Origin of the sequence: Solwaraspora sp. WMMB335 (genome assembly GCF_049179075.1) — a bacterium.
Lineage (GTDB): Bacteria > Actinomycetota > Actinomycetes > Mycobacteriales > Micromonosporaceae > Micromonospora_E.
Map to the genome: position 1 here is coordinate 228,464 of NZ_JBMHMF010000001.1, position 55,815 is coordinate 284,278.

General features: G+C 72.5%; 55 protein-coding genes, 1 pseudogene and 1 riboswitch (2 of these 57 only partly in view). Of the genes and pseudogenes, 27 read left to right on the forward strand and 29 right to left on the reverse strand.

All coding sequences use genetic code 11. The annotated features are described in order from the left end of the window. A protein-coding gene (locus ACN27F_RS00945; protein ID WP_421430643.1) for an S-(hydroxymethyl)mycothiol dehydrogenase crosses the window boundary here: on the reverse strand, positions 1 to 341 show its start. Its footprint begins 745 nt before the window's first position; the window shows 341 of its 1,086 coding nt (coding positions 1–341); it begins with the start codon at positions 339 to 341; its stop codon lies off the left edge, out of view. A 140-nt stretch (positions 342 to 481) separates the two neighbouring features. Between ACN27F_RS00945 and ACN27F_RS00950 the strand changes: the two genes are divergently transcribed. Further along, on the forward strand, positions 482 to 1,240 hold the full coding sequence (locus ACN27F_RS00950; protein ID WP_421430644.1) for an enoyl-CoA hydratase: 759 nt from the start codon (positions 482 to 484) through the stop codon (positions 1,238 to 1,240). 25 nt (positions 1,241 to 1,265) lie between these two features. On the opposite strand, the gene ACN27F_RS00955 is transcribed toward ACN27F_RS00950, so the two are convergent. From ACN27F_RS00955 to ACN27F_RS00965, 3 genes are read right to left on the reverse strand one after another with little or no spacing between them, the layout of a single operon-like run. Then, on the reverse strand, positions 1,266 to 2,456 hold the full coding sequence (locus ACN27F_RS00955; protein WP_421430645.1) for an osmoprotectant NAGGN system M42 family peptidase: 1,191 nt from the start codon (positions 2,454 to 2,456) through the stop codon (positions 1,266 to 1,268). Between the two features lie 22 nt (positions 2,457 to 2,478). Continuing rightward, complete coding sequence (gene ngg / locus ACN27F_RS00960) at positions 2,479 to 4,311, reverse strand: N-acetylglutaminylglutamine synthetase (RefSeq protein WP_421430646.1); 1,833 nt, start codon at positions 4,309 to 4,311, stop codon at positions 2,479 to 2,481. Next, positions 4,304 to 6,088, reverse strand: a complete 1,785-nt coding sequence (locus ACN27F_RS00965) for an N-acetylglutaminylglutamine amidotransferase (protein WP_421430647.1) — start codon at positions 6,086 to 6,088, stop codon at positions 4,304 to 4,306. The genes ngg and ACN27F_RS00965 overlap by 8 nt, the downstream gene beginning before the upstream one ends. A 276-nt stretch (positions 6,089 to 6,364) precedes the next feature. Between ACN27F_RS00965 and ACN27F_RS00970 the strand changes: the two genes are divergently transcribed. Next, a complete protein-coding gene (locus ACN27F_RS00970) occupies positions 6,365 to 6,961 on the forward strand; it encodes a hypothetical protein (RefSeq protein ID WP_421430648.1) in 597 nt (198 codons plus the stop codon). A gap of 81 nt (positions 6,962 to 7,042) precedes the next feature. Here ACN27F_RS00970 and ACN27F_RS00975 read toward each other — a convergent pair whose 3' ends face one another. From ACN27F_RS00975 to ACN27F_RS00985, 3 genes are all read right to left on the reverse strand, one after another. Continuing rightward, positions 7,043 to 7,390, reverse strand: a complete 348-nt coding sequence (locus ACN27F_RS00975; protein ID WP_421430649.1) for an STAS domain-containing protein — start codon at positions 7,388 to 7,390, stop codon at positions 7,043 to 7,045. Positions 7,391 to 7,593: 203 nt separating this feature from the next. Further along, on the reverse strand, positions 7,594 to 7,776 hold the full coding sequence (locus ACN27F_RS00980) for a hypothetical protein (protein WP_421430650.1): 183 nt from the start codon (positions 7,774 to 7,776) through the stop codon (positions 7,594 to 7,596). A gap of 146 nt (positions 7,777 to 7,922) precedes the next feature. Then, positions 7,923 to 8,531: a DUF4142 domain-containing protein gene (locus ACN27F_RS00985; RefSeq protein WP_421430651.1), complete on the reverse strand. Its 609-nt coding sequence runs from the start codon at positions 8,529 to 8,531 to the stop codon at positions 7,923 to 7,925. 293 nt (positions 8,532 to 8,824) lie between these two features. Here ACN27F_RS00985 and ACN27F_RS00990 point away from each other — a divergent pair, with 293 nt between their 5' ends. Continuing rightward, positions 8,825 to 9,307 (forward strand): MSMEG_6728 family protein, encoded by a 483-nt coding sequence (locus ACN27F_RS00990; RefSeq protein ID WP_421430652.1) that lies wholly within the window; start codon positions 8,825 to 8,827, stop codon positions 9,305 to 9,307. A 115-nt stretch (positions 9,308 to 9,422) separates the two neighbouring features. Next, positions 9,423 to 10,274, forward strand: a complete 852-nt coding sequence (locus ACN27F_RS00995; protein WP_421430653.1) for a DUF1775 domain-containing protein — start codon at positions 9,423 to 9,425, stop codon at positions 10,272 to 10,274. Positions 10,275 to 10,278: 4 nt separating this feature from the next. Here the strand turns inward: ACN27F_RS00995 and ACN27F_RS01000 are convergent, their stop codons facing one another. From ACN27F_RS01000 to ACN27F_RS01015, 4 genes are all read right to left on the reverse strand, one after another. Then, complete coding sequence (locus tag ACN27F_RS01000) at positions 10,279 to 11,916, reverse strand: copper resistance CopC/CopD family protein (RefSeq protein ID WP_421439881.1); 1,638 nt, start codon at positions 11,914 to 11,916, stop codon at positions 10,279 to 10,281. A 239-nt stretch (positions 11,917 to 12,155) separates the two neighbouring features. After that, complete coding sequence (locus ACN27F_RS01005; RefSeq protein ID WP_421430654.1) at positions 12,156 to 12,392, reverse strand: ferredoxin; 237 nt, start codon at positions 12,390 to 12,392, stop codon at positions 12,156 to 12,158. Next, positions 12,389 to 13,597 (reverse strand): cytochrome P450, encoded by a 1,209-nt coding sequence (locus tag ACN27F_RS01010; RefSeq protein WP_421430655.1) that lies wholly within the window; start codon positions 13,595 to 13,597, stop codon positions 12,389 to 12,391. Before ACN27F_RS01010 ends, ACN27F_RS01005 begins: the two co-directional genes overlap by 4 nt. 211 nt (positions 13,598 to 13,808) lie before the next feature. Continuing rightward, positions 13,809 to 14,378, reverse strand: a complete 570-nt coding sequence (locus ACN27F_RS01015; RefSeq protein ID WP_421430656.1) for a hypothetical protein — start codon at positions 14,376 to 14,378, stop codon at positions 13,809 to 13,811. 108 nt (positions 14,379 to 14,486) lie between these two features. On the opposite strand from ACN27F_RS01015, the gene ACN27F_RS01020 reads away from it, so the two are divergent. From ACN27F_RS01020 to ACN27F_RS01065, 10 genes are all read left to right on the forward strand, one after another. Next, entirely contained in the window at positions 14,487 to 14,882 is a 396-nt protein-coding gene (locus ACN27F_RS01020; protein WP_421430657.1) for a hypothetical protein, read from the forward strand. 122 nt (positions 14,883 to 15,004) lie between these two features. Beyond that, positions 15,005 to 15,631 carry a CDP-alcohol phosphatidyltransferase family protein gene (locus ACN27F_RS01025; RefSeq protein ID WP_421430658.1) on the forward strand — a complete coding sequence of 209 codons (627 nt, stop codon included), beginning with the start codon at positions 15,005 to 15,007 and terminating at the stop codon, positions 15,629 to 15,631. Then, positions 15,628 to 16,533, forward strand: coding sequence for a DUF881 domain-containing protein (locus tag ACN27F_RS01030; protein ID WP_421430659.1), 906 nt, complete (start codon positions 15,628 to 15,630; stop codon positions 16,531 to 16,533). The genes ACN27F_RS01025 and ACN27F_RS01030 overlap by 4 nt, the downstream gene beginning before the upstream one ends. Further along, positions 16,530 to 16,862 carry a small basic family protein gene (locus ACN27F_RS01035; protein ID WP_421430660.1) on the forward strand — a complete coding sequence of 111 codons (333 nt, stop codon included), beginning with the start codon at positions 16,530 to 16,532 and terminating at the stop codon, positions 16,860 to 16,862. Before ACN27F_RS01030 ends, ACN27F_RS01035 begins: the two co-directional genes overlap by 4 nt. Before the next feature lie 11 nt (positions 16,863 to 16,873). Beyond that, positions 16,874 to 17,728 carry a DUF881 domain-containing protein gene (locus ACN27F_RS01040; RefSeq protein ID WP_421430661.1) on the forward strand — a complete coding sequence of 285 codons (855 nt, stop codon included), beginning with the start codon at positions 16,874 to 16,876 and terminating at the stop codon, positions 17,726 to 17,728. An 80-nt stretch (positions 17,729 to 17,808) separates the two neighbouring features. After that, positions 17,809 to 18,192 (forward strand): glycine cleavage system protein GcvH, encoded by a 384-nt coding sequence (gene gcvH / locus ACN27F_RS01045; RefSeq protein ID WP_421430662.1) that lies wholly within the window; start codon positions 17,809 to 17,811, stop codon positions 18,190 to 18,192. Positions 18,193 to 18,409: 217 nt separating this feature from the next. Beyond that, the gene (gene odhI / locus ACN27F_RS01050; RefSeq protein WP_123601610.1) at positions 18,410 to 18,862 is read left to right on the forward strand and encodes an oxoglutarate dehydrogenase inhibitor Odhl; all 453 of its coding nucleotides are present in this window, start codon (positions 18,410 to 18,412) and stop codon (positions 18,860 to 18,862) included. Positions 18,863 to 18,987: 125 nt separating this feature from the next. After that, entirely contained in the window at positions 18,988 to 19,683 is a 696-nt protein-coding gene (locus tag ACN27F_RS01055; RefSeq protein ID WP_421439882.1) for a MerR family transcriptional regulator, read from the forward strand. Positions 19,684 to 19,773: 90 nt separating this feature from the next. Next, positions 19,774 to 20,238: a bifunctional nuclease family protein gene (locus tag ACN27F_RS01060; RefSeq protein WP_278120177.1), complete on the forward strand. Its 465-nt coding sequence runs from the start codon at positions 19,774 to 19,776 to the stop codon at positions 20,236 to 20,238. A 172-nt stretch (positions 20,239 to 20,410) separates the two neighbouring features. Next, a complete protein-coding gene (locus ACN27F_RS01065) occupies positions 20,411 to 20,992 on the forward strand; it encodes a MerR family transcriptional regulator (protein WP_421430663.1) in 582 nt (193 codons plus the stop codon). Between the two features lie 42 nt (positions 20,993 to 21,034). Here the strand turns inward: ACN27F_RS01065 and ACN27F_RS01070 are convergent, their stop codons facing one another. Beyond that, on the reverse strand, positions 21,035 to 21,589 hold the full coding sequence (locus ACN27F_RS01070; RefSeq protein ID WP_421430664.1) for a GAF domain-containing protein: 555 nt from the start codon (positions 21,587 to 21,589) through the stop codon (positions 21,035 to 21,037). Between the two features lie 112 nt (positions 21,590 to 21,701). Further along, a riboswitch (glycine riboswitch) is annotated at positions 21,702 to 21,801 on the forward strand. Positions 21,802 to 21,869: 68 nt separating this feature from the next. Between ACN27F_RS01070 and gcvP the strand changes: the two genes are divergently transcribed. After that, positions 21,870 to 24,689 carry an aminomethyl-transferring glycine dehydrogenase gene (gene gcvP / locus ACN27F_RS01075; protein WP_421430665.1) on the forward strand — a complete coding sequence of 940 codons (2,820 nt, stop codon included), beginning with the start codon at positions 21,870 to 21,872 and terminating at the stop codon, positions 24,687 to 24,689. A 103-nt stretch (positions 24,690 to 24,792) separates the two neighbouring features. Here gcvP and ACN27F_RS01080 read toward each other — a convergent pair whose 3' ends face one another. Next, complete coding sequence (locus ACN27F_RS01080) at positions 24,793 to 24,993, reverse strand: DUF5999 family protein (protein WP_421439884.1); 201 nt, start codon at positions 24,991 to 24,993, stop codon at positions 24,793 to 24,795. Positions 24,994 to 25,245: 252 nt separating this feature from the next. Here ACN27F_RS01080 and ACN27F_RS01085 point away from each other — a divergent pair, with 252 nt between their 5' ends. After that, entirely contained in the window at positions 25,246 to 25,746 is a 501-nt protein-coding gene (locus tag ACN27F_RS01085) for a peptide deformylase (RefSeq protein ID WP_421439886.1), read from the forward strand. Between the two features lie 19 nt (positions 25,747 to 25,765). On the opposite strand, the gene ACN27F_RS01090 is transcribed toward ACN27F_RS01085, so the two are convergent. The 4 genes from ACN27F_RS01090 to ACN27F_RS01105 form a co-directional block, all read right to left on the reverse strand. Next, the gene (locus tag ACN27F_RS01090; protein ID WP_421430666.1) at positions 25,766 to 26,971 is read right to left on the reverse strand and encodes an alanine racemase; all 1,206 of its coding nucleotides are present in this window, start codon (positions 26,969 to 26,971) and stop codon (positions 25,766 to 25,768) included. After that, positions 26,965 to 28,638 (reverse strand): IucA/IucC family protein, encoded by a 1,674-nt coding sequence (locus tag ACN27F_RS01095; RefSeq protein WP_421430667.1) that lies wholly within the window; start codon positions 28,636 to 28,638, stop codon positions 26,965 to 26,967. The genes ACN27F_RS01090 and ACN27F_RS01095 overlap by 7 nt, the downstream gene beginning before the upstream one ends. 62 nt (positions 28,639 to 28,700) lie before the next feature. Beyond that, positions 28,701 to 30,341, reverse strand: a complete 1,641-nt coding sequence (locus ACN27F_RS01100; RefSeq protein WP_421430668.1) for an IucA/IucC family protein — start codon at positions 30,339 to 30,341, stop codon at positions 28,701 to 28,703. Continuing rightward, complete coding sequence (locus ACN27F_RS01105; protein WP_421430669.1) at positions 30,338 to 30,469, reverse strand: hypothetical protein; 132 nt, start codon at positions 30,467 to 30,469, stop codon at positions 30,338 to 30,340. The genes ACN27F_RS01100 and ACN27F_RS01105 overlap by 4 nt, the downstream gene beginning before the upstream one ends. On the opposite strand from ACN27F_RS01105, the gene ACN27F_RS01110 reads away from it, so the two are divergent. Beyond that, complete coding sequence (locus ACN27F_RS01110; RefSeq protein WP_421430670.1) at positions 30,470 to 31,270, forward strand: endonuclease/exonuclease/phosphatase family protein; 801 nt, start codon at positions 30,470 to 30,472, stop codon at positions 31,268 to 31,270. Between the two features lie 18 nt (positions 31,271 to 31,288). On the opposite strand, the gene ACN27F_RS01115 is transcribed toward ACN27F_RS01110, so the two are convergent. Together ACN27F_RS01115 and ACN27F_RS01120 are read right to left on the reverse strand one after the other, a co-directional pair. Further along, positions 31,289 to 32,278, reverse strand: a complete 990-nt coding sequence (locus tag ACN27F_RS01115; RefSeq protein WP_421430671.1) for a tyrosine-type recombinase/integrase — start codon at positions 32,276 to 32,278, stop codon at positions 31,289 to 31,291. A gap of 292 nt (positions 32,279 to 32,570) precedes the next feature. Then, positions 32,571 to 33,299 carry an SDR family NAD(P)-dependent oxidoreductase gene (locus ACN27F_RS01120; protein WP_421430672.1) on the reverse strand — a complete coding sequence of 243 codons (729 nt, stop codon included), beginning with the start codon at positions 33,297 to 33,299 and terminating at the stop codon, positions 32,571 to 32,573. A gap of 155 nt (positions 33,300 to 33,454) precedes the next feature. On the opposite strand from ACN27F_RS01120, the gene ACN27F_RS01125 reads away from it, so the two are divergent. Beyond that, entirely contained in the window at positions 33,455 to 34,156 is a 702-nt protein-coding gene (locus tag ACN27F_RS01125; protein WP_421430673.1) for a hypothetical protein, read from the forward strand. Positions 34,157 to 34,193: 37 nt separating this feature from the next. On the opposite strand, the gene ACN27F_RS01130 is transcribed toward ACN27F_RS01125, so the two are convergent. From ACN27F_RS01130 to ACN27F_RS01140, 3 genes are all read right to left on the reverse strand, one after another. Beyond that, positions 34,194 to 34,787: a LysE/ArgO family amino acid transporter gene (locus ACN27F_RS01130; RefSeq protein WP_421430674.1), complete on the reverse strand. Its 594-nt coding sequence runs from the start codon at positions 34,785 to 34,787 to the stop codon at positions 34,194 to 34,196. A 64-nt stretch (positions 34,788 to 34,851) separates the two neighbouring features. Further along, positions 34,852 to 35,850, reverse strand: coding sequence for a cytochrome d ubiquinol oxidase subunit II (cydB, locus tag ACN27F_RS01135; RefSeq protein ID WP_421430675.1), 999 nt, complete (start codon positions 35,848 to 35,850; stop codon positions 34,852 to 34,854). Between the two features lie 15 nt (positions 35,851 to 35,865). Then, positions 35,866 to 37,284 (reverse strand): cytochrome ubiquinol oxidase subunit I, encoded by a 1,419-nt coding sequence (locus ACN27F_RS01140; RefSeq protein ID WP_421430676.1) that lies wholly within the window; start codon positions 37,282 to 37,284, stop codon positions 35,866 to 35,868. Positions 37,285 to 37,437: 153 nt separating this feature from the next. Here ACN27F_RS01140 and ACN27F_RS01145 point away from each other — a divergent pair. Next, positions 37,438 to 38,211, forward strand: a pseudogene (locus tag ACN27F_RS01145) (lysophospholipid acyltransferase family protein); the annotation flags it as partial. Positions 38,212 to 38,341: 130 nt separating this feature from the next. Here the strand turns inward: ACN27F_RS01145 and ACN27F_RS01150 are convergent. Both ACN27F_RS01150 and ACN27F_RS01155 read right to left on the reverse strand, forming a co-directional pair. Further along, positions 38,342 to 38,863 (reverse strand): LuxR family transcriptional regulator, encoded by a 522-nt coding sequence (locus tag ACN27F_RS01150; protein ID WP_421430677.1) that lies wholly within the window; start codon positions 38,861 to 38,863, stop codon positions 38,342 to 38,344. After that, positions 38,860 to 41,535, reverse strand: coding sequence for a helix-turn-helix transcriptional regulator (locus ACN27F_RS01155; RefSeq protein WP_421430678.1), 2,676 nt, complete (start codon positions 41,533 to 41,535; stop codon positions 38,860 to 38,862). Before ACN27F_RS01155 ends, ACN27F_RS01150 begins: the two co-directional genes overlap by 4 nt. A gap of 207 nt (positions 41,536 to 41,742) precedes the next feature. Between ACN27F_RS01155 and ACN27F_RS01160 the strand changes: the two genes are divergently transcribed. Genes ACN27F_RS01160 through ACN27F_RS01170 form a run of 3 tightly spaced genes read left to right on the forward strand, consistent with a single transcriptional unit; the run spans position 41,743 to position 45,952 of the window. Then, positions 41,743 to 43,329 carry a dynamin family protein gene (locus ACN27F_RS01160; RefSeq protein WP_421430679.1) on the forward strand — a complete coding sequence of 529 codons (1,587 nt, stop codon included), beginning with the start codon at positions 41,743 to 41,745 and terminating at the stop codon, positions 43,327 to 43,329. After that, on the forward strand, positions 43,326 to 45,188 hold the full coding sequence (locus tag ACN27F_RS01165) for a dynamin family protein (protein WP_421430680.1): 1,863 nt from the start codon (positions 43,326 to 43,328) through the stop codon (positions 45,186 to 45,188). The genes ACN27F_RS01160 and ACN27F_RS01165 overlap by 4 nt, the downstream gene beginning before the upstream one ends. Continuing rightward, on the forward strand, positions 45,185 to 45,952 hold the full coding sequence (locus ACN27F_RS01170) for a hypothetical protein (RefSeq protein ID WP_421430681.1): 768 nt from the start codon (positions 45,185 to 45,187) through the stop codon (positions 45,950 to 45,952). The genes ACN27F_RS01165 and ACN27F_RS01170 overlap by 4 nt, the downstream gene beginning before the upstream one ends. A gap of 10 nt (positions 45,953 to 45,962) precedes the next feature. Here ACN27F_RS01170 and ACN27F_RS01175 read toward each other — a convergent pair whose 3' ends face one another. The 3 genes from ACN27F_RS01175 to ACN27F_RS01185 all read right to left on the reverse strand — a co-directional run bounded on the left by ACN27F_RS01175 (position 45,963) and on the right by ACN27F_RS01185 (position 49,124). Beyond that, positions 45,963 to 47,213, reverse strand: coding sequence for a DCC1-like thiol-disulfide oxidoreductase family protein (locus tag ACN27F_RS01175; protein WP_421430682.1), 1,251 nt, complete (start codon positions 47,211 to 47,213; stop codon positions 45,963 to 45,965). Then, positions 47,210 to 47,671 (reverse strand): hypothetical protein, encoded by a 462-nt coding sequence (locus ACN27F_RS01180; RefSeq protein WP_421430683.1) that lies wholly within the window; start codon positions 47,669 to 47,671, stop codon positions 47,210 to 47,212. Before ACN27F_RS01180 ends, ACN27F_RS01175 begins: the two co-directional genes overlap by 4 nt. A gap of 61 nt (positions 47,672 to 47,732) precedes the next feature. Further along, on the reverse strand, positions 47,733 to 49,124 hold the full coding sequence (locus ACN27F_RS01185; RefSeq protein ID WP_421430684.1) for an Hsp70 family protein: 1,392 nt from the start codon (positions 49,122 to 49,124) through the stop codon (positions 47,733 to 47,735). 93 nt (positions 49,125 to 49,217) lie between these two features. On the opposite strand from ACN27F_RS01185, the gene ACN27F_RS01190 reads away from it, so the two are divergent. Beyond that, a complete protein-coding gene (locus tag ACN27F_RS01190; RefSeq protein WP_421430685.1) occupies positions 49,218 to 50,030 on the forward strand; it encodes a glycerophosphodiester phosphodiesterase in 813 nt (270 codons plus the stop codon). A gap of 11 nt (positions 50,031 to 50,041) precedes the next feature. Further along, on the forward strand, positions 50,042 to 51,454 hold the full coding sequence (locus ACN27F_RS01195; protein ID WP_421430686.1) for an MFS transporter: 1,413 nt from the start codon (positions 50,042 to 50,044) through the stop codon (positions 51,452 to 51,454). Between the two features lie 31 nt (positions 51,455 to 51,485). Here ACN27F_RS01195 and ACN27F_RS01200 read toward each other — a convergent pair whose 3' ends face one another. After that, positions 51,486 to 52,310, reverse strand: coding sequence for a poly-gamma-glutamate hydrolase family protein (locus ACN27F_RS01200; protein ID WP_421430687.1), 825 nt, complete (start codon positions 52,308 to 52,310; stop codon positions 51,486 to 51,488). 268 nt (positions 52,311 to 52,578) lie between these two features. After that, positions 52,579 to 52,968, reverse strand: a complete 390-nt coding sequence (locus ACN27F_RS01205; RefSeq protein WP_421430688.1) for a DUF1304 domain-containing protein — start codon at positions 52,966 to 52,968, stop codon at positions 52,579 to 52,581. Between the two features lie 74 nt (positions 52,969 to 53,042). Between ACN27F_RS01205 and ACN27F_RS01210 the strand changes: the two genes are divergently transcribed. From ACN27F_RS01210 to ACN27F_RS01220, 3 genes are all read left to right on the forward strand, one after another. Next, complete coding sequence (locus ACN27F_RS01210; RefSeq protein ID WP_421430689.1) at positions 53,043 to 54,257, forward strand: PP2C family protein-serine/threonine phosphatase; 1,215 nt, start codon at positions 53,043 to 53,045, stop codon at positions 54,255 to 54,257. A gap of 82 nt (positions 54,258 to 54,339) precedes the next feature. Further along, complete coding sequence (locus ACN27F_RS01215; RefSeq protein ID WP_421430690.1) at positions 54,340 to 54,765, forward strand: hypothetical protein; 426 nt, start codon at positions 54,340 to 54,342, stop codon at positions 54,763 to 54,765. Then, positions 54,762 to 55,815: the start of a tetratricopeptide repeat protein gene (locus ACN27F_RS01220; RefSeq protein ID WP_421430691.1), read on the forward strand. The gene runs 2,381 nt beyond the window's last position; 1,054 of the gene's 3,435 nt are visible here — the first part of the coding sequence; its start codon is at positions 54,762 to 54,764; its stop codon lies beyond the right edge, outside the window. The genes ACN27F_RS01215 and ACN27F_RS01220 overlap by 4 nt, the downstream gene beginning before the upstream one ends.

Consider the following 55,815-nt stretch of genomic DNA (forward strand, 5'->3'; position numbering starts at 1 on the left):
GCGGCGTTGTGGGTGGCGAAGCAGTACCACGGGCGGCCACGGTTGCAGGCCCGGCAGGTGCCGCAGACCGCCCGCCAGTTGAGCACCACGAAGTCGCCGGCGGCCAGGTCGCTGACCCCGTCACCGACCTGTTCGACGACGCCGGCCGCCTCGTGGCCGAGCAGGAACGGGTAGTCGTCGCTGATCCCGCCCTGCCGGTAGTGCAGGTCGGTGTGGCACACCCCGCAGGCCTGTACCCGCACCACCGCCTCGCCGGTCCCGGGATCCGGCACGACGATCGAGGTCACCTCGACGGGAGCACCGGCGGCGCGTGCGACGACTCCACGTACGTGCTGGCTCATCACGGCCTCCTGGATACCTCGTCCTGACCCCGCCGAAACGGTGTCGTTACAGTGGCTCGAACCTACCGCCCGGCCGCCCGCCACGAACCCGGTCCGGGCACGAAGCCGTCGTGCGGTCGCGGACAAGGGAGGAACGAGCCATGCGGACCGTCCGGATCGAGACCGCCGACCATCCAGGGGTACGACTGCTGGTCCTCGACGACCCCGATCGGCGCAACGCCATCGGTACGGTGATGAAGCGGGAACTCACGGCCGCGGTGGCCGCGCTGGCGGCCGACACGCAGGCGCGGGTGCTGGTCGTCACGGGCGCGGGCAGTGCCTTCTGCGCCGGCGCACACCTCGACGAGATCTTCGGCGGTCCGCCGCGCCCGGTCAGCCAGACCCGCCGGGATCTGGAGGACATCTACCGCAGTTTCCTGGCGGTGCGGGAGCTGGACCTGCTGACCGTCGCGGCGGTGCAGGGTCCGGCGGTCGGTGCCGGCCTGAACCTGGCGATGTGCTGCGATCTGCGTTACGCCGGTCCGGGTGCCCGCTTCGGCGCCACCTTCACCCGCATCGGCCTGCATCCCGGCGGTGGTTGCACCTACTTTCTGGTCGACGCGCTCGGGCCGCAGCGGGCCATGCAGATCCTGCTGGACGGGGCGATGCTGGACGCCGCCGAGGCCCACGCCCTGGGCCTGGTGCTCGACGTGGTGGCCGACCCACTGGCCGCGGCACTCGCCGCGGCCGGCCGCTACGCCGATCTCGATCCGCACCTGGTACGGCACGTCAAGCAGAGCGTGCGCATCGCCGGCTCCGCCGGGCTGGCGGCCTCGGTGCAGTACGAGGCGTGGGCGCAGGCCGCGTCGGCGAGTGACCCGGCGGTGCTGGCCACGTTGCTGTCCGGTCGCCGTCGCTGAGCGCCGTACCGGCCTGCGGGCGGCGTCAGCTCACCCCGATCGGACCCTCCTGCGGTCCGGACTCCTGCGCCGGCTGGACCGCCAGGGACGGGAAGTCGGCCAGGTCGCCGTCGGGTTCGGCGTCCCACTCGGGAAACACCAGATCGCTCTGCAGGTAGAGGCAGATCAGCTGGGCGAGGTGCCGCAGCCCGTCGAGGTGGGTGCGTTCGTGGCCGTGGGTGGCGTCCACGCCGAAGCCGAGCAGCGCGACCCGGGCATGTGCGCCGGCCTCCACCGCGGCGGCCACGTCCGAGCGGTAGTAGTCGAAGACGTCACGAACCACATCCAGGCCGTGGTCGGCGGCCAGCCCGGCGAGCTTGCGGGTCAGGTGGTAGTCGAACGGGCCGACCCCGTCGCCCATCGCGACGGTGGCGGCGGTCTCCCGGGACTGCTGCCCGGGCGCGACGACCGCGGCGTCCACCGAGACGATCTCGGCGACGTCGGGGTCGAGGCCGTGGCTGGCGCCGTGTCCGACCTCTTCGGTGCAGGTGATCAGCAGGTGCGCGGTGACCGGTGGCTGCAGACCGGCGTCGACCATCGCCTTGCACGCGGTGAGCACCGCCGCCACCCCGGCCTTGTCGTCCAGGTGACGCGACTTGACGTACCCGCTCGGGGTGACGATCGGGGTCGGCAGGATCGCCGCGAAGTCCCCGGCGTCGATGCCGAGCGCGCGCAGCCCGGCGATGTCGGCGACCGGCTCGTCGACCCGGACCTCGACCTGTTCCCAGCCGACGCCCTGGTGGTCGACGTCCTCGTTGTACCGGTGCCCGCTGGCCTTGAGCGGCAGTACCTGGCCGGTGATCACCCGGTCCAGCGTGTCGGTGAAGATCCGTACGTGGGCGCCTTCGGCGAACCGGGCGCTGTGCGTGCCGATCGGCTTCAGTTCCAGCCGCCCGTTCTCCTTGAGCCGCTTGACCATCCCGCCGATCGTGTCGGTGTGCACGACGATCGCCCGGTCGGCTCCGGTGGTGCGGGGACCGCACAGCACCGCACTGAGCGCGCCCCGCCGGGTGACCGTGAACGGCATACCGAGCGCGGACAACCGCTCCCCGACGTACTGCTGGACGTGGTCTGTACGGCCCGACGGACTCGGGATGTCCAGCAGTTCCAGCAGCACCTGCTGCAGGTAGTCCAGGTCGAGTTTCAGTGGGGCGGGAGCGTTCGGGTCGGCCAGCATGCGAAGACCGTACTACCGCCGGTCACGGCGTTGCGTTCGCCCCGCCGGGACCGGGCGGGGTCCACCGGCGCTGCTGCGCGCTGGTGCCCGGAAACAGCAGGTCGATGAAGCGTTCCGCGGTCGGCTGCGGTTCGTGGTTGGCCAGTCCGGGCCGTTCGTTGGCCTCGATGAAGACGTGCTCGGGCTGATCAGGAGCGGACACCAGCAGGTCGAGTCCGGTCACCGGGATGGCCAGCGCGCGACTGGCCGCCACGCACGCCTCGGCCAGTTCGGGGTGCAGCCGGTCGGTCACGTCGTGGATGGTCCCGCCGGTGTGCAGGTTGGCGGTGCGCCGGACGGTGAGCAGTTCCCCGGTCGGCAGCACGTCGTCCATCGCGTACCCGGATTCGGCGACGATCTCCCGGGTGACGTCGTCGATCGGGATCTTCGACTCGCCGCCGGTGGCGGCGGACCGCCGCCGGCTCTGCCGCCGGATCAGCTCGATCACGGTGTGTGCGCCGTCGCCGGTGACCGCGGCCGGCCGGCGGACCGCCGCGGCCACGACCTCGTGGTCGATGACGAGCACCCGCAGGTCCGCTCCGTGATGACGCTGCTCGATGAGCACCTCGGGACAGTGGTGGCGGGCCACGGCGACCGCGTCGCGCAGCGCGGCCGGGTCACTCACCCCGACGGTGATGCCGGTGCCCTGCTCGCCGCGGGCCGGCTTGACGACGACCTCGCCGACGTCGGCGAGGAACGCTTCGTCGGCGTCGTCGCCGGTGGCGGTACGTCCCTGCGGCACCCGTAGCCCGGCGTCGATGAGCACCCGGCGGGTGACCCGCTTGTCGTCGCAGCGGCTCATCGCCACCGCCGAGGTCAGCTCGGACAGGGACTCACGGGTGACGACGGTCCGTGCCCCGTTGGTCAGCCGCAGCTCGCCCCAGGAAGCGTCGATGACCTCGACCCGGATGCCCCGGCGCATCGCCTCGTCGGCCACGATCTGCGCGTACGGGTTCAGCTCGTCGTAGCCGTCGGGCATGCTGGCCAAAAAGAGTCGCTCGTTGATCGGGTTCTTGCGTTTGACGCACAGGGTGGGGGTGCGTTCGAAGCCGAGTCGTTCGTAGAGCCGGATCGCACCCTCGTTGTCGGCCAGCACGGACAGGTCGATGAATACCCGCCCACGGTCGGCGAACCGGCCGGCGAGTTCGAGGAGCAGAGCCTGACCGGTGCCGGGCGGGGCCTGCAGCGGATCCACCGTCAGGCACCACAGGCTCGACCCGTGTTCCGGGTCGTCGAAGACGGCGACGTGGTCGACGCCGGTGATGGTGCCGACGACCTGACCGGTGACCGACTCGGCGACCAGGTGCACGAACCGGTCGGTGGCGGCGTTGGCCACCAGGATGTCCACCGGGGCGGTGACCATCCCGTTGTGCGCGTAGATGCGGTTGACCGCGTCGGCGTCGGCTTCGTCACGTAACGGCCGGATCCGCAGCCCGGGCTCCGGCTCCTGGGGCGCTTCGACCTTCGTCAGGTCGAGCCGGAAGGTCAGCGACGGGTCGATGAACAACTCGTCGGGCAGCCGGGACACCAGCACGTGCGGGTCGGGCAGGTAGATGCAGATGTCCCGGGAGCCGGCCGCTTCCGAGCGCAGCACGTCGGCGACGTCGGACGGATGGGCGAAGGTCTGCCCGAACACCAGCCGGCCCCAGCCGCATTCCAGGACCACGTCGGCGTTGTCCGGCTCGCGCGGTTCGGGCTGCTCGGACGGTGGAACACCGCCGGGGACGACCGGGTCGCCGCCGGGCCCGATTCGCTCTCGCCGGGGCGGCGGCGCCGAGGTTGTGTCGGGACGGGGGACGCTCGGGTCGTCAGTCAATGCCATGACTCTGCAGCCACATCTCCAGCAGTCCGAGTTGCCACAATTTGTTGCCGCGCAGCGGGGTCAGTTCGGCGTTCGGGTCCCGCAGCAGGGCGGCGACGTATTCGTCGCGAAACAGGCCACGGCGGCGGGCCTGCGGGGCGTACAGCGCGTCGCGGACCCGGTCGAGCAACTTGCCTTCGAGGTGGGTCAGTCCGGGCACCGGGAAGTAGCCTTTCGGCCGGTCGATGACCTCCCACGGCAGCACCCGGCGGCCGATCTCCTTGAGTACGCCCTTGCCGCCCTGGGCGAGCTTGAGCTCGGGCGGACAGGTGGCGGCGAGTTCCACGAATTCATGGTCGAGGAAGGGGACCCGGGCCTCAAGACCGTGCGCCATGGTCATGTTGTCGACCCGCTTGACCGGGTCGTCGACCAGCATCACCGTGGTGTCGATGCGCAGTCCAACGTCGACCGCCTGCTCGGCACCGGAGCGCGCCAGGTGGGCGGCGACGAACTCGCGGGCCGGGTCCCCGTCGGCCAGGTGCGCGGGATCGAGCACCTCGGCCAGGCCTGCGGCGTCCCGGTCGAAGAAGGCGGCGGCGTACGTGTCCAGCGCCCGGTCGCGGCCGACCGCGGCCAACGGCGGATACCAGTGGTATCCGCCGAGGATCTCATCGGCGCCCTGACCGGACTGCACCACCTTGAGATGCTCGGCGACGACCTGACTGAGCAGGTAGAACGCCACGCAGTCGTGGCTGACCATCGGCTCGCTCATGGCGGCGACGGCGGCTTCCAACGGCGGCACCAGGTCCTGGGCGGCGACCCGGATCTGGTGATGGTCGGTGTCGAACCGTTGGGCGACCAGGTCGGAGTAGACGAACTCGTCGCCTTCCCGGCCGCCGACCGCGTCGAAGCCGATGGAGAAGGTGGCCAGGCCGCGCTGGCCCTGCTCGGCCAGCAGCGCCACGACGAGGCTGGAGTCGAGCCCGCCGGAGAGCAACACCCCCACCGGCACGTCGGCGACCATCCGCCGTTGGACCGCGGTGGTCAGCGATTCCAGCAGGGCGTCCTGCCAGTCGCGGTGCGACCACCGGGCCCGCTGGGGGTCACGGGCGAACGGCGGGTTCCAGTAGCGGTGCTCATCGACACGGCCGTCGGGCCGGTAGACCCGTACGGTCGCCGGCGGCAGCTTGCGCACGCCGGCCAGGATGGTCCGCGGCGGCGGAACGACGCTGTGGAAGCTCAGGTAGTGGGCGAGCGCCACCCGGTCGATGCCGGTGTCGACGTCGCCACCGGCGAGCAGTGCCGGCAGGGTGCTGGCGAAACGCACCAGACCGGGCTGCTCGCTCACGTACAGCGGCTTGATGCCGAGCCGGTCGCGGGCCAGCACCAGTCGTCCGGTGTCGCGTTCGGCGATGGCCACGGCGAACATTCCGGCGAGGTGGTCGACGAAGTCGACGCCCCACTCGGCGTAGGCCTTGACGACGACTTCGCTGTCGCCGGAGGAGAAGAACCGGTGGCCGCGGGCCTGCAACTGTTCGCGTAACTGACGGTAGTTGTAGATACAGCCGTTGAACACGCCGGTCAGGCCGGTGGTGGAGTCGACGATCGGCTGGTTGCTGGCCGCCGACAGGTCGATGATCTTCAGTCTCCGGTGGCCGAAGGCGATGCTGCCGTGTGACCAGGAGCCGCCGTCGTCGGGTCCCCGGTCACTCATCGTGGCAGCCATCCGCTCCACCGTGCCGACGTCGGCACGGGAACCGTCACGGCGCAGCTCTCCCGCAAGTCCGCACATGCGTACCCATCCTGCCAGACCGGGCCGGCTTCGCCCAGTTGAGCGCGGTCGTACCGCGGCGACGGGCTGGTGCCGGTGTGCCCGCAGTGCGGAATCCGACATCCGGCCGTGCGGTGGATCTCGTACGCTGGCGCGCGCCAGAACGCCAGAGTCCTGATCGACCGATCAGCCTGTTGCCCGGCCCGAGGACGGCCGGTGCTGCGCCGGACGTCGGAGACAAGGTAACGTTTGGGTTGGTTTGGAGGAACGGATGGTGGATAGTCGCCACTGTCCGACGTGGGGCTCCCGTCCGGTTCCCGGGTGGGCTTCGACCGGGAGGGCACGGCGTTGCTGTCCACGCTTGAGGGCTACCACCTACGGGCGTCGGTGCTCGGTCACCGTTGGCTCACCCGGCATCTGGAGCGTCGTGGCGGCGGTCTCGACCCGGTCGCGTCGTTCGGTGTGGTCGAGGGGGCCTTCGTCACTGTCTGCGAGCAACTCGCCCGTAGCGATTTCCGGCTCACGGAACTGCGGTGTTTCGCCGACGCCGCGGCGCGGCTGACCGTCGCCGGACGTGAGCCGGTGACCGTCGACGAAGTCACCCGGATCGTCCAGTACGAATTCGGCGAGCCGGTGACCGTGGCCGACGTCGAGACCAACAAGGCGGTACCGGTGCGTCGGGCGGTGGTCGGCACGGCGGTCCGGCGGTTGCGCTTCACCCTGCACGACGTCGACAACCTGTTGCGCCGCGCGGAGAGCCTGGCCGCCCAGTGGGGGTTCGCGGCGACCACCTACCACCCTGGACCGCTCACCGCCGGCTACCTGAAAGTGGTGGAGCCCCGCTGGTCCAGCCACCAGTCGCGGCGCCGGCACCAACTGGGCCAGGCGCTGTGACGGTGCCGGCCGCCGTCTTTCGTCCGGCGGCCGCCCTGCCGACGGCTCCGGCGGCAGGGTCCAGACCGGGAAAGGGCGCGGTCACTGGGCGATCCGGTGACCGTCCTCGGCGTACGTGGCGGGAAATCCGAACAGTCCGAGCAGCCCGGTGGCCCACAGCTGGCGGCGGGCGAAGGCACTGAGGTTTTCCAGGTCGAGCCGGCTGCCGCTGACCGTGGCGGCCTGGTGACAGGCGACCAGACTACCGATTCCGGTGGAGTCGATGAACGTGACCAGCTTGAGATCGAGCACGATCCGGGCCGGTGTGGAGCGGGCGAGGATCGCGGTGACCGCGTCACGGACCTCGCCGGCGGTGGCGAGATCGAGCTCACCGCGCAGGCCGAGCCGTACGGTGGATCCTTGGTAGCTCTTGGTGATGACGAAATCCACGTCGTACCTCCGGTTGGACGGCGACGGGCACTGGGGGAGGGCCTGAAGAGCATTTGCGCGGATCTATCTCCGCCCTAGGTGGGCAGTATGTGAGCCGTCACGTTACGGTATGCCCACCGGAAGTGCCACCCCCATTTCGGACTGTGCGGGAACGCCGTCACCGAACGGTGCGTAGTCAAGTCGGTACTACCGGCACCTCCCGGTCACCACGGTTCGGTCGGCTCCGTCACGGCGGCATCGGCAGTGCCGGCGCCGTCGACCTCGTCGACCTGATCCGTCGCCGGCTCGACACCGACGGCATCGTCCTCACCCGAGGTGACGTTGTCGTCCGGTCCGCCCACGGTGTCTCCACCGCCGCCCTCGTCGTCGGTTCCCCCGGCTGCCATGACGTCCTCCGTTCCTCATCGTCGCTCCCGCGTTGTCGTCGCTGCCGTCGTCCGGCACCCGGCCCGCCCGGTGGACGCCGACCGAGCACGGTGTCCACCAGGCCCTCATCCGGCACCGGGGTCGGATGTCAGCTCTGCGCCGGATGTCAGCTCTGCGCCGGCAGCGGCGTCGACGGACTCACGGTGGGAGCCGGAAGCGTCGGGCTAACCCCCGGGCTGGGCGAGGTGGGCAGGCCGAGCGAGGCAGCCAGCTGCTGCAACGAGGTGTACAGGTCGTTGAGCACCGGGTCGGCCTCCTGCGCGAGGTCGACCACCTGTTCGTCGGTACCCTGGGCGATTTCCGCGTTGTTGACCTCGATCACCTGCGCGTAGCCCATCAGTTGGCTCTCGACGAACGCCGTGTCGAACTCGCCGCCGTCGAGCCCGTTCAGCCGGTCGACGAGGTCCTGCTGCTCCTGGTCCGGCGCGTCCGGCAGGCTCACGTTCACCTCACCCGCGACCCTGGTGACCTCTTCATCCAGTTGGGTGTGGTTGGAGACCATTTCCCCGCCCAGATCCCGTACCCCCTGGTCGACGTCCTGTTTGCCCTGAGCCGACTGGCCGATCTCAACGGCCGCCAGATTCACCTGATGGATCGTGCGCAGGTACTGGGTGTCCTGCTCGGAGGGTGCCGCGGCGTGCGCGGTGGCCGGCAGCAACGCGATCGTGGTGAGACCGGCCAGCATGCCCAGCCGGGTGAGTGCGGACCTCTTCATGTCGTTCCCTTCGCTTGGCTCGTCGGGGCACCGAGGTACCCCTCGCCGGCCCACGCATGCCGGGCGGTCGGGATGACCGACCCACCGGTGGCGGGTGAACCATGCCGCCGCCGTCGGCGGCCGGGCATGGCCGGCGGCGAGCCGGGTAGTCGGTGTGGCCGCTTCCGTGGCGAACTCGCCGACCATGCCGGGTGCCGGCACCAGCAGAGGGAGGACACCATGGCGAACGTCCCGCAGCCCGCGCCGCCCGACCCACGCTGAGCCGGCGCCGGGCCTCGACCGGAGCCTGCGACGTGCAGACGTTCCTGCCGTACCCGGACTTCGGCGCCTGCGCCGCCGTGCTCGACGCCCGGCGGCTCGGCAAACAACGGGTCGAGGCGTTGCAGGTGCTCCGCGGCTTGACCGTCGCCGGCTACGGCTGGCGCCACCACCCGGCGGTACGGATGTGGCGTGGCTACGAAGAGGCGTTGGTCCGGTACGGTCTGGTGATCTGCCTACAGTGGACCCGGTCCGGCCGGGCCGACACCGTCGCCGCGTCGCTACGTCGGGACCTGGCCGCCGCCCGGGGCATCGACCAGGTCCGGGAGCAGGACCAGCTCGCCCTCGCTCGGGCGCTGCCGGACTGGCTCGGGCAGCCGGACCTGCACCTGAGCCACCGCAGCGCGTTGCTGCACAAACAGCCCGACTTCTACCGCCCGCTCTTCGGCGACCTGCCGGTCATGCCGTACGTGTGGCCGCGGCCCGCGCCGCACCCGCCACCGATCGGCCCGGCCTAGCCGGTTGGACGAATTTCTGATCAGATTGAACCGTTCGGCCCCTGCCCGCCGAACCACATGTTGGTGAATCAGGTTCGGCGGTGACAGCCGTCGTCGCACGGGAGGGCAAAGACTGATGGTCAGGGGTCTACGCGCGGGAGCCGTCCGGATCGGCGCGGTGCTGCTCGCCTCGGTGGTCACGGGAGCGCTGGCGGCGTCCCCGGCACTGGCCGACCTGGGTCTGGAGCCGACGGCGGCGCCACGGGGGGCCGGCATTCAAATCGTGTTGCGGGTGCCGGAGGAACGGCCGGGCGCGTACACCTCGCAGGTCCGCCTCGACCTGCCCGCCGATCTGCCGATCGCCGAGGTCTATCCGATGTCGGTGGACGACTGGGCACCCCGGACCACCAACTACACGCTCGACGAACCGCTGCGCGGACTGCACGGTGGGCTGATGACCGAGGTGACCGAGAGCATCGTGTGGCTTCGGGTCACCGACGCGCCGGCCCGCCCGGAGCCGGTCGAGCTGGTCGTGTCGATCGGCCCGCTGCCCGACGCCGACCAGGTCGAGTTCACGGTGACCCAGACGTACTCCGACGGCACGCAGGTCCGCTGGGGCGGCCCCGGGGGCCGCCCAGGCCCGGTACTGACGTTGCTGGCGGCGGACCCGGCCGCCGTCGCCGGGCATGGCGCACACGGCGGCGTCGCACCGCCGGCCGGTGGCCAGGTGAGCGCCCCGGTGCCGGTGGCCGCAGCCGACGGCGCCGGGACCGACCTCGGTCTGTTACTGGCTGGTCTCGCCGGCGGGGCGCTGGTCGGCGCGGCCGTCGTCTGGTGGCGCAGCCGGGCGCGACGCACGCCCCGCGCCTCGTCCCAGGAGCAGGCCACCGCCGACCCGGCCGCCTCGGCCGGCACCCCGGACGAGGCGGCCCTCGTCACCGCCGGCGCCGGCGGTGACGAGGGCCGGTGGCGGCTGACCGAGGACTGAGGTCTCAGTCCACGGTCACCGTCGTGACCACGGTGGCCTGATCGATGTCGGAGACGCGCAGGGTGAACCGCAGCTGCCACTCGCCAGGCACCGGGAACGCCACCGACCCGAGGGCATGGTTGGGCTCGATACCGGCCAACGGCACGCTGACCGGTTCGACGCCCTGTGCCGGCAGCGAGGTCGTCAGCGTCCACTCGACAACCTCCAGCGGCGCTCCTTCCGGCGTGTAGACGTAGGCGTGCACCGTGTTGTACTCGCCGAGTTGCACCGGGTAGATGTCGAACTGCAACGTGTAGAGCGAGCTGGTCAGCGTCTGCGCGAAGCTGTCCTGCCCGAGGGCCTGCGCCTGTACGACCGCGGTCCGCGCCGGAGTGGTCTGCACGAGCACGGCGCTGATCCCGAGGGCGACCGTGGCGACGGCGACTTCGACCCCGACCAGTGCCGACAGCCGCCGCGGCAGCGCCGGGTCGGGTCTGCTGATCAGCCGGCGGGCGAAGCCGGCGACGACCAGCAGACCGGCGACGAGGGCGACCTTCGTCAGGATCAGCCGCCCGTAGCGGGTGGTGACCAGCGCGGTGAGGCTGCCGGTCTCGAGCACCGCCTGAACGGTGCCGGCCAGCAGCAACCAGCACACCGCCACGACCGCCCAGCGCGACCAGACCGGGAGGATCCGGGCGAGGACCCGAGGATGGGCGCGGCGCAGCAACACCCCGCCGAGAGTGACCAGCCCGCCGATCCACACGGCCACTGCGGCGATGTGCACGGTGTCCGCGGCGATGCTGACCGGCGGCACCGGCGCCGCGACCGCGTGCCCGGTCATCGGCCAGGTCACCAGCGCGGCCAGCGTCAGCACGACCAGCGCGATGCCGCGGCGCACCCCACCGGTGCCGGTCACCGCTGGTGTGATCAGAACCGTGACGGCGGCCAGGAGCACCAGCCGGGCGAGCATGGCCAGCCCGTAGCCGCTGCCGACCACCACGGCCAGGTCGGTGGGGGACACGTCGAACAATCCGCTACCGGTGGTGTACGGAGCCTGCACCCACAGCGCACCCACCGTTGCCGCCGCGACCGTCGCCAGCCCGGCCCGCAGCAGCCGCAGCGCCGGGCGGCGGGGCAGTCGGGGTGGCCAGAGCCAGGCGAGCAGCAGCGCCGGGCCGACCGCGAGCACCACACCGACGTAGCCGAGGTACTTCGCGACGGCGACCGCGACGGTGACCGCAAGCTGCTGTCCGTCCGGGTCCACCTGTGGCGCGGTCGCCGACGGCGCTCCGACCGAGTAGGTGTAGCCGGCACCCACCGGGTGGCTGTCCGCGGAGATGACCCGGTAGCTGACCAGGTAGGTGCCGAGCGGTCGGTCGGCCGGGCGGATCGGGATGGTCACCGTGTTACCACTGACCTGCGGCTGCCCGTCGGTGATCCGTTTGCCGTTCGGAGCGAGGACGTGGGACCGGCCGCTGACCAGCCGTACCGGCTCGCTGAAGGTCAGGACCACCTGGTCGGGTGCGTTGCCCAGCACCGCGCCGGGGGCCGGATCGGCGGTGATCAGGACCGCGTGCGCGGCGGCCGGCTCGGCCGGCCCGACCAGCGCCGCGGACGTGCCGACGAGCAGGCCGGCGAGTACGGCGACGCCGTAGCGGGCCAGCCGATGCCGTCGCCGGTGTTCTGGTGCAGTGCCTCCCACCTCTGGTAGTTCGGCGCGGTGCGGCGAATGGTTCATCACGAGGGGGCCATCACCATCCGTCTTGTCGGTGCTGCGGTTGGTGACGCGGACCTGCGTTACCGGGGGAGGTCACCGCGGATCGCCGGAAGGTACGCGTCGACGGCAAGGATCGTCGTCGACAGCGGGCGATGGGGCAAGTCGCCGGTGGCCGGCGTGCGGGGTCAGGCCTGCGGGGCCAGCAGGGTGCCGTTGCCGTCGTGGACCACGATCGCCTCCATCGGGCAGGACTCCGCCGCGTCGATGACGGTCTCGTCGGCTCGGATGCTCCTGGTCGTCGGCCGCGCCAGACCGTCGACCAGGGTGAAGCGGTGCGGGGCGATCCCGGCGCACAGGCCCGACCCCACGCACTGCTGCTCGTCGACGCTCACCGACCAAATCTGTTCGCCGCTGCTGGTCATCCCCACACCACCGGCATCTCACGTAGTCCCCGGACGATCATCCCGCTTTTCCACCGCAGCTGTGACTCGGGCACGGCGAACTGCAGCCGGGGCAGGTGGTGCAGTATCGCGTCGAGGGCCACCTGCAGTTCCATCCGGGCGAGTTGCGCACCGAGACAGTGGTGCACACCGTGGCCGAAGCCGAGGTGCGGGTTGTCCTGGCGGGTGAGGTCGAGGTCGTCCGGGTTCGCGAAGACGTCCGGGTCGCGGTTGGCCGCCGACAGCGATCCGATCACCGGCTCACCGGCTCGGACCAGGACCTCACCGACGTGCGTGTCTTCGGTGGCGTAGCGGGCGAACGAGGAGCCGACGCCGAGCGGGATGAAGCGCATGAGTTCCTCGACCGCCGTCGGTACCAGCTGCGGTCGGGCCCGCAGGATGGCGAGCTGCTCCGGGTGGGTGAGCAGCACGTAGACGAGGTTGGGCAACTGGGTGACGGTGGTCTCGTGTCCGGCGGCCAGTAGACCTGCGGCGAGCTGGACCAGCTCGGTTTCACTGAGTCGGTCCTGGTCTTCGTCGCGGGCCCGGACCATCGCGCCGAGCAGGTCGTCGGTGGGCCGGGCCCGCCGCTGCGCGACGAGTCCGGCGATGTATCCGCGCAGGTTGTCGAGGTAGTTCTGGATCTGGTCGGGAGGAAGCGACGTGGTCGACACGATCGCCTCGGACCAGACGTGGAACCGGTCCCGGTCGACGAACGGTACGCCGAGGAGTTCGCAGATGACCCGTACCGGCAGCGGGGTGGCGAACTGGCTCACCAGATCCGCAGGTGGACCTTTGTCGATCATGTCGGTGAGCAACTCGTCGGCGAACTGCCGGGTGCGGGGGCGCAGATGTTCGACCCGTCGTGCGGTGAACGCCTTGGCGACCAGTCGCCGCAGCCGGGTGTGATCGGGCGGGTCCATCGACAGGATGCCGCCCTCGATCTGACGGGGGGTGATTCGTGGTTCGTCGCGGCCGACACCGGCGGCGCGGGAGAACCGCGGATCGCCGAGCACGAACCGTACGTCGGCGTGGCGGGTGGCCAGCCAGGCCGGCTCGCCGTAGGGCAGCGACACCCGGACCAGTGGTTCTTCGGCTTGCAGCCGCCGGTAGGTCGGATCGAGGTGGAGCCGGTCGGGCGCGGCGAATGGGTAGGCCCGTACCTGACCCGGACGGGGGTGTGTCACCTGTGTTTCACCTCCGGACGGAGCTCTCTTACCGAGAGATGTTCTTCGGACACGTAGAGCGATGCCCCGTTGTGGATTCTAGAGATGCCAGTCGATCAGATGCACCCCTCCGCCGGTCCGGATGAATCCCATCTTCCTAGGATGCTCTACAAGAAGTGACACCAGTCACCACACGCACACAACCCACCAGAAAAAAAGGAACACCAGCGCTCTACGCCTGGTCGGACCGGGACAGATCCTCGACGTTGGCGTGTGAGAAAAGCACCGGAGTGACCGGACGCGGTGGGGTGTCGCGGTCCGGTCGGGAACCGGGTGCCGTACTGCTCGTAGTGCTACCGGGTGGGGTGTGCTCGCCTGTCAGCACCAGCAGCTGGTATGCGCGCTCAGCGGGCAGCCGTCCGGTGACGATGGCGATTCGTAGCGGGACGGCGGGGGTGCCGGCGACGATGTCGATGGGCAGATCGAGCACCCGGGGATCGACCTGGTTCCGGGCGAGGTAGCCGGCGGCCGCGGGTGGCAGGTCTCGCCAGGGCCGGACGGTCTGCTCCGTGAAGCCCTCGCCGGCCCACTGCTCGGCCTCGGCGGTGACCCGTGCGGCGACGTGTCGGGGCACGACGTCGCGCCCGCCGAGGTCGTCGCTGAGCAGCGCACGGGCCAACGGGCTGAGGTCGGCGACCGGCGACCAGCGGGTCCGCGTCGCGCGACGGGCGGGGTCCGCGGGTGTGCTGGTGACTCGCTCGGGCCGGGCGGCTGGATCGGGGTGGGCCGGCATGGCCCCCATCCAAGCATGATCGACTGAAGTTTCGTGGCAAGGGGTCCCAGGTCGCAGGGGTTGTGTCGACGCGTCGGGTGCGGTTTGGCCGGTACTGGTCCCGGGTAGCCGCGACCGATGAACGTGCAACAGCCGGATCTACCGGCGGCCGGCACCGAACCGTCGGCGGGGGAGCGGTGGGAGTACGGCTATCTGTATTTCGTGCAGACGGTCGGTCCGGCCGAGGCCTCGCGGCCGCCGCCGGCCGGCCCCACGGTCACGGTGGTCGCCGACGGGGCCGGTCATCGCTGCGCGGTGCTGGCCGGTCGTCGGTTGGAGGTGCTCAACGGGTTGGGCGCGCAGGGCTGGATCGTCGGTGACGGATGGTGGAATCCGGAGCAGGCACGGTGGTTGGCGGACTTGGTGGGGTCGATGGAGGGGGTGGAGCGGATGGTCGGCTATTGGCAGTCGTTCATGCGTCGGCGCGTGGTGGCGGGCGACGGTGGCGCCGGTGAGTCGTCGGGCGGGCCATGACAGTCGCGTTATAGTGGCGCTCGCCAGGTGGCGGACCGGTTGTGCGGACCGCCGGGCTGCCCGCCGCGGTTGGACTGGACGGTCGGCGGGCAGTCGGACTGGACGGGGGAGAGGGAGTGCCGGTGTCGCGTCCGTCTGCGCAGACCGTGTCGGCGCAGAGCGATGCGGCCAACCGGGTGGCGACTGTCCCTAATTTGATTAGTTTCGTCCGGCTGCTTGGCGTTCCGCTTTTTTTGTACCTTTTTTTGGCACGTCGGGCTGACGCGGTCGCGGTCCTGATCCTGGCGATCGGTGGCACCACCGACTGGGTCGATGGTTTCGTGGCACGTCGCATACGCCAGGTGTCGCGGCTCGGGGAGTTGTTGGACCCGTTCGTCGACCGGCTGTACATCCTGGCGACGCTGGTGGCGTTCACCGTGCGTGAGGTGACTCCGTGGCAGTTCACGGTGGTGCTACTGGGCCGTGAGGTGTTGCTCGGCGGGTGTCTGCTGGTGCTGCGGCGGTTTGGCTACGGGCCACCGCAGGTGCACTATGTAGGCAAGACGGCCACTTTCATCTTGTTGGCCGCATTTCCGGTGTTGCTGTTGTCCGCCGTGCTCGGTTCCGATGCGCCGGCTACGGTGGCGGCGGCGGTCGGCTGGGGCTTGGCCTGGTGGGGCGTTGTCCTGTACTGGATCGCCGGGTTGCTGTACGTGTGGCAGACCGCCGCGTTGGTGCGGTTGTCCGGGGCGAGGACGGAGCGGGTATGAGCGAGGCGGACCGGACCGGGTCCGAGCCACGTCGTGTCGCCTACGCACCCGACCTGCTTACCGCCTTGTTCCGGGAGCCGCTGGATCCGGGATATGCCGACGCGGCGGCTCGGCGGGCCGCACGCGGCCCGCGTCGGGGCTGGCGGCTGGTGGTGCCGCGGGCGGCGACGGCGGTTTCGATGGCGGCGGTCGGCTTCCTGTTGGTGCTGGCCTACCAGAAGACGGTGGCCGACCAGCCGAGCCGGTCGCAGGCGCGCGCCGGGCTGGTGGCCCAGGTGACGCAGCGTCAGGCGGAGACCGACGACTTGCAGCGCCGGGTGGACGAGTTGCGTGACGAGGTGACGCGCCAGCGCGATGCCGCGTTGGACGGGCAGCAGGCGGCCGGGTTGCGTGATCTTGAGGCGGCGGCGGGTCTGGCTCGGGTCCGGGGTGATGGCGTCGTGGTACGGCTGACCGACGCACCGGAGCCGGTCGACCCGGTCACCGGTGAAGGTACGGCCGACGAGCTGGGCCGGGTGCTGGACAGGGACCTGCAGGACGTGGCGAACGCGTTGTGGGCCTCCGGCGCGGAGGCGGTGTCGATCAACGGTCAGCGGCTGACGGCGACGTCGACGATCCGGGCCGCCGGTAGCGCGATCCTGGTGGATTTTCGGCCGGTGGCGGGGCCGTACGAGGTGTCGGCGATCGGGCCGCCGCAGTTGGCTGGGGATTTCGAGGCCAGCCAGGCGGCTGCCCTGTTGCGGCTGGTGTCGGCCGAGCACGGCTTGTCCTTCGAGGTCCGTTCGGCCGATGATCTGTTGTTGCCGGCGGCGGCGGAGCCGCAGCTGCGGTACGCCCGGGCGTTGTCGGCGTCGCCGACTTCGGCTGGTCCGTCTGGGAGCGTTTCGGGAGGCACTCGATGATCGCCGTGCTGGCGCTGCTCGCCGGGATGCTGTTGGGGGTGTACTTCGATCCGGTGGTGCCGGCGGTGTTGCAGCCGTATCTGCCGATCGCGGTGGTCGCCGCGTTGGACGCGGTTTTCGGCGGGGTGCGGGCGAAGTTGGACGGGATCTTCGACGACAAGCAGTTTGTGATTTCCTTCATTTCGAATGTGCTGGTCGCGGGGCTGATCGTGTACCTGGGTGATCAGTTGGGGGTCGGCGGGCAGCTTTCCACGGGTGTGGTGGTGGTGCTCGGGGTGCGGATCTTCGGCAACGTCGCGGCGATCCGCCGGCATCTGTTCCGGGCGTAGGGCGGCAGATCATGGTGCTGCGCAGACAGACGGGTACCGGGTGGCCGGATGCGGTCGCCGGTTCGGGCGGGTCTGCCCGTTCGGCGGGCGACCCGGCGGGCGTCGCTGCCACTGCCGCTGATGGTGATGGTGGGCCGACGGCGCAGTCGCCGAGGCGACCGGGCCGTCGGGGGTCGCTGATTTCACCGGCCGGGCTGATCATCCTGGGGTTGCTGGTGGTGTTGGGGTTCACGCTGGTGGTGCAGGTCCGTAACAATGCGGCTGATCCGACGTTGACCGCGGCTCGTCAGGAGGATCTGGTGCGGATCCTGTCGGACCTGGAGGCGCGGGAGGAGCGGTTACGGCAGGACATCGCCGTGTTGGAGGAGAGTCAGCGGCAGTTGACCTCTGGGGCGCAGGGCCGGGAGGCGGCGTTGGCGGAGGCGTCGCGGCGGGCGGACGAGCTCGGGGTGCTGGGGGGCAGTCTGCCGGTGCAGGGACCCGGGCTGCGGGTGCGGTTCGTTTCGGGCAGGGAGCCGGTCCGGGCGGCGGCGTTGCTCGACGCCGTGCAGGAGTTGCGTGGTGCGGGCGCGGAGGCGATGCAGATCAGTGGTGGGGACGGGCGGGCGGTGCGGATCGTGGCGAGCAGCTATTTCCTGGACGTCGACGGGGTCGTCGAGGTCGATGGGCAGCGGTTGGCGGGTCCGTACGAGGTTCTGGCGATCGGGGATCCGTCGACGATGCGGACGGCGTTGAACATTCCGGGTGGGGTGGTGGCGTCGGTGTCGGGTGACGGCGGTACGGTGATCGTCGAGGAACGTGATGTGGTCGACGTGTCGGCGCTGAGCGATCCTCTGGTGTTGCGTCATGCGCGTCCGGTCTCCTGATCGGATGTCGGCGCCCGGGCCGGTCGTGGGTCCGGGTGGTTGTTGTCAGTGGTGTGGTGTCAAGGACCGAAGGACCGGCCGTGATTCCAGAGGATCTGCGGTATACCGCGGAGCATGAGTGGGTGGCGTGGGACGAGGCTGACGGCCCTGTCCGGGTGGGTATCACCCATTTCGCCCAGGACGCGTTGGGTGACATCGTGTTCGTGGATCTGCCGCAGGTCGGCGCCGAGGTGTCGGCGGGTGATCCGTGCGGTGAGATCGAGTCGACGAAGAGCGTGTCGGAGATCTACGCGCCGGTGAGCGGCACGGTGGTGGCCCGTAACGAGGTGTTGTCCGAGGCGCCGGAGACGGTCAATTCCGATCCGTACGGTGCTGGCTGGCTGTTGCAGGTCACGCCGGGAGATCCGCAGGCGGTGGCGGGGTTGCTCGACGCGGCGGCGTACCGGGAGCTCACCGAAAGCTGAGGCGGCGCCGGCCGCGAGGTATCGTGTGCCCGCGAGTCTCGTTGACCCTTGTTTTCGGCGCTGGCTAGGCTCGCCCAGTCGACCGAGAAGCCAACAACAGTTGAGCGTTGCGGAATATGCCGTCCTGGCACGGGGAGCCTGTGTCTGCCGACCGTTTGCGGTTGGTGGGCCGACCCGATACACCCGACGCCGACCGAACAGATCCGTGAGGTGGTCCATGACGCGCCCAGACGACGAGTTCCCCCCGCTCGACGTCACGTCGACGTTGAATCTCGGTTCGCTCGACGAAGTGCTGGAGGGGCCGGACGCCGATGTGGTGCCGAGCCGGATGTCTGGTTCGTTGCCGCCGGGGATGGCGTTGCTGGTCGTACGGCGGGGTCCTAATGCGGGGGCCCGGTTCTTGCTCGACCATGACGTGACGACGAGCGGCCGGCATCCGGACAGCGACATCTTTCTGGATGATGTGACGGTGTCGCGGCGGCATGCGGAGTTCCACCGTGACGGCGGTACCTTCACGGTGCGCGATGTGGGTAGCCTGAACGGCACCTATGTCAATCGTGAGCGGGTGGAGGCGGCGACCCTGAGCAACGGCGATGAGGTGCAGATCGGCAAGTTCCGGCTGGTCTTCATCGCTGGTCCGCGACCGGACGAGGAGGCCGGCCGCGGTTGACGTGCGGGGTGCGCGGGCGGAGGTGGCTTCGTGCGCGGTGAGTGGCTGACGCCGGCGGGTGAGCCGGGGGTGTCGTGGTGAGTGAGCAGGCGGCGGCCGCAGACGAGGTGGCCGCTTCCCCGTTGATGAGCATCGGCGAGGTGTTGGCCCAGCTGCGCCCGGAGTTTCCGGACACGACCATTTCGAAGTTGCGGTTCCTTGAGGCCGAAGGGCTGGTGGAGCCGCAGCGTACGCCGTCTGGTTACCGTAAGTACAGTTGGGACGATGTCGCCCGGCTGCGGTTCGTGTTGACCGCGCAGCGGGACCAGTATCTGCCGTTGCGGGTGATCCGTGAGCAGTTGGCGGATCGGGACGCGCAGGCGGCTGCGGGGCATGGCCGTGGGCGGCCGACGCTGGTGGCGGTGGGGCCGTCGGGTCAGGTGCCGGGGCGGGCTGGGGCCGAGGTGCCGCAGACCAGGTTGAGCCGGGCGGACCTGGTGTCGCGCAGCGGCTTGGACGCGGGCACGTTGACCGAGGTGGAGCGACTGGGTCTGGTAGTGCCGATCGCTCCGGGCTGGTACGACATGGACGGGCTGGTGGTGGCGTCGGCGGTGGCCGGGTTGCTGCGGCACGGGCTGGAGGTGCGTCACCTGCGGGCGGTGCGGGCGGCGGCGGATCGGGAGGTCGGTCTGTTCGCCCAGTTGGTGGCGCCGTTGGCGCGGCAGAACGATCCGGCGGCGCGGGATCGGGCGACGGAGACGGCGCGGGAGCTGATCGGGTTGTCGCAGCGGTTGCACGCGGCGCTGGTGCGGGCGGGGTTGCGTGGCACGCTCGGTCGGTGAGGTGCGCGGGACCGGACGGTTGCGCGGTGGCCCGTGTACCGTGCAGGGAGGGCCGGGAGCGGGATTGACGACGACGACACGGAGGCGGCGGTGCGTGAGCTGAGCGTGGTCGGGGTTCGGGTGGAGTTGCCCACCAACCAGCCGATCGTGCTGCTGCGGGAGGTCGACGGGGACCGGTACCTGCCGATCTGGATCGGTGCGGTGGAGGCGACGGCGATCGCGTACGAGCAGCAGGGGGTCAAGCCGGCGCGGCCGTTGACGCATGACCTGCTGCGGGACATTCTGGCGGCGTTGCGGGCGCCGTTGCGGGCGGTGGAGATCACCGAGTTGAAGGACAACGTGTTCTACGCGGATCTGCTCATCGGTGACAGTGTCCGGGTGTCGGCGCGGCCGAGTGATTCGATCGCGTTGGCGTTGCGGGTCGGTGCTCCGATTCGTTGTGCCGAGCAGGTGCTGTCGGAGGCGGGCATCGTCATCCCGGACGAGCAGGAGGACGAGGTCGAGAAGTTCCGGGAGTTCCTGGACCAGGTGCGGCCGGAGGATTTCGCCGGCTGAGACCGGTGTCGCGTCGGTGTGGTCGGTGGTGTACGCGTGGTGTGGTGGGCCGCGTGCGGCGTGTCGCGGTGCGGGTGTGCTGGTGCGACTCCCGACCGGGGTTAGGGTAGCCGTGTCGATGGGCTCATGTTCCGTCCCGGGGTGTGGGCCGCACTGACGGGGAGGTTGCCGTATGCCCGCACAGCGAGAGCCCGATCCGGGATCGTCCGACCATGTGTCCGGTGGCCAGGCGCTGGTCCCCGGTGGTGATGACGACCTGGTCGGCTACCGCGGGGTGAGTGCCTGTCACGCGGTGGGGATCAGTTACCGGCAGTTGGACTACTGGGCGCGTACGGCGCTGGTGGTGCCGAGTGTGCGTGACGCGGCGGGTTCGGGTTCGCAGCGGCTCTATTCGTTCCGGGACCTGGTGGTGTTGAAGGTGGTCAAGCGGCTGCTCGACGCCGGGGTGTCGTTGCAGAACATCCGTAAGGCGATCGAGACGCTGCGCTCGCGCGGGGTGGCGGATCTCGCGGGGATCACGTTGATCTCGGACGGGACGTCGGTGTACGAGTGCCGTTCGCCGGAGGAGGTCGTGGACCTGCTGCAGGGTGGCCAGGGGGTGTTCGGCATCGCGATCGGCGGCGCGTTCAAGGAGATCCAGGGTTCGTTGTCGCAGTTGCCGGCGGAGCCGGCGGTCACCGAGCCGGTGGCACCGGCGACGGTGGTCGACGGTGACGAGTTGGCGGCGCGGCGGGCGCGCCGACGCGCCGGCTGACACGCCCCCGGCAGGGGGCGCCGCGTCGCTGCGCCGCGGGCGTCAGCCGGTGGAACGCAACGCGATGAGCCGTAGTTCGAGGTCGTCGGCGACGACCTCGGCGAGGTGCTGCAGGGCGCGTAGCTGTTTCGTTCCCGGGCGGCGTGGCCGACGGTCGATGGCGTTGACGGTGCCGAGCCGGAATCCGTCCCAGGTGCGGATCGGTGCGGCGGCGAAGAACCGCAGCCTCAGGTCACCGCGGACCAGCGGGTGCGTGGTGGTGCGGGGATCGGTGGCGGCGTCGGTGACCACGTACACGTCGTCGGCCCGGATCACCGAGGCGCACAGGCCGGGATCCTTGCTGAGTTCGGTGACGCCGGGCAGGCCGTGGCAGGCGGCCAGCCACACCCGGTCGGCCTCGACGAGGCTGATCGTGGCGATCGGGGTGTCGAACAGCACCGCGGCGAGGTAGGCGATCCGCTGGTGTTCCTCGGCGTGCGGGCGGTCGACGATCCGGTAGCGGCGTACTGCGGCGACACGTGCGGGGTCGTCGCCGGTGTCGTCACGGACGCGGGAGGCACGGGCGTCGTCGAGGTAGGGGTAGTCGCCGGGCAGCAAGCGGTGGACTCCGGTGTCGGTGCGGGTTCGGGTCGGGCGCAAGCATACCGGTGCCGGTGATCTACATCACCGGCACGGGTGGCGGTCGTGGCCGGTAGCGTGGGACGTGCCGTGTACCCGTGTGGGAGAGATCGTCGGCTGATGGTGGCCGACGGCGCCGAAGGGGCAAACCCTCCCCGGAACCTCTCAGGCAGAAGGACCACCCGGGTAGGCGACTCTGGAGGCGTCGTCGCCGACAGAGGGGGAGGTTGCCTATTGACCTCTTCCCGTGGAGCCTCTGGTGACTGTTCCGTCTTCGTTCGCCGACCGTCACATCGGTACCGATCCGGTCGCCGCCCGCCGGATGCTGGACACGGTCGGCTACGCCAGCGTGGCCGACCTGATGGACGCGGCGATCCCGGAGGTGATCCGCTGGCGGGGTCGGCTGGATCTGCCGGAGCCGGTCGACGAGGCGCGGGTCGCCGCCGAGTTGCGGCGGCTGGCCGCGGACAACACGGTGCTGGTGTCGATGATCGGGTTGGGCTACCACGGCACCCACACGCCGGCGGTGATCCGGCGCAACGTGCTGGAGAACCCGTCCTGGTACACCGCCTACACCCCGTACCAGCCGGAGATCAGCCAGGGCCGGCTGGAGGCGCTGCTGACGTTCCAGACCATGGTGTGCGACCTGACCGGGCTGGCGACGGCGAACGCGTCGATGCTGGACGAGGCGAGCGCCGCGGCGGAGGCGATGACGTTGGCCCGGCGGGCGTCGACGGCCAGCGGCGACGTGTACGCGGTGGACGCGCAGACGTTGCCGCAGACCCTCGCGGTGCTGCGGACCCGCGCCGAGCCGCTGGGCATCGAGGTGCGGGTGTTCGACGTGGCCGACGGCCCGCCGGCGGGTTGTTTCGGCGTGCACCTGCAGGCGCCGGCGGTGTCGGGGCTGCTGCGTGACGACACGCCGGTGGTGGCGGCGGCGCACGCCGCCGGCGCGTTGGTGACGGTGGCGGCGGATCTGCTGGCGTTGACGGTGCTGCGTCCACCGGGCGCGATCGGCGCCGACATCGCGGTGGGCACCACGCAGCGGTTCGGGGTGCCGATGGGGTTCGGCGGGCCGCACGCCGGCTACCTGGCGGTGCGCGACGGGCTGGCGCGGATGTTGCCGGGCCGGCTGGTCGGGGTGTCGCGGGACGCCGCCGGGCGACCGGCCTACCGGTTGGCGTTGCAGACCCGGGAGCAGCACATCCGACGGGAGAAGGCGACCAGCAACATCTGCACCGCGCAGGTGCTGCTGGCGGTGCTGGCGGCGATGTACGCGGTGTACCACGGCCCGGACGGGTTGCGGGCGATCGCCCGGCGTACGCACGCCCACGCGGCGCGGCTGCACGCCGGGCTGCGTGCCGGCGGGGTGCGGGTGGCCGACGGGCCGCTGTTCGACACGGTGACCGCGGCGGTGCCGGCGGCGGCCGGGCAGGTGGTGGCCGCGGCGGCGGCGCGCGGGGTGAACCTGCGGCTGGTGGACGCGGACACGGTCGCGGTGACGTGTGACGAGACGACCACCGAGGAGCATCTGGCGGCGGTGTGGGCGGCGTTCGGGGTGGCGCCGTACGCCGGTGCGGCGCCCGAGCTGATTCCGTCGCGGTGGCTGCGCGACGACGAGTTTCTCACCCACGAGGTGTTCCACGCCCACCGCAGCGAAACGGCGATGATGCGTTACCTTCGCCGGCTCGCCGACGCCGACTACGCGCTGGACCGGGGCATGATCCCGCTGGGGTCGTGCACGATGAAGCTGAACGCGGCGGTGCAGATGGAGCCGGTCAGCTGGCCGGGGTTCGCCGACGTGCATCCGCTGGCGCCGGCCGGGCAGACCGCCGGCTACCGGCGGCTGATCGGCGAGTTGGAGCGTTGGCTGGCGGAGGTGACCGGCTACGACGCGGTCAGTGTGCAGCCCAACGCCGGGTCGCAGGGGGAGCTGGCCGGGCTGCTGGCGATCCGCGGCTACCACCGTGAGCGTGGTGAACACGGCCGGACGGTGTGTCTGATCCCGTCGTCGGCGCACGGCACCAACGCGGCGAGCGCGGTGATGGCCGGCATGCGGGTGGTGGTGGTCGGCTGCGACGCCGACGGCAACGTGGACCTGGCGCACGCGCAGCGGCTCATCGACGCCCACCGGGACACGTTGGCGGCGGTGATGGTGACGTACCCGTCGACGCACGGCGTGTACGAGGAGGGCGTCGCGCGGTTGTGTGCCCGGGTGCACGACGCCGGTGGGCAGGTGTACGTCGACGGGGCGAACCTGAACGCGCTGCTGGGCTTCGCCCGGCCGGGCCGCTTCGGCGCGGACGTGTCGCATCTGAATCTGCACAAGACGTTCTGCATCCCGCACGGCGGCGGGGGGCCGGGGGTGGGGCCGGTGGCGGTACGCGCGCATCTGGCGCCGTTCCTGCCGGCGGATCCGGCTGCCGGTGCGGACGCCACCGGCCCGGTGCTGGCGGCGGCGCGCTACGGGTCGGCGGGCATCCTGCCGATCCCGTGGGCGTACCTGCGGCTGATGGGCGCGGACGGGTTGGCACGGGCGACCGGCGCGGCGGTGCTGGCGGCGAACTACGTGGCGGCGCGGCTGCGGCCGTACTTCCCGGTGCTGTACAGCGGCAACAAGGGTCTGGTGGCGCACGAGTGTGTGCTGGACCTGCGGCCGATCACCAGGGCGACCGGGGTGAGCGTGGAGGACGTGGCGAAGCGGCTGATCGACTACGGATTCCACGCGCCGACGATGTCGTTTCCGGTGGCGGGCACGTTGATGGTGGAGCCGACCGAGAGTGAGGATCTGGCTGAGCTGGACCGGTTCTGCGCCGCGATGATCGCGATCCGCGGCGAGATCGACCAGGTGGCGCAGGGGCGGTGGGCGGTGGCGGACAGTCCGCTGCGGCAGGCGCCGCACACCGCGGTGATGGTCGGCGGCGACGATTGGCGGCTGCCGTACCCGCGGTCGTTGGCGGGTTGGCCGGCGGGGCAGCGGGGTGGCAAGTACTGGCCGCCGGTGCGGCGGGTCGACAGCGCGTACGGTGACCGGAACCTGGTGTGCGCCTGCCCGCCGCCGGAGGCGTTCGCCGGTTGACACGTCGTGGGCCCGCGTTGTGGACCCACGTGGGTGGTCGACCGCGGGCCACCGTGGTCACGGTGTCGGGCAGGGCGTCGGCTCGCCGGTGAGCCGACGCCGGTCAGGCCGCGAGGGCGTGCCGGGCGGGGCCGCGGTGCGGGGCGATGCTGCTGCCGTCGGGGAGCAGTTCACCGGTGTCCTCGAAGACGATCACGCCGTTGCAGAGCAGGCTCCAGCCCTGCTCCGGGAAGCAGGCGAGAACCCGCGCGGCTTCCCGGTCGGTGGCGTCGGCGGAGGGACAGGTGGGTTGATGCTGGCACATCGGGTTCTCCGGACTGTGGGGGTGCTGTGTCATGGTTCACATGACCAGTGATGAACGTTACCAAGCCGAACGACACCGTTCCGAGCAAGTAACGGCCTCTCCGCCGAGAAATCCTCCCTTCGGATGAGCCACATCCAACCGGACGGCGTGGAAGCGCTCCCACGATTCTACGGCCCCGCCGCCACCCGTACCGCCCCCTACCACGCCACCGCCCCGGCCGCCCACCGGCGGACGCCAACTACCCTGACGGCCATGACCATGCGCCCGATCCGCATCATCGGCGACGCCGTCCTCCGCACCCGGGCCGAACCGGTCACCGACTTCGGTCCGACCCTGCGCGAGCTGGTCACCGACCTGATGGACACCCTGCTCGGCGCCCCCGGCCGCGCCGGTGTCGCCGCCCCGCAGATCGGAGTGTCCGCCCGCGTGTTCGTCTACGACGCCGACGGCCACCGCGGCCACGTCGTCAACCCGGTCCTGCGCGTCGACGACACCGACACCGACACCGACGACGAGGGCTGCCTGTCCCTCCCCGGCCTGCGCTTTGCGACCCCACGCGCCCACCACGCCACCGTCGACGGTGTCGACCAGCACGGCCGACCGATCACCGTCACCGGCACCGGATTCCTCGCCCGCGCCCTGCAACACGAGACCGACCACCTCGACGGCCGCCTGTACGTCGACACCCTGCGCGGCGACACCCGCCGCCAGGCGCTCCGGGAAATCCGCGCGGCCCGCTGGACCCGGCGCTGACCGCGCCGCACCCGCACGCCTACAGCACCACCATCCGCGGATGCGGATGCCGCAGAAAATCGTGGTGCGAGATGTCCCAGCCGTACCCCCCCGCCCGGGCGAACACCACCACGTCACCGACCCGCAGCCGCCCCACCACCTGATCGCGGCACAGCACGTCCCGCGGCGTGCACAACTCACCCACCACATCCACCGCGGCCCGCACCACCTGCGGACGGGCGAACGGATACGGCCACCGCGACACCGGCACCACCGTGAACGGATGGCTGTAGCCCCACGCCGCCGGCAACCGGAAATGGTGCGTACCGCCACGCACCACCGCGAACCACCGCCCCTGCGTCCGCTTCACATCCACCACCTGCGCGGCGTACCAGCCGGCGTCCGCCACCAGCAACCGCCCCGGCTCGAACACCAGCCGCACCCCCGGCGGCACCACCACACCCGCCAACCCCGCCCGCAACCGTTCCAGATCGAAGCACCGCCCACCGACGTAGTCCACCCCGAACCCGCCACCCACGTTCACGTACGACAACTCCAGCCGCAACCGCCCCGCCGCCCGCACCGCCCACGCCACCGCCGCCGTCACGAACCGCGCATGCGCCGCCGCGTCCAGATTGTTCGACACCGCGTGCAGACCGAACCCCACCAGCCGCACCCCCGGCAACTCCCGCGCCACCGCCACCACCTCACCCAGCTGCGCCTCGTCCACCCCGAACTGCGTCGCCGCACCCGCCATCCGATGACTACCCGACACCCCGCCGCCCGGCCGGTTCACCCGCACCGCCGCCACCGCCCGCGCACCCGCCGCCCGCGCCACCACATCCAACCGCCGCACCTCCAACACGCTCTCCACATTGACCACCGCACCCGCCGCCACCGCCGCCGCCAACTGCCCATCGGTCTTCGCCGGCCCCCCGAACACCACCTGCCGGGCCCCGGCCGCCACCGCCGCCGCCAACTCCCCGGCCGAGGCCACCTCCACCCCGTCGGCCGCCTGCGCCAACCGCGCCACCACCGCCGGATGCCCGTTCGCCTTCATCGCGTACAGCAACACCGACCCGGCCGGCAACGCCGCCCGCACCCGCGCCACCACCTCGTCGAGCACCACCCGGTCGTACACGAACGCGCACACCGGCTCCGCGCCACCGGCCAACTCCCGCACCGCCGCGACCACCCGCGCCGGCACCGACCCACCGGCCCCCGCCGGCACACCGGCCGTCAGCACGACACCCCCGGCGGCGACCCCGCCACGAAACCCGCGTCCGACAACGGATTACGCACCGGCACGTACACGTCCCCGGCACCACCCAGCCGCATCCGCACCAACGCCTTGTGCGCCACCGACGGCGCCGTCAACAACGCATGATCCGCCGCCGCCCACCCGGCACACCCCGCCTCGCCACGCAACCCGTCGTACACCTCGTCCACCACCTCCCGCACCACCCGCCACGCCGCCGCCTCGTCCACCCCGTGCGAATCCACCAACCCCAACACCACCTCACCCAGATGCGCCTGCAACACCGTGTACCCCACCTTCGCCACCATCACCGCCACATCATCGGTACCCACCACCGAACCCGGCGCCAACTCCACCGCCACCCCCGCCGCCGCCAACCGCGGCCGCAGCAACCGCACCCCGGCGAAATCACGCACCACCAACCGCGCAGGCACCCCGCCACGAAACGTCGGCAGACAATTCTGCAGATGCGCCTCCAACGCCACCCCGAACCGCGTCGCCAACCGCAACACCGGCGGCAACACCACCCGCGCGTACGCCGCCACGAACCCCAACGCCGCCGCCGACCGACCCACCACCTGCCGCACCCGGGCGAACTCGTCCACCCGCGACCCCAACTCCCGACCCGCCACCAGACCCACCCCCGGCACCGCCACCTCACCCGGCAACAACCGCCCCGCCAACCCGTCCCGCACGATCACCGACACATCCCGACCCGACCCCACCGCCGCCGCCGCCCCCGCCACCTCCGGCAACAACACCAACCGGGCCGCCGCCACCTCGTCACCGGCCACCAGACCCGCCAACACCCGCGACAACACCGGACCGTTGCGGGTACTCGCCACCGAAATCGTCCGCCGCGTCGACGTCACCTGAATGTCCAACGACATCTTCAGGTACCGCCGCCGCCCGTCCGCACCCGCCGGCAGCAGCACCGTGCGCACCGCCGACGTCGGCACCACCGACAACGACCCCGGCAACAACCGCAGCAACCCCGACCGGACCAGATCCGCGTACCGCCGCCGCAGCACCCCCCACTGCCACACATGCACCGGCTGCACCAGCCAACCCGGCGGCGCCACCGGCACCTGCGGATACCACCGCGCCAACACCTGGCCCACGTCGTCACCGACATGCACGTCCCGGTGCACCGCCACGAACCCCACCGCCGTACGCGGCGACTCCACGTCATGCGCCAACACGTCCGCCACCGACCAGCCCAACCGGGTCCGGCCACACGGATGCAGATTGTGACCAGCCACCGAGGCCCGCTCCGCCCGCGCCACCCACCCGTCCGGCCCGTCCACCACCGGCCCCTCCACCGGCCGGGCCGCCGCCAACGCCATGTTCACCACCGCGTTCGCGACCTCCGCCGCCAACGCCCAACCCCGCCGGTCCAACACCGACACCGGCAACGCCGCCACCGGATCGACCACCGGCCGGGACACCACGAACCGGTCGAACCCGTGCCACCGGCCCACCCCCCGCCACCGCCACCGGGCCTGACCCACATCCTCGCGACACAACGCGTCCACCAACCTGCCCCCCACCGTGCGCGCCGCCCACGGCACCGCCGCCCGGAACCCCGCCACCAACTCCGGCGCCACCACCGCCAACTCCCGCGACGCCGCCTGCACCGCATCCGACACCCGCACCGACCCCAGCGCGCAACCACACGACCGGCCCCCCGACGCCGACGCCGCGACACCCACCCCGCTCACCCCACACCCGCCAACGGATTCGCTACCCACGCCCACCGCACCCGCAACGGATCCGCCGCCAACCGCATCACCAACGTCGCCTTCACCGGCCACCGCCCACCCAACAACACCGAACCCACCACCTCCCGCGCACCCGGCACCAACCCGGCCACCGCCGACCTCGCCACCTGCGCCACCGGCCGCCACAACCGCGACGGCTCCACCCCGAACTCCCGCGCCAGCACCGCCACCGGCTCACCCAACGCCGAACCCACCGCCGCCACCGCCGTCACCGCCACCTCCCACAGATCCGCACACCCCACATCCCCGGCCAGCACCGGCACCGACGACCCCGACGCCGCCAACCTACCCACATCGATGCGCACCCCACCCACGTCCCGATACCACCCACCCACCAGCCGCCCACCCCGCCACACCAGCAACACGTTCTGCCCATGCGCCTCCAACCCCACCCCACGGCCCAGCAACGCCACCACCGGCGCCAGCACCACCCGCGCCAACGCCGCCACGAACGCCACCGGATCCCCGCCGTAACCCGCCCGCACCAGCCCCGCCACCACCGACGGCCCACCCGGCACCCCCACCGGCGCGGCCAACGCCGCCACCGGCATCACCTGCACACCCACCGGCACCCCCGGCACCCGCCGCCGCACCACCGCCAACGACCGGCACGGCACCCCGTCCACCAGCACCGCACCCGCCGAAACCTCCCGCAACACCCGCAACCCCGCCACCCGACGGACCAACCCCGCCAACAGCTCCGTCACCACCGGACCGTTACGCACCGCCGCCGCCGACACCGTACGCACCGCGCTGGTCATCTGCACATCCACCGCCGTCTTCCACTGCCACCCCGGCCGACCGATCGGAGCCACCGTCCGCAACGACAACAACGGCCGCGCCGGCACCACCCGCCCCGAGGGCCGCAACCACCCGTACGCGTCCAACACGTGGTCACGCTGCCACGGATGCACCGGCAACACCGGCACCCCCGCACCCACCCACCGGTGCGCCGGCACCGCCACCAACTCCACCCCCACCACCGGCCCATGCTCCGGCGCGTACCGCAGCACCTCCACCGTCGACATCCCCACCCGGGTACGGCAGCCCGGATGCAGCGGATGCCCGTCCACCACCACCTGCTCCCACTGCACCGGCGAGCGCGACAGCCCACCCACCGCGCCCGCACCCGCCGCCGTCACCGCCCGCCCGCCCCGCGCCAACGCCAGATTCGCCACACTGTTGGCCACCTCGCCCGCCACCCGAGCACCGGCGTCCATCCCCACCACCGCCACCAGCTCCGCCGGATCCGCCACCACACGGTCCGACACCAGCAACCGCAACCGCGCCGCCGACCCGGCCGGACCCGACACCGCGAACGGCTCCGCGGCCGCCACCGGCCCCACCACCTCACGACCATCGACCAACACCACCACCAGCCGATCATCCACCACCCGACGGCCAGCCACCTGCGGCAACGGCTCCCTCGCCAGCGCGCCCCACACCCGCGCCAGCACCGCCGCCCGCGCCCCCGGCACCGCCGCCGCCACCGGGTCGACCAACTCCGGCCGCCACCGCCGCACCGCCGCCAGCACCGCCGACACGTCCGGACACACCGCCGACGACGACGCAGTCACCGCCCCCGCCGACGACGCACCCACACACCGGCCCACCCCACCGCCACGAACAGCAGCACCGACCAACCGAGCACCTTCACCACCATCCCGACACCCTCCCACAACCAACCCACCCGTAGGGTGCTCACGTGCGCCTGGCCACCTTCAACGTGCTGCACGGACGCTCGCCCCACGACGGACACGTCGACCCCCACCGGATCGCGGCCGCCATCGCCAGCCTCGACAGCGACATCCTCGCCCTGCAGGAAGTCGACCGCCGCCAGCCACGCAGCGCCCACCTCGACCTCACCGCCATCGCCGCCAGCGCGCTCGACGCCCCCCACCACCGCTACGCCGCCACCATCATCGGCACCCCCGGCGAGCCCTACCGCGTCGCGCGCCACGACCACGACGGCCACGACGAACCCTGCTACGGCATCGCCCTGCTCAGCCGGTACCCGACCCGGCACTGGCAGGTCACCCGCCTGCTCCCCGCCCCGCTGCGCGCACCGGTCCTCGTCACCGACCCCACCCCACGCCTCCTGCTGGCACGTGACGAACCCCGCGTACTGCTGACCGCCATCCTCGACACCCCGCACGGCCCCGTCACCGCCGCCGCCACCCACCTGTCCTTCGTACCCGGCTGGAACCTGCGTCAACTGCGCGCCACCGTACGCGCCCTCCGCGCCCTGCCCCCGCCACGCGTGCTGCTCGGCGACCTCAACATGCCCGCCCGCGTCGCCGCCGCCGTCACCGGCTGGCAGCCACTCGCCCGTCGCCCCACCTACCCGGCGTCACGCCCCCGCGTCCAACTCGACCACATCCTGGTCGATCCGGACGGCGCACCACCCGTCCTCACCGCCGTCGCCACGACCGACACCCCCGAACTGGACATCTCCGACCACCGCCCGCTCGTCGTCACCCTCGCCCGACCACCCAGGACCCGCTAGCCGCGCGCCGGCCACCACCTACCGCTGCGCCGTCACCCGCAGCAACGACCGGTTCGTCCGGTTGGCCCGCACCGCCGCACGCTGCTGATCCGCCGTCACCTCGATGTAGTTCTGACTGGCCGCCAGGCTGGCGTGTCCCAGCAGCCGCATGATCTCCGCCGCGCTCGCCCCGTCCTCGGCCAGGCGGGTCGCGAACGTGTGCCGCAACGCGTGCAACTGCGCCCCCGGCGGCACCCGATCGGTGATCCCGGCCCGCTGGAAACAAGCGCGCACCAGATGTTGCAGACCACCCCGCCGCAGTGGGGCGCCCCGACGGTCCACCAGCAGCGCGCCGTCGGGGCGCACCGAACGGGACCCGAACCGTCGCGCCCGGCTCGCCAGGTAGTCCCGCACGACGCCGTCCAACGCCGGCTCCACCGGCACCGTGCGCGGCCGGCCACCCTTGCCCACCACCTCGATACGCCGTTCGTCGGCGCGCCCGGCGAGTGAGGCCACCCGCAGGGCCAGGAGCTCGCTCAGCCGCAGCCCGGCGCACAGCGCCAGCGCCACCACCGTCAGGTCCCGCTCCGGCCACGGATCGCGCTGGCGCCCGTCGACACGAGCCGCCGCCGCCAGCAACACCTCCGGGGTCTCCTCGCCCCGCAGCGGCTTCGGCAGCGGCAGGGGAGCGCGGGGGCGTCCGACGGCCGGCATCGGGTTACCGGCCACCACGCCTTCGGCGACGAGGAACGTGAAGAACGCGTTCCAGGTCGACCAGGCCCGGTGCACCGAGGCGGGGGAGCGGGGTGCGGCGAACCGGGCGAACGCGGCGCGCAGCTGACGTGGACCCAGGCCGGACACCGGCAGCTCGGCCCAGCCGGCCGGGGTGGCGCCGTCGTCGACCAGCCGCAGTACGGCGACGAGGTCGCGTCGGTAGGCCTGCAGGGTGTGCGGCGACGGTTTGCGTGAAGTCCGGTCAGCCAGAAACTCTTCAACCAGATTCCCGGACAACTCATCCGAATCGTGCATAAGGTATATTATGCACGAAAGTTCGTACCGGCCCAAAGGGGCGAGGTGCCGGGACGGAGGGGGGCGGAGCTCCCCACCGGCGCCACGCGGCCGGGGAGCGCGGCCGATGACGTGGTGCTCGCGCCACCGGAGGATCGTTCGGGGCGGACCGGGGGTCTCGGCGCGAGGGCTCCCACTCCAGCACAAGAGCGGGCCCTCCGTCACTAGTTGACATAATGTACATTATCGAACCGCTGCCATCCGACGTCCGCCGCTGCCCACACGCCCCGCTGCGGCGGCCCGGGCCCGGGGATCACAGACCGCCGGCGACCCGCAGTACCGTACCGGTGGTGTAGGACGCTTCGGGGCTGAGCAGCCAGGTGATGGCGGCGGCGATCTCCGGCGGCTGGCCGGCCCGGCGCAACGGTACGGCCGGCGCGATGCGCACCGGGCGTCCCGGTTCACCGGACAGGGTGTGGATGTCGGTCCACACCGTACCCGGGGCGACGCTGTTGACCCGGATGCCGCGTGGACCGAGTTCCTTGGCCAGGCCGATGGTCAGGGTGTCGCTGGCCGCCTTGGCCGCGGCGTAGTGGACGTACTCGCCGGGGCTGCCGAGGGTGGCGGCGGCGGACGAGACGTTGACGATGGCGCCGCCGGCGGACATGCGGCGGGCGGCCTGCTGGGCGCACAGGATGTAGCCGATGAGGTTGACGTCGACGACACGGCGCAGATCGGCCAGGGTGAGGTCGACGAACGGTCCGATGGTGCTGGTGACGCCGGCGTTGTTGACCAGCCCGGTGAGCGGGCCGAGTGTCTCGGCGGCGGCGAACAGGCCGGTGACCCCGTCCGGATCGGTGGTGTCCAGCTGGACCGCGATCGCCCGGCGCCCGGCGGCGTGCACGTCGTCGCGTACGGCCGTCGCCGCGTCGGCGTCGCGGCGGTAGCCGATGACCAGGTCGTGGCCGGCGGCGGCGAGGCGACGTACGGTGGCCGCGCCGATACCGCGGCTGCCGCCGGTGACCACGGTGACTGGTGCCATCGGATGTGCCCCTCTCCCCTGGCGTCTGACCGGGTGGCCGTGGCGGTGACGTTACCGCCACGGCCACCCGGTGGTGGATGGGGCCATGCCGGGTTCGACGTTGTCGGCGGCGGCTGGTAGGAAGGCGGGAATCAAACAGGTGTACGGAGGTGCTGATGGCTGTCGCTGGCGGGTTGTCGGAGCAGGAGTTGGTGGTGATCCGGGAGGCGATGGCCGCCGGTCGCAAGCCGAAGGTGATGTTCACCGAGGCGGCTGGGCAGATCGCCGGCCAGGTGGGCCAGGTGGTGGGGTTGACGGATCCGGCGGTGTCGGACGAGTGGCTGGTGGTGCGGTTCGGCCGGGACGAGTTGCCCTTCTCCCCCACGGATTTGATGGTGGCGCCGCGGGGGGCAGCGGGTCGGCGGCCGGAGGCGAAGGTGGTGGAGCCCGAGCCGGTGGCGCCGCAGCCGGAGTTCAAGTTGGGTGAGCCGCCGGTGGCGGCACGTGCCCGGGACCAGGAAGAGGAACAGGAACAGGAGTCTGTGGTGGACAGCAGCGGGGCGGACCGGCCGGCGCGGCGTTCGACGAAGGCGGCGAAGGCGAAGGCGCCGGCGGGGTTGACGGTGACGTTGGCCTACGCCGACGGTGAGTGGACGGTGGCGGCGGCGCAGGGTTCGAAGGCGTTGGCGAAGCCGTACGTGGTGCGCCCGGCCGAGGCGTTGAAGATGGTGGCGCTGGTGGATGTGCCGGGGGTGCAGGAGGCGGTGGAGCAGATCCTGTCGGCGGAACGGGCGCAGGCGCAGCAGCAGGCGCAGCGGTTGCGGGCGGAGTTGGCGGAGGTCGAGGCGCGGTTGGCGGAGTTGCCTGACGCCGGCTGATGCGCGTTGGGGGTGGCCGGCGCGGCGCCGGCGCCGGTCAGCCGACGGCCAGCGACACGCCGAGGGTCAGCATGAGCGTGGCGATCGCCGTGTCCACGGCGCGCCAGGCGCCCGGGCGGGCGAGCAGGGGTGCCAGCCGGTGGGCGCCGAGGCCGAGGGCGGTGAACCAGGCGAGGCTGGCTGTCGCGGCGCCGGTGCCGAAGGCCCACCGGTTGGGGTCGTGGTGGGCGACGGTGCCGAGCAGTACCACGGTGTCGAGGTAGACGTGCGGGTTGAGGAAGGTGAAGGCCAGGCAGGTCAGCAGGGTGGCGCGCAGGGTGGCCGGTGGGCGGTCGAGTGGGCTGAGGGCGGCGGGTCGCAGGACCCGGCGGGCGGCCAGGATGGCGTAGCCGGTGAGGAACGCGGCGCCGCCCCAGCGCATCGTGGCCAGCACGGTGGGTGCGTTGGTCGCGATGGTCCCGAGGCCGGCGATGCCGGCGGCCATCAGCGCCGCGTCGGCGACGACGCAGATGGCCACGACCGGCAGGACGTGTTCGCGTCGTAGGCCTTGGCGCAGTACGAAGGCGTTCTGTGCGCCGATGGCGACGATCAGCGCGAGTGAGAAGCCGAATCCGGCGAGCAGGGACCGCACGTCTGTGCAGGGTAGGGCGTTGGGCCGGCGCACTCCAGCGCGTTGGCGCCGGCGCGGTGCGAGGTCAGTGGCTGGGTAGGTCGGTGACGCTGACGCGTTTGCGGAAGACCCAGTAGGTCCAGCCCTGGTAGGCCAGGACGACGGGGGTGAGCAGGGCGGCGATCCAGGTCATGATCGTCAGGGTGTAGCTGGTGGAGGCGGCGTTGGTGGTGGTGAGGGTGCCGGCGGGGTCGGTGGTGGACGGCAGCACGGTCGGGAACAGGGCGGCGAACAGGGCGGCGACGGCGAGTCCGATGGCGGTGGCGGTGCCGGCGAAGGCCCAGCCTTCGCGGCGGAGGTAGGTGGCGGCCAGGGCGGCCACGAGGGCGACGGCGGCGGTGGCGGCGAGGGTGACGGCGGCGGGGTTGGCGCGGATGGTGAGGGTCCAGGTGAGGAAGGCGCCGGCGAGCACGGTGGCGGCGACGCCGGTGTAGGCGGCGGTGCGGTTGGCGCGGTGGCGTAGCTCGCCGGTGGTCTTGAGGGCGAGGAAGACGGCGCCGTGGGTGAGGAACAGGGCGGTGGTGGTGGCGCCGCCGAGCAGGGCGTAGGGGTTGAGCAGGGTGAGCAGGGTGCCGGTGTATTCGTGGTCGGCGTCCAGGGGTACGCCGCGCACGATGTTGGCGAAGGCGACGCCCCAGAGCAGGGCGGGTAGGAGTGAGCCGATGAAGATGGTGTTGTCCCAGCGTTGCCGCCACTGGGGTTCGGTTCGTTTGTCGCGGTATTCGAAGGCGACGCCACGGACGATGAGGGCGACGAGGATGAGCAGCAGGGGCAGGTAGAAGCCGGAGAACAGGGTGGCGTACCACTCGGGGAAGGCGGCGAACATGGCGCCGCCGGCGGTGAGCAGCCAGACCTCGTTGCCGTCCCAGACGGGGCCGATGGTGGCGATGGCGGCGCGGCGTTCGGGTTCGGTGCGGCCGAGGACGCGGGCGAGGACGCCGACGCCGAAGTCGAAGCCTTCGAGGATGAAGTAGCCGGTGAACAGGATGGCGATGAGGCCGAACCAGACGGTGGTGATGTCCACGGGTGTCTCCGGTGGTCAGTAGGTGGCGGCGAGGGGCCGGTCGAGGTCGGTGTCGTCGCGGTCGTCTGGCGCGGGTGTGGGGTCGGTGTCGGGTAGGCCGTTGCGGGCGTAGCGGATGAGGAGTTTGACTTCGATGACGGCGAGGGTGGCGTAGATGAGGGTGAAGGTGGTGAAGGAGGTGAGGACCTCGGGGAGGGAGACGGTGCGGCTGACGCCGTCGCGGGTGAGCATTTCGCCGAAGACGATCCAGGGTTGGCGGCCCATCTCGGTGAAGATCCAGCCGAAGGAGTTGGCCAGCAGTGGCAGCAGGGGCAGGGTGAGGCCGGCGCGCAGCAGCCAGCGGCTGGTGGGGGTGTGGCCGCGGCGGGTGGCCCACAGGGCCCACAGGGCGATGGCGGCGGCGACGATCCCGAGGCCGATCATGAAGCGGAAGCTCCAGTAGGTGATCGGGATGATCGGGGTGTAGCTGCCGGCGCCGTACTGGGCGGCGTACTGGGCCTGCAGGTCGTTGATGCCTTCGACCTGGCCGTTGAGGTCGCCGGTGGACAGCCAGGACAGCAGGTGTGGGATCTTGAGGGCCCAGAGTTCGCGGCTGCCGTCGAGGGTGCCGACGGTGAGGATGGAGAAGGAGGCGGGGGTTTCGGTGGTGTAGAGGCCTTCGGCGGCGGCCATCTTCATGGGCTGGACCTGGGTCATGATCTTGCCTTGGATGTCGCCGGTGATGGTGACGGCGGCGGTGGCGGCGAGGGTGGTCCAGGCGCCGAGTTTGGCGGCGGTGCGGAAGGCGGGGGTGTCGGCTCCGTCGGGGTGGCGGATGAGGTGCCACAGGGCGACGGTGAGGATGAGGGCGCCGGCGACCATGAAGCAGCCGGCGAGGGTGTGCGGGAAGGTGATGAGGGTGACCTTGTTGGTGAGTACGGCGATGAAGTCGGTGAGTTCGGCGCGGCCGGTGTCGGGGTTGATGCGGTAGCCGACGGGGTTCTGCATCCAGGAGTTGGCGGCGAGGATGAACCAGGCGCTGAGGATGCTGCCGATCGAGGCGAGCCAGATGGTGGCCAGGTGCAGGGTTTTGGGGAGCCGGTCCCAGCCGAAGATCCACAGGCCGAGGAAGGTGGATTCGAGGAAGAAGGCGAGCAGGGCTTCGATGGCGAGGGGTACGCCGAAGATGTCGCCGACGAAGCGGGAGTAGTCGCTCCAGTTCATGCCGAACTGGAATTCCTGCACGATGCCGGTGACGATGCCCATGGCGAAGTTGATGAGGAAGAGTTTGCCGTAGAACTTGGTGAGTTTGAGGTAGCGGTCGTCGCCGGTGCGGTGCCAGGCGGTTTGCAGGATGGCGACGAGCAGGCTCAGCCCGATGGTGAGGGGGACGAACAGGAAGTGGTAGACGGTGGTGACACCGAACTGCCAGCGGGCTATGTCGAGCGCGTCCACGGCTCCCCCAGGTATGTACTACAAGGCGTAGTACATACTACCGCTTGTCGTTGACGCGTCCAGGGCCGGTGGTCCCCTCTCCCCCGGGACCTCGGGCCCGTGCCCGCCCGGGGGCGGTGTGGCCGGGGCGGGCTGTGCGATGATCAACGGTTGATGAACTCCGACTCCCCCGCGCCGCCGTCCTGGCGGGCGCCGCTGCTGTGGCGCGCGATGCTGGTCACGGCCCGCCTGGTCGTCGCGCCGGTCGCCCGGCTACGGGTCACCGGGGACGTTCCCGACGCCCTGCGCGCCGGCCCGCTGATCCTGGCCGCCAACCACATCAGCCCGTTCGACCCGATCGCCCTGGCCGCCGCCTGCCGGGTGCGGCGGATCGCGCCACGGATCCTGGCCACCGGTGGACTGTTCCGCGCCCCGGTGGTGGGTGCGGCGATGCGCCGTGCCGGGCACATCCGGGTGGACCGGCGTACCAGCACGGTCGCGCAGGCACTCGGCGCCGCCGCGACGGCGGTGGCCGCCGGGTCGGTGGTGCTGGTCTACCCGGAGGGGCGCATCGGACTGGACCCGGGCATGTGGCCGGAGCGGGGCAAGACCGGCACCGCGCGGCTGGCGCTGGCCACCGGCGCCGTGGTGGTGCCGGTGGCGCAGTGGGGCGCGCACGCGGTGCTGCCGTACGCCGCCCCGCGTGGGCTGGCCGGTGCGCTGGCGCGGGCGGTGGCGCGGCGGCCGGTGATCCGGGTGCGCTTCGGTACGCCGGTCGACCTGTCCGGCGTCGACCCGGGCCGTCCGGGCGCGGCGCAGCGGGCCACCGCGCGCATCGTCGACGCGATCACCGACACGTTGGCGCCGCTGCGGGCGGACGAACCGCACGGGCCCCGGCACGTGGATCCGACCCGGCCGGTGGACGTCAGCCGCCGGCACCGCCGCGGCCGGATCGACACGCTCGCCGACGCGGCCACCCCCGACGCGCTCGCCGACGACGACGCGGTACCCACCGATCCGGCCCCCGACGCCACGTGACGGCGCTCACCGCCTACCTGCGGCCTTTCGTCGGCGGTCGTCACCGCCGGGGGCGTTGCCGCAGGTAGGCCAGGACGGCCTCGCGGGTGGTGCGGACCCCGAACACGGCCCGGGCCTGGGCGATGCGTCGGTTCGCGGTACGCAGCGACAGGAACTCGGCCGCCGCGGCGGCGGCGATGGTCTCCCCGTTGGCGAGCCGTTCGAGCAGCGCCCGCTGCTCAGGCACCAGGTCGCCGGTGGCCGGTTGCGCCGGCTCGGTCTCGGCCTGGCGGTGCACCGGGCCCAGCCGGCCCAGGTCGTCGACGAGGGCGTGGGCGACGTCGCTCGCCGGGTCACAGATGGCGACGACGGCGGCGCCACGGGCGGCGGCGAGCACCGCCAGGCCGACGGTGTCGGCGTCGGCGACCCGGCCGTACAGGGCGAGCCGGGCGGCGGTGACGTCCCAGGCGGCGTCGGTGAGGGCGAATCCTTCCCGGGTGGTCCAGCCGGCGCGGGCCAGCCGGCGCAGCACGGCCGTCGCGTCGGCGCCCGTGTCCAGCACGTATCGCGGCGGATCGCTCATCGATCGGTCTCCAGGGCGGATTCCCCGGCGCTGTCCATCGCCAGGGCCGCTGCCTCGGTGCGGGTGCGGGCACCGAGTTTACGCATTCCGGCCCGTACGTGCGTCTCCACGGTCTCGGCGGAGATGCCGAGTTGCCCGGCGATGCGGCGGGTGGGTTCACCGGCGGCGACCAGCCGCAGGACGTCGCGTTCCCGGTTGGTGAGCAGGTCGTGGCCGCGGCGGCCGCGCTCGTCACGGCGTACCGCGTGGCGGCGCAGCGCCCGGCGGGCGCGGCCGAGCAGGACGACCAGTCCGGCGGCCTCGGCGAGGGACTCGGCGGCCAGCAACGCCGGCACGGCCTGCTGCGGGTCGTGTTCGTGCAGTCCGTGGGCGAGCAGGCAACGGACCTGTTCGCGCAGGGCGACGGCCTGCCAGGCGGCGGCGGCCTGGGCGAAGCGGCGCGGGTCGGCGGCGGACCAGGCGGCGAGGGTGTCGGCGGCCGCGGCGGGCAGCTGACGGCCGTTCGCCGCCGGTGGCGACACCGCCACCGGGGCCGGGGCCGGGGCCGACGTGGCGGCGTCGTAGGCGGCCCAGGCGGCGGTGATCCGGCGCAGCCCGTCGACCAGCGGCGGCGCGGTGGTGTCCGGGACGGCGGCGGCCCTGTCGGGTTGGCCGTCGAGCCAGGCGGCTTCGCGGGCGACCCAGTCCAGCCAGGTGACCGGCGCGCCGGGCGCGGGCGGGTCGCCGGCGAGGCGGGCGCGGGCCGGGGCGAGCAGACCGCTGTCGGCCTCGATCAGGCTGGCGGCGGCGGTGGCGTAGCCGTGGGCGGCGGCGGGCAGGGTGCGGTCGGTGAGGTCGGTGGCGGCGCGGAGCAGGTGGTCCCCGTCGGCGGCGGCCTGCCCCGCCGCCGGATCGCCGGCCACGGTGTCTGCGGGGGGCTGGCCGCCGCCGGCCAGCGCCAGGCACCACAGCCGGGCGGCGAGGAACCGGGTCTGCCAGCTGTAGGCGAGGTCTGCGGCGCAGGCGGTGGCCGCCGCGGCGGCGGTGTGGGCGGCTTCGGTCAGCCGCCCGTCGCCGGTGAGGGTCTGCACGAGCTGCCAGGCGCTCCACCGGGCGGTGAGCGGATCGTCGGCGGCGCCGGCCGCCGCCGCGGCGGCGGCCAGGGCGTACTCCCAGCCCGGGGCGCGGGCCGCGGCGGCGGTGGCGGCCAGGGCGGCGCGTAGTCCGAGGTGGGCGGGCTCGGTGCCGTGCCGGGCGGTGACGGCGGCGGCGCGGGTCGCCGCCGCGCCGGGGTCGATGGCCGAGTCGGCCAGCAGCAGCACCCGGTCGCGGGCGGCGACGACCTGCGGCGCGGCGTCGTCGGGTACGGCCGCTGCGGTGGCGCGGGCGGCGGCGGGGTCGCCGGCCTGCAGCAGCGCCTCGGCGCGCAGCGCAGTGGCGTCGGGGCTGAGCAGCGCCACGGTGCTCAGCACGGCCACGGCGCGGTGTGGGCGGCCGGCGGTCAGCGCGGCGCGGGCGGCGTCGAGCCGCACGTCGGTGCTGGCGTCGGGCTGGCCGCAGGCGAACAGCAGGGCCTGGGCGCGGGCGCCGCCGGTGGTGGCGGTGCGGGCGGCGGTGCGGGCACGCTGGCCGGCGGCGGCGGTGTCACCGGCGGCGGCGAGGTGGCGGGCCGCTTCGAGGTGGTCGGTGGTCAGGTCCGCGATCCGCCGGTGCAGGGTACGGCGGGTGGCGTCGTCGAGCAGGCCCGCGGCGACGTCGGCCTGGTACGGCGAGACCGGGGTGACCCGGTCGTCGGGGCCGGTGTGCACGATGCCGGCGGCGGCGAGTTCGGTCACGCCGGGGCCGAGCTGGCCGGCCGGGGCGCCGCGGCCGAGCAGGCCGAGCACGGCCAGGGCGGTGCGGGCCGGGCGGGTCAGGTCGGCCAGCGCGGCGGCGACGGCGTAGCCGACCTGACCGAGCTCGCCGCCGGGGGCGGCGCCGGCGGGGGTCACGGCGTCGTAGGTGGCGGCGTCGGCGGGGGTGGCGGGGGTGGCGCCCGGGTCGCCGCCCCGGGCGACGGGCGGCCGGGTGGCGTGGCGGGCCAGGGCGACGGCGGCGAGGGGGTTGCCGCCGGCACGGTGGGCGACGGCGGCCACGGCGGCCGGGTCGAGCGCGGGCGCGGTGCGGCGGACCAGTTCGCTGGCGGTCGCCTCGTCCAGCGGCGGGACCGCCAGCCAGCAGCCGTCCGCGCCGCGGAGCGCGGCCACGGCCGGCTCGGGCAGCGGGTGCGGGGTGCGCAGGGCCACCACGACGCGGCAGTGGCGGGCGACGGCGGGCAGCGCGGCGACCGTCGCCGGGTCGGCCCACTGCAGGTCGTCGAGGACGAGCAGACCGTGGCGGACCCGGGACCGGACCGCCTCGGCGAGCAGCGCCGTGTCGTGGGTGGGCAGCCGTACCCGCAGGGCGTGGCTGAGCGGAAAGCCCGGCAGGTGGGTGAGGGCGGCGAGACCGCCGCCGGGATGGACGGGGCCGGTGAACGCGGCGGCCACGCGGCGCAGCGCGGTGCTGCGCCCGCAGCCCGCAGGGCCGGTGAGGACCACGAGTCCGGGGCGGGCCAGGCGGGCCGTGGCGGTGGCGACGGGGTCGGCGGGGCCCGCTCCGGTGGTGTGCCGGTCGGTGCGGGCGGCGTGGCCGCCGCCGGCTGGGTGCCGCACTCGTCCTCCCCGCAACGGCTCGTGGCCCCCGGCGGGCGAGGGTGGCACGAACATGGGATCCTGCGCCGTGAGGATATTCGTAAGGTGGATGTCGGCGGTGGCCGCACCGCCCGTGCCGTGGTGTCGGGAGGACGACCAGCGATATGAGGGTGAACCACCGTCGGGTGTCTGCCATTGTCGCTGATCGTGCGGTGCGGTGACCAATCGATGAGCGCCGGTCCGTTGAGTAGTCGGGTGGCTTCGCTGTGCGACGACGTGGGTCCGCGGGTCGGCGCGGCGACCGGTGCCGAGGTGTACCGGGTGCGCCGCCGGCTCGACGAGCCGCTGCGGGTGGCGATCGCCGGCCGGCTCAAAGCAGGCAAATCCACGTTGGTCAACGCGTTGATCGGTCGGCGGGTGGCGCCGACGCAGGTCGGCGAGTGCACCCGGATCGTGACCCAGTTCCGCTACGGCACCGCCGACCGGGTGGACGTGGTACGCCGGGACGGTTCCCGGGCGAGCCTGCCGCTGGATCCGGCCGGAATGATCCCGCAGCGGCTGGGCGTGCCGCGGGCGCAGATCGCGTTCGTCGACGTCACGTTGACCAGCGACCACCTGCGGCAGTTGACGGTGATCGACACGCCGGGGCTGTCCTCGGCCAGTGCCGGGGTGAGTGAGTCGGCGCAGCGGTTCCTGTTCGCCGCCGACCCGGGGGGTGCCGGTGGGACGGCGGCCACGGGCGGTGGCGCGGACGGGTCCGATCGCGGCGACCCCGACACCACGGCGCCGTTCGACGCCGGCATCGACGACGACTCCGTCGGCGCGGTCAGCGGCGCCGAGGCGATCGTCTACGTGTTCACCCAGTCGGTGCGCGACGACGACGTACGGGCGCTGGAAGCGTTCCGGTCGGCGTCGGCCCGGCTGTCCAGCAACCCGATCAACTCGGTCGGCCTGTTCAACAAGGTCGACAAGCTGGTGGCCGGGGGCACCGACCCGTGGCCGGTGGCGGGGCCGTTGGCCACCGACCAGACCCGGGTGCTGCGCCGGGTCGTGTCCGACGTGGTGCCGGTGGTCGGGCTGCTGGCCGAGACGACCGAGGCGGGCCGGCTGACCGCCGCGGACTGCGAGGCGCTGCGCGCGCTCGCCGCGATGGCGCCCGCGCAGCGGACGGTGCTGATGGCCTCGGTGGACCTGTTCGTCGACCGGGACTGCCCGGTGCCGCGCCGGCAGCGGCAGCGGCTGCTGGCGCTGCTGGACCTGTACGGGGTGGGTTTCGCGGTGGCGCAGCTGCAGGCGGCGCCGCAGCTGGCCTCCGGTGACCTGGTGCGGGCATTGTACGCGGCGTCGGGGTTCCCCCGGCTGCGGCACACCCTCGACGAGACGTTCCAGTGGCGGACCGACGCGATCAAGGCCGGGTGGGCGCTGTCGAGCCTGGAGAAGGTGGCCAGCCGCACGGCGCACCCCGGTGACCGGGAGACGCTGCGCGACGCGATCGAACGGTTGCTGCACCAGCCGGAGTACCACCGGCTGCGGCTGCTGGAGGTGGCGGCGCAGGTCAGCACCGGAAGTGTGGAGTTGCCCGAGGCGATGGAGCAGGAGCTGACCCGGCTGGCGTTGTCGACGGATCCGCGCTGGGTGCTGGACCTGCCGCAGGCGCCGGTGGAGCAGTTGGCCGCGGCGGCGGTGGCGGCGGCGACCCGGTGGCGGGTGTTCGCGGTGGCCGGGGCCAGCCCGGCGCAGTCGCGGGTGGCGCTGGTCGCGCACCGCGGCTTCCATTTGCTGTCGCAGCAGGTACGGGCGGGAGGCGGCCGGTGAGCGCGGGGTCACCGGCGGCGCTGGGCACGTTGCTGTCCGGCGCGGTCGACACCTGCCTGGGGTACGTGCGCAAGCTGGATCCGGACGCGGCGGCGGAGATCGACGAGCAGCGGCGCAGGGAGGTGACCAAGCCGTCGGTGGTGCTCGTCGGCGAAACGAAGCGGGGCAAAAGTTCCCTGGTCAACGCGTTGATCGGGGTGACCGGGCTGTCGCCGGTCGACGCGGCGGTGGCCACGTCGGCGTACCTGGAGTTCGACTACGGTCCGCAGGCGGCGGCGCGGGCGTTCGTGCCCGGCCGCGACGAGCCGGTGCCGCTGGCCGTGGACCAGCTGCGGGACTGGGGCACCGTGCTGGGGCGGCTGCCCGACGGGGTACGGCCGCCGCGACGCGTCGAGGTGAGCTGTCCGGCGCCGCTGCTGCGGTACCTGACGCTGGTCGACACGCCGGGCACCGGCGGGCTCGACCCGGCGCACACCGAGATCGCGCTCGACGCGGTGACGCGGGCGGCGGCGTTGCTGTTCGTGGTCGACGCCTCCACCCCGTTCACCCGCCCGGAGCTGGATTTCCTGATCGAGGCGAGCAAGCGGGTCAACGTGGTGGTGTTCGCGTTGACGAAGATCGACGCCTACCCGGGTTGGCGGACGGTGCTCGCGGACAACCAGGCGCAGCTGCAGACGCACGCGCCCCGGTTCGCCCGGGCCGCCTGGTTCGCGGTGTCGGCGCGGCTGGCCGAGCTGGCGTTGACGCTGCCGCCGCAGGCGTCCGCCGAGCTGGTCGGCGAGTCGCGGGTGGCGCCGCTGCAGCACGCGCTGGTGGAGCTGGCCGGCAACGGGCATCTGCTGGCGCAGGCGAACGTGCTGCGTACGGTGCGCAGCGAGCTGGTACGGCTGGACCTGGTCGCCGGGGAGCGGATCGCCGCCTGCGACCCCGATCCGGCGCAGGTGCAGCAGGCCAAGGCGCAGCGGGCGGCGTTGGCGACCCGTAAACGGACCGAGTCGCGGCAGTGGTCGCTGGCGTTGAGCACCGAGACGCAGCGGGCCCGGGTGGAGGCCACCGGGCGGCTGCGTACGGCCGTCGCCGGGCTGCAGGAGCAGTTCCTGGCCCACATCGAGGCGGCCCGCGGTGACACGTTGCGGAACCTGCCGGGTGAGGTCGACCGGGCGTTGCACGCGCTGTCGGTGCGTTTCTCCCACGACCTGGAGTTCCGCTTCCGCAAGGTCGCCGAACGGACGTTGGCGCAGGTGTTCGCCCCGCAGGAGCTGCAGTTCGTGCTGCAGCGGATCAACGGCACGTTGCGCCACGCGCTGGCCACCCGGCCCCGCCGGGAAGGCGGTGGCGCCGACAACGTGATGATCGCGATGTCGGCCGGGGGGATGGCGTTCATGGCCGGGCGGGGCGTGGCGGCCGGGGCGTCGGCGCTGGGGGCGGGGGCGCTGGTCGGCGGTGGGCTGCTGATCCCGGTCGCCGGGCTGGGTCTGGGACTGGCCGCCGGGGCGTTCATCCTGTACCGGCGGCGGGTGGCCACCGACCGCCAGCAGGCCCGGGTGTGGCTGCGGGAGGTGCTCGGCGAGGCGCGGGCGGCGTTCACCGACGAGGTGATGCAGCGGTTCACCGACCTGCAGTACGCGTTGACGCTGGCCCTCGACGACGCGATCGAACGGCGGCTGGCGCAGCTCGACGAACACATCGCCGGGATCGACAAGGCCCTGGCGCAGGACAAGGCGGGCCGCACGCGCCGGCGCGAGGAGCTGCAGGGGCGGCGGGACACGATCCGGGCCCGGGTCAAACAGGTCGACGAGGTGCTGCACCGGGCACGGATCCTGGCGCCGGTGTCGACGGCGGAGGCGGTGACATCATGAACAGCGAGTTCAGCGACTGGCCCGACGACGAGTTCGGCGACGACGCGGACACCGCCGACCTGACGGGGCAACCGGAGAGCTACCCCGACCCGGTGGAGGGGTTCGGGCCCGCCGATCCGCTGCCCGGCGTCGACGGGTACGACCCGGTGGAGGAGGGTTTCGGCCCGGCCCCGGGTGACGACGACGGCTTCACCGGTGGGCTCGGCGGCGCCGAACCCACCGGTGACGGCACCGCCGGTGCGGGCGCACCGCTGGGTTACGGCGACGACCTGTACGCCGGCGACGAGCAGCCCGGCGACGACGACCTGTACGCCGGTGGCGGGTCCGCCGGCGACGACGCCCCGGTGCCGACCGACGGTGAGCCGCCGCTCGGGGAGGAAGGTTTCGGGTCGGCTCCCCCGGTCGCCGAGGAGGGGTTCGGTGCCGCCGAACCGCCGCCGGGTGTCGACCCGGACGCGCCGCCCGGCGGTGACGACTGGCCGGAGCCGTCGTTCCCGCCGCCGCTGGACGCGTCCGGTGTGCCGACCCCGGTGGACGGATGGCCGTGGGCGGACGCGGACCTGCTGGGCGACTGGTCGTCCGACGACGGCGTGGCGACCGATGCCGGCCCCGGCGTCGACGTGCCGACGTACGGCTCGGTCGAGGCGGGTGAGCTGGCCGACTACGCCGGCATCGGTGACCGTGGCGCGGACCTGTGGTCGGCGCTGCTGGGGTCCGACGACCCGGCGACGAGCACGCTGGCCCGGTTCTGGTCCGGCCGCTGAAGCCGGACGCTCAGCGGTGGTCGGGTCCGGCCGGTTCGCGGGGCACCGCGCAGGCGGCGGTGCCGCCCGGCAGCCGGTGCCGGTTGTCGGCGATCCACCGGTAGACCGGCCAGGCCAGGGCGGTCACCGGCGGCAGCGCGAGCACGGCGCCGACCGCCCGCCAGAACGGGTTGCTGGTGCGCAGCAGCGCGGCGATCGCCACCGGACCGGCGCCGGCCGAGCCGACCGCGCCGGCCGGCACCCACTGGACCGCGGCCAGGGCCTGCTCACGGGTGAGCCCGAGCACGCCCAGGTCACTCCACTGCCACGGCACCACCTCGGCGCGGTGCGGCACCCGCCGCTCGATGAACCGCACGCACATCGTGCAGAACGCGCAGTCGCCGTCGTAGACGAACGTGCCCCGGGGCCGCTGGCCGTCACCGCTCATCGGCACATTGTCCGGTGCCGGTGCCCGCCGGGCCCAGAGCAGCGGCCGTACCCGCTCCAGCGGCAGGAACGCCCCCATCGCGACCAGGTGCGGGGCGAACGAGATCGAGATGGTGGCGAACGACATCAGGTGGAACGAGTAGAAGAAGCCGATGACCGCGTACCGCAGCCGGCCCCGGGTCAGGAACACCAGCGGGCTGGCCGCCTCGAACACGACGATGCCGATCTGGGCCGCGATCAGCGCGTACGGCACGGCGGCGAGCAGGTCGGCGAACTCGGAGCCGCGGCGCAGGAAGGCGCGCGCGAGGACCGAGCCGGTCAGCCACCCCCAGCCGCCGAAGCGGATCTTCGCGTACGCCGACAGGAAGTAGGTGCACACCACCGCGATCTGGACGACCCGCAGCGCCCAGCCGGCGGCCTCGCTGCGACAGCGGTCGCCGTGACGGGCCGCGCCGACGGTGGGCAGCACGGCGAGCGCGACGAGGAAGGCGAACCGGTCGTGGTCGACCTTGCCGTAACTCATCGCGATGATCAGCCATTCGAGGTAGAGCGCGAACACCGCCCAGCCGAGCAGCCGGGGCAGCCGGCCCGTCGCGGCCAGCGGCGCCAGCAGCAGCAACGCCCACCAGACCAGGTCGACCAGCAGGCCGGCCGGCGGCGGCAGGTGCAGGAAACGGGCGACCGCGAGCGGCTGGTACAGCTCGGCCGGCACCTCGCCCCGGGCCCGTACCCACGACGAGTAGACCAGCAGGTCGAACACGATGAACAGGTAGGCGACGGTGCGCAGCGCCGCGACCCGGCCGAGCGGCACGGCCTCGAACAGCCAGCGGCTCACGACGGCGCCTGCCAGACGGCGCGGGTCTCCTCATGCCACCGGCCGGTGGCCGCGCTGGCGCGGATCTCGTGCAGCCGGACGATGACGGCCACCCGGACGATCGGCGGTGCCCCCGGGTTGAGCTCGGCGTAGCTGTCGGCGATCAGGGCGAGCTGGTCGGGGTCGGCGACGTAGGCGGCTTCCCGGCCTTCGATCTCGGCCCGCCGCACGCCCGCGTTGTGTTCGTCGAGCACCAGGATCGCGCCGGTGGCGTCGGTGCCCTCCACCCGGGTGTCCGGTGCCGGGTCGTCGGGGCCGTTGACGCCGGCGTACATGCTGAACGGGCCGAACGGGAAGTGGTCGTCGGTGCCCCACACGGTTCCGGCCAGCAGCAGCGCGAACACGACAGCGGTGGTCAGCACGCGGACCAGGCGACCAGGTGCCGTCAGGGCAGGTGTCGTCAGGGTCTGGTTCTGCACCCGGCGCACTCTAGCCGACCGGTGGTGACGCGGCGGGGCGGAGCACGGCGGTCGGCGCGCCTCACCGGAGCAGTTCGACGGTCATGATCAGCAGCACCACGATCGCGATGAGCACCATCACGGTCAGGGCCAGCAGCCACACCCGGCCGGGTTCGTCGTACCAGGCGCGCCGCTGCGGAGGCATCGGCGGGTACGGCACCGGCCCGGCCGGCGACGCGGGGGCCGGCAGCCGTGGCGGGGCCGGTGACACGGGCGGCACCGGCGTGGGGTACGGCGGGGCGGGCACCGCCGCCGGGCGGGGGGCGAGCGTCGGCGGGCGCGGCCCGGTGACCGGGCGTGCCGGTGGCGGCAGCGCGCGCGGCGTCCCGGACAGCCCGCCGGCCGGTGCCGGCGGTGCTGTGCCCAGGGACAGCACCCCTTCGGCGACCACGGTCTCCGGCTGCTCCAGGGTGGTGGGTGCCACCCCCAGCTCGGCGTGGATCAGGTTCGCCGCCAGCGGGATCCGGCTGGAGCCGCCGACCAGGAAGATGCCGACCAGGTCGCCGGGGGCCAGGCCGGCACCGGCGACGGTCTGCGCCAGGCAGGTCACGGTGCGGGCCAGGTGGCCGCGGATCAGCGACTCCAGCTCCTCGCGGGTGACGTGCGCGGCGATGTCCAGCGCCGGCAGGTGCACGTCGGCGCTGGTGGTGCGCGAGAGCATCTCCTTGGCGCCGCGGACGTCGTCGTAGAGCAGGGCGCGGGCCCGCCGCTGCCCGGTGTCGGCCGGGGTGACCAGACCGTTCCACAACGCGGTGCGGGTGTCGGAGTAGGTGTGGCCGAGGTGCTCGACGAGGGCCTGGTCGAAGTCGAGGCCGCCGAGTTCGGCCAGGCCCTGCTCGGCGAGCACGTCGAAGCCGGTCGCCGAGCGGCGCACCACGGTCGCGTCGAAGGTGCCGCCGCCCAGGTCGTAGATGGCCAGCGCCCGCCCGGGCGGCACCGCCGAGCCGAGCACCGAGGTGTAGTAGGAGGCGGCGGCGACCGGCTCGGCGACCAGCATCGGTCTGGGCAGGCCGGCGGCGTGCGCGGCCTGGATCAGCATCAGCCGCCGCCGCTCCCCCCAGCCGGCCGGGTGGGTCATCCGGACCTGGTCGATGCCGCCGAGCTGGCGGCGCGCCTCGGCGGCGACGTGACGCAGCACCGCGGCGACGACCTGCGGCACCGGCAGTTCGGCGTCGCCGAGCAGCACCACGCCGTCGTCGACGCGGCGTTTCGGGTTGGGTTCGAACGCCGACGGGTCGATGCGGGCGTGGCGGTGCGCGTCGTGGCCGACCAGCAGCCGCCCGTCGGACTGCCGGTACACCGCCGAGGGCAGCAGCGGGGAGCCGTCGAACAGCAGCGGCCGGGTCCGCCCGTCGCCGCCGCGCACCATCGCCACCGTGTTGGAGGTGCCGAAGTCGATGCCGAGTGCCCGCATGGGAGCACACCCTACTGCGGTGCCGGCGCGGCGTCGGCGCGGCGCAACCTGGTGTATGCCCGCAGGTCGCCGCCGGCGGGCATACTGCCACCCGTGTCGCAGCAGCACCGGTTCGCGTACCTGGACTCGCCGGCCCCGATCGCGTTCGCGCACCGGGGCGGCGCCGCCCGTGGCGACGAGAACACCGCCGAGGCGTTCGGCCGCGCCGTCGGGCTCGGCTACCGGTACGTGGAGACCGACGTGCACGGCACCGCCGACGGGGTGGCGGTGGTGTTCCACGATCCGACGCTGCAGCGGGTGACCGGCGAGCAGGGCAGCATCGCCCGGATGCGGTGGGCGGACCTGGCCACCGTCCGGGTCGGTGGGGCGGCGGCGGTGCCCCGCCTCGACGAGGTGCTCGGCGCGTGGCCGCAGGTGCGGTTCAACATCGACGTGAAGGCCGACGGCGGCATCCGCCCGACGGTGGCGGCCATCCAGCGGTGCGCCGCCGGTGACCGGGTGCTGCTGGCGTCGTTCTCCGACCGGCGGCTGCACCGGCTGCGGTCGTTGACACACGGGCGGGTCGCGACGTCGCTGGGCATGCGGGCGGTGACCCGGCTGCGGATCGGGTCGATCACCGGCGGGCGGCTGCGGTTGCCGCCGTCGGTGGTGGCCGCGCAGGTGCCGGTGCGGTTCAACCGGGTACGGGTGGTCGACGCCCGGTTCGTGGCGTACTGCCACCGGTTGGGGTTGCGGGTGCACGTCTGGACGATCGACGAACCTGCCGAGATGCACGAGTTACTGGACCTCGGGGTGGATGGCATCATGACCGATCACGTCGAGGTGTTGCGTGACGTGTATCTCAGCCGTGGCCTCTGGCCGCCCGACCGGCGGGTCGACGCGGACAGCGCCGCCCGTGACCGATAGCGAAGGAACCGATGGCCGACCCCACCCCGCCCGCCGCGCCCGACTCCCCCGCCGCCGCTTCCGCAGCCGCCGTCGTCGTCGGTAGCACCCGCCGGGAACGCACCGGCTGGTACTTCTACGACTGGGCGATGTCGGCGTTCTCCACCACCGTCATCACCGTGTTCCTCGGGCCGTTCCTGACCAGCGTCACCGAGCAGGCCGCCGGCTGCGCCATCGACGCCGACTCCTGCGCGGCGTACGTGTACCCGCTGGGCATCAAGGTGGCGGCCGGCTCGTACTTCCCGTACCTGGTGTCGCTGTCGGTGGCGTTGACGGTGCTGGTGCTGCCGGTGATGGGCGCGCTGGCCGACCGCAGCCTGCACAAGAAGCGGCTGCTGGCGGTGTCGGCGTTCGTCGGCGCCGGGGCGACGGTCGCGATGGTGTTCGTCACCGGCGAGCGCTACCTGCTCGGCGGGGCGCTGTTCATCCTGGCCAACGTGGCGTTCGGCGCCAGCGTGGTGGTGTACAACTCGTTCCTGCCGCAGCTGGGCGGCCCGGACGACCGCGACGGCATCTCCAGCCGGGGCTGGGCGCTGGGCTACCTGGGCGGCGGGCTGCTGCTGGCGGCGAACCTGGTGGTGGTGCAGTCGTTCAGCGTCGACGGCGACCCGCAGCGCACCCTGGACCTGGCCCGCTGGTCGATCGTGTCGGCCGGGGTGTGGTGGGCGGTGTTCACCCTGGTGCCGCTGGCGTGGCTGCGGGAGCATCCGGCGTTGGAGGCCCGGCCGGGCGCCAATGTGCTCACCGACGGGTTCAAGCAGCTCGGCGCGACGCTGCGCGGGCTCAAGGCGTACCCGTTGACGTTGTTCTTCCTGCTGGCGTTCCTGGTCTACAACGACGGCATCCAGACGGTGATCGCGCTGTCCAGCCAGTACGGCACCGAGGAGCTGCGGCTGGGCCAGTCGACGCTGATCGTGACGATCCTGCTGGTGCAGTTCCTGGCGTTCGGTGGGGCGCTGGCGCTGGGTGCGATCGCCCGGCGGGTCGGCGCGTGGAAGACGGTGCTGGGCAGCCTGGTGCTGTGGACCGGGGTGATCCTGGCCGCGTTCCGGCTGCCGGCCGAGGCGCCCGCCCAGTTCATGGCGCTCGGCGCGGCGATCGGGCTGGTGCTCGGCGGCAGCCAGGCGCTGAGCCGGTCGCTGTTCAGCCAGCTGATCCCGGCCGGGCGCGAGGGCGAGTACTACGGCTTCTACGAGATCAGCGACAAGGGCACCAGCTGGTTGGGGCCGCTGGCGTTCGGGCTGGTGTTCCAGCTGACGAACTCGTACCGGGTGGGTCTGGTCTCGTTGTTGATCTTCTTCGTGGTGGGCTTCGTGCTGCTGCTGGCGGTGCCGATGCGCCGGGCGATCGTCGCCGCCGGCAACACCCCGCCCCGGGTGCTGTGACCCGGGAGCGGGGCGGGGTGTCGCGGTGGCGTCACAGGATCGGCTGCGTCGCCTCGATCTGCGCGATGGCGGTGCGGGTGGCCGCCACGAAGTCCCAGAACAGCGTGTTGGTGGTGTTCTTGCGCTGGGAGCGGGTGTTGGTGCCGAACATCGCCGCGCGCAGCGGAGTGGTCAGCTCCAGCTGGGCACCCATGCCGAGCAGGGTCCGGTTGACGATGTTGTCGGTGGCGGTGCCGGCGATCGCCGGGATGCCGGTCGCGTCGAACGCGGTGATCCCGGCCGTGGTGTAGGCGGTGATCAGCGCGGCGCGAAACGCCGCGTTGCGTCCGCCGACGGCGACGGCCTGCGCGTTCGACGGCAGCCCGGCGGTGCCCGGGGTGCAGCCGTGCAGGGCCACGACGTTCAGCGCGCCGGCCGCCACCGACAGCGCCGGGACGTCGTCGCAGTGGCTGGCGGTGACGTGCAGTTCGGCGTTGCCGGACGAGCGGATGCCCTCGAACATCCAGTAGTCGTGCACCGGGCCGGCCGGCGGGGTCGCCGCCAGGCTCGCCGGGTGGTAGCCGGCGATCGCCAGGCACAGCTCCGAGGTGCCGCCCTCGATGCCGCCGCCGTGCGGGGCGATGATCGCGGTACGCGGGAACGCGAACGCGGTGGCGTCGGAGTTGTCGAGCAGCGGATGCCGGCGGTAGCGGCGGGCGTAGTCGACCCCTTCGGCCAGGTCCGGATCCGAGTACAGGTCGGTGTTCGAGTCGTAGATGTCGGCGGCGGCGGCCGGGGTCGCCGGCAACGTCACCAGGGGTCCGGCGACCGCCGCGGTGGCGAGCAGGCCGAGGACCGTCCGTCTGCTGGTGTTCACGAGGTGTCTCCTCCGGTGTGTGGATCGGTGCGATCGTGCGTCGCCCTGTGGTGTCGGGCGAGGCACACCGTGTCACGGCGGGCGTCGACGACGCGAACCAATTGCCGACCGGGATTCCGTCCGCGCAGACACGGAACGGCCGAAGAATGCAGGGGTACGGTGCCATTTGCGCCGAAGAATCGTCGGATCTGCGAGACCTGTGGTGTTCGTGACCCGACATCGACGGCAGGCCACCGGTCGACGACTGGCCCGCCCGCGCGGAGCGGGGTCAGACGGTGAGCCCGACCGCCAGGGCGAGGACACCCAGCAGCGGCGGCAGTGCCTGGACGAGCGCGGCGCGGGCCATCGCGGGCCGTGAGATCAGCAGCACCGCGCCGGCCGCCACCATGGCACCGGCGCCGGTGAACACCAGGGTCGCGCCGACGGCGCCCGCCCCGGCCGCGACCACGACGATGCCGACCACCACCGCGACCGCCAGGAACAGGTTGTAGAAGCCCTGATTGAACGCCAGGTCCCGGGTGGTGAGGGCGTCCTGCTCGCTGCGAACGCCGAACACCGCCCGGGTACGCGGCGCGGTCCACACCACCGATTCGAGGTAGAAGATGTAGCCATGGATCAGCGCCGCCACACCGGCGAGGACCAGACCTGCGACAACCACGGCGTCCCCGCTCCCACGAGCCTGTACCGACCGGAGGCAATCTATCGGATCGGCCACGTCGTAGGGTGGCGGCCATGGACCGCACGCCGGAACGGCAGTGGCTCGACGCGCTCAGCGACGTGCTGCTGCGCTCCCACCTGTTCCAGCCCGACGAACTGGGCGGCGCGTTCGCCGACGTGATGGCCACCCTCGACGTGCGGGCCACCATCTTCCTGGTCGACGAGGAGCAGCACACGCTGCGACCCGTACCGGTGCCGGGCCGCGCCGACCCGCAGCCGCAACCGGTCGAAGGGTCCGTCGCCGGGCGGGCCTTCACCCTGGTCGAGTCGATCCCGGCGTTGAACGCGCCGGCCTGGTGGATCCCGATGGTCGACGGCACCGACCGGCTCGGCGTCATCGAGTACGTGTTCGACGATCCGGCCGTCGCCGCCGGGACGCACACCCGTCGCCGCTGCGAAACCGTCGCCGGCCTGCTCGGGCACCTGATCACCGTCACCCGACCGAAAGGCGACCACCTGCTGCTGGTCGGCCGGTCCCGGCCGGCGACGGTGGCCGCCGAACTCGTGTCGCAGGTGCTGCCGCCGTTGACCGCCGCCACCGGCCGGATCACCGTCAGCGCCGTACTCGAACCCTGCTACGACGTCGGCGGCGACGGCTTCGACTACGCCATCGACGGCGACCACGCCTTCCTGGCGATCTTCGACGCGGTCGGGCACAGCCTGAAAGCCGGCCTGGCCTGCACGACGGTGATCGCCGCCGTCCGGTCGGCCCGCCGCCGCGGGCAGGATCTGGTCGCGCAGGGCCGCACCGCCGACACGTCCCTGACCGACCAGTTCACCGACGCCCGGTTCGTCACCGCGTTCCTCGCCGACCTGGACCTGGAGACCGGGCGGCTGCGCTACGTCAACGCTGGGCACCCCCGGCCGCTACTGCTGCGCGGCGGCAAAATGGTCCGTGAGCTGCGCGCCGGCCGCCGACTGCCGCTGGGCATCCCCGACACCGCCGAGCGCGTCGGCGAGGAGATCCTCGAACCCGGCGACCAGCTGCTGCTGTTCACCGACGGCGTGCCCGAGGCCGGGGTGCGCGCCAGCGACCCGTTCGGCCTGCCCCGCCTGGTCGACCTCGCCGAACGGCAGGCCGCCACCGGGCTGCCGGCCCCCGAGGCGGTCCGCCGGCTGGCCCGCGCCGTCGCCGACCACCGGGGCGGCCCACCCGACGACGACGCCACCCTGCTGCTGGCCGAATGGTCCCGCACCGCCGCCGTCCGCACCCTTCCCACCCCGCTGTAACCGATCCGACAGCGCGGCGGTCCGACTGGCTGGCGGTGCCGGTCTACTGTGGTTGCCACCTCGGACGGACGGAGTGGCGGGCATGGTGGACATCGACCCGATCGCGGCGGCGACCGGTGCCGCGTTGATCCAGGCGATCGCGACGGACGCCTGGGAGAAGGCCCGCGACGGGGCGGTCGCGCTGTGGCGGCGGGTACGCCCGCAGCAGGCCGACGCCGTCGCCGCCGAGCTGGCCGAGGTACGCGACGAGGTCCTGACCGCTCGCCGCGACGGTGACACCGACGCGGAGCAGGGCTTGGTCGACGACTGGCAGCGCAAACTGCAGCGGCTGATCCGCCAGGATCCGGCGTTCGCCGCCGAGCTGCGTAGCCTTCTCGACGACACCCTCACTCCCCTGCTGCCGCCGGCCGACCATCAGCAGGCCGGCAGCATCACCATGAAGGCCACCGCGCGCGGCAAGGGTCGTGTCTATCAGGCCGGCCGCGACCAGCACATCAACGAGAAGTGAGCCATCCGGACACCCATCTGCGCGGCGAGGCCAGCGGCCACGGGCAGGTGTTCCAGGCCGCCGGTGACCAGCACATCACCATCTATGAGCAGCGGCCGGCGTACCGGGTGGAGCGGTGGCAGCCGCCACGTCCGCCGGACCCGCGTACGTTGGTCGACCAGCCGAGCATGCTGCTCGCCGCCAACAACCAGGTGGTGCCGTTCACCGCCCTGCGGGACGTCGACCGCGCCGAGTTGGCCGCCTGGCGCGACGACCCGGCGCGTGGCGTGGCGGTGCGGCTGCTGCACGGGCCGGGTGGGCAGGGCAAGACCCGGCTCGCCGCCCAGTTCGGCGCGGACAGCATTGCCGCCGGCTGGGCGGTCACGGTCGCCCGCCATCGCAGCCAACTCGCCGCCGACGACCCGCCCGAGGCAACCGAGGTCACCGGGCGCGGCCTGCTGGTGATCGTCGACTACGCCGAACGCTGGCCCGCCGAAGACCTGCGGGACCTGCTCAAGGACCGGCTGCTGCGCCAGGGCGTGCCGACCCGGGTGCTGCTGCTTGCCCGCCCCGAGTCGACCCTGTGGCCGTACCAGCATGACCTGACGACCCTTGGGTACGCGGCCGACGTCTCCGCGCTGACCCCGGCCGCCGACAGCCCCGCGAACCGGCAGCGGATCTTCGCCGAGGCAGCTGACCGGTTCGCCTACGCGTACGGAATCGACGGCACCTCGATCCCGCCGCCGAATGATCTGGCCAGCGGGGAGGCGTACCGGCAGATCCTGGTGGTCCACATGGCGGCGCTGGTCGCGGTCGACGCCGCCGCGCGCCAGCTGACAGCGCCGACCGGCGATCGGGACCTGTCGGCCTACCTGCTACGCCGCGAGGTCGACCACTGGCACAAGCTGTACGAGCAGCGGGCCAGCTTCGTCACGACCCCGCAGGTGCTGAGCCGTACGGTCTGCACGGCGACGTTGACCCGGCCGCTCGACTACGACGGCGGTATCAACGCCTTGACGACGGCCGGAGTGTGCACGCCGGACGCCGCCGACCAGGTCCTGACCGACCATG

Bases quoted from the DNA above. Each gene is read 5' to 3' on its own strand.
- ACN27F_RS01160 (WP_421430679.1), top strand. From the start codon at position 41,743: ATGAGCGCCGGTCCGTTGAGTAGTCGGGTGGCTTCGCTGTGCGACGAC.
- ACN27F_RS01125 (WP_421430673.1), top strand. From the start codon at position 33,455: ATGGCTGTCGCTGGCGGGTTGTCGGAGCAGGAGTTGGTGGTGATCCGG.
- ACN27F_RS01080 (WP_421439884.1), bottom strand. From the start codon at position 24,993: ATGTGCCAGCATCAACCCACCTGTCCCTCCGCCGACGCCACCGACCGG.
- odhI (WP_123601610.1), top strand. From the start codon at position 18,410: ATGACGCGCCCAGACGACGAGTTCCCCCCGCTCGACGTCACGTCGACG.
- ACN27F_RS00995 (WP_421430653.1), top strand. From the start codon at position 9,423: ATGGTCAGGGGTCTACGCGCGGGAGCCGTCCGGATCGGCGCGGTGCTG.
- ACN27F_RS00980 (WP_421430650.1), bottom strand. From the start codon at position 7,776: ATGGCAGCCGGGGGAACCGACGACGAGGGCGGCGGTGGAGACACCGTG.
- ACN27F_RS01030 (WP_421430659.1), top strand. From the start codon at position 15,628: ATGAGCGAGGCGGACCGGACCGGGTCCGAGCCACGTCGTGTCGCCTAC.
- ACN27F_RS01040 (WP_421430661.1), top strand. From the start codon at position 16,874: ATGGTGCTGCGCAGACAGACGGGTACCGGGTGGCCGGATGCGGTCGCC.
- ACN27F_RS01055 (WP_421439882.1), top strand. From the start codon at position 18,988: ATGAGCATCGGCGAGGTGTTGGCCCAGCTGCGCCCGGAGTTTCCGGAC.
- ACN27F_RS00955 (WP_421430645.1), bottom strand. From the start codon at position 2,456: ATGCTGGCCGACCCGAACGCTCCCGCCCCACTGAAACTCGACCTGGAC.
- ACN27F_RS00985 (WP_421430651.1), bottom strand. From the start codon at position 8,531: ATGAAGAGGTCCGCACTCACCCGGCTGGGCATGCTGGCCGGTCTCACC.
- ACN27F_RS00965 (WP_421430647.1), bottom strand. From the start codon at position 6,088: ATGTGCGGACTTGCGGGAGAGCTGCGCCGTGACGGTTCCCGTGCCGAC.
- ACN27F_RS01005 (WP_421430654.1), bottom strand. From the start codon at position 12,392: ATGACCAGCAGCGGCGAACAGATTTGGTCGGTGAGCGTCGACGAGCAG.
- ACN27F_RS01020 (WP_421430657.1), top strand. From the start codon at position 14,487: ATGAACGTGCAACAGCCGGATCTACCGGCGGCCGGCACCGAACCGTCG.
- ACN27F_RS01065 (WP_421430663.1), top strand. From the start codon at position 20,411: ATGCCCGCACAGCGAGAGCCCGATCCGGGATCGTCCGACCATGTGTCC.
- ACN27F_RS01015 (WP_421430656.1), bottom strand. From the start codon at position 14,378: ATGGGGGCCATGCCGGCCCACCCCGATCCAGCCGCCCGGCCCGAGCGA.
- ACN27F_RS01210 (WP_421430689.1), top strand. From the start codon at position 53,043: ATGGACCGCACGCCGGAACGGCAGTGGCTCGACGCGCTCAGCGACGTG.
- ACN27F_RS01150 (WP_421430677.1), bottom strand. From the start codon at position 38,863: ATGAGCGATCCGCCGCGATACGTGCTGGACACGGGCGCCGACGCGACG.
- ACN27F_RS01195 (WP_421430686.1), top strand. From the start codon at position 50,042: ATGGCCGACCCCACCCCGCCCGCCGCGCCCGACTCCCCCGCCGCCGCT.
- ACN27F_RS01185 (WP_421430684.1), bottom strand. From the start codon at position 49,124: ATGCGGGCACTCGGCATCGACTTCGGCACCTCCAACACGGTGGCGATG.
- ACN27F_RS01170 (WP_421430681.1), top strand. From the start codon at position 45,185: ATGAACAGCGAGTTCAGCGACTGGCCCGACGACGAGTTCGGCGACGAC.
- ACN27F_RS01085 (WP_421439886.1), top strand. From the start codon at position 25,246: ATGACCATGCGCCCGATCCGCATCATCGGCGACGCCGTCCTCCGCACC.
- ACN27F_RS01215 (WP_421430690.1), top strand. From the start codon at position 54,340: ATGGTGGACATCGACCCGATCGCGGCGGCGACCGGTGCCGCGTTGATC.
- ACN27F_RS01035 (WP_421430660.1), top strand. From the start codon at position 16,530: ATGATCGCCGTGCTGGCGCTGCTCGCCGGGATGCTGTTGGGGGTGTAC.
- ACN27F_RS00950 (WP_421430644.1), top strand. From the start codon at position 482: ATGCGGACCGTCCGGATCGAGACCGCCGACCATCCAGGGGTACGACTG.
- ACN27F_RS01115 (WP_421430671.1), bottom strand. From the start codon at position 32,278: ATGCACGATTCGGATGAGTTGTCCGGGAATCTGGTTGAAGAGTTTCTG.
- ACN27F_RS01120 (WP_421430672.1), bottom strand. From the start codon at position 33,299: ATGGCACCAGTCACCGTGGTCACCGGCGGCAGCCGCGGTATCGGCGCG.